General features: G+C 52.2%; 45 protein-coding genes (2 of these 45 cut by a window edge). 27 read left to right on the top strand and 18 right to left on the bottom strand.

Features of this window, described 5'->3' with window-relative positions:
- The 3 genes from IMY23_RS15105 to lipB all read right to left on the bottom strand — a co-directional run.
- Positions 1-686 carry the 5' portion of a glycosyltransferase family 4 protein gene (locus IMY23_RS15105; RefSeq protein WP_225986517.1) on the bottom strand. The gene continues 370 nt to the left of window position 1, outside the view, so 686 of the gene's 1,056 nt are visible here — the first part of the coding sequence; the start codon lies at positions 684-686; its stop codon lies off the left edge, out of view.
- Between the two features lie 76 nt (positions 687-762).
- Positions 763-1,167 carry a hypothetical protein gene (locus tag IMY23_RS15100; RefSeq protein WP_192822894.1) on the bottom strand — a complete coding sequence of 135 codons (405 nt, stop codon included), beginning with the start codon at positions 1,165-1,167 and terminating at the stop codon, positions 763-765.
- Complete coding sequence (gene lipB / locus IMY23_RS15095) at positions 1,151-1,921, bottom strand: lipoyl(octanoyl) transferase LipB (protein ID WP_192822893.1); 771 nt, start codon at positions 1,919-1,921, stop codon at positions 1,151-1,153. Before lipB ends, IMY23_RS15100 begins: the two co-directional genes overlap by 17 nt.
- 88 nt (positions 1,922-2,009) lie before the next feature.
- Between lipB and IMY23_RS15090 the strand changes: the two genes are divergently transcribed.
- Positions 2,010-2,363 (top strand): YraN family protein, encoded by a 354-nt coding sequence (locus tag IMY23_RS15090; RefSeq protein ID WP_192822892.1) that lies wholly within the window; start codon positions 2,010-2,012, stop codon positions 2,361-2,363.
- A gap of 480 nt (positions 2,364-2,843) precedes the next feature.
- On the opposite strand, the gene IMY23_RS15085 is transcribed toward IMY23_RS15090, so the two are convergent.
- Both IMY23_RS15085 and IMY23_RS15080 read right to left on the bottom strand, forming a co-directional pair.
- Positions 2,844-3,749: a toxin-antitoxin system YwqK family antitoxin gene (locus tag IMY23_RS15085; RefSeq protein WP_225986516.1), complete on the bottom strand. Its 906-nt coding sequence runs from the start codon at positions 3,747-3,749 to the stop codon at positions 2,844-2,846.
- A 224-nt stretch (positions 3,750-3,973) separates the two neighbouring features.
- Positions 3,974-4,786: a septal ring lytic transglycosylase RlpA family protein gene (locus IMY23_RS15080; RefSeq protein ID WP_192822891.1), complete on the bottom strand. Its 813-nt coding sequence runs from the start codon at positions 4,784-4,786 to the stop codon at positions 3,974-3,976.
- A 410-nt stretch (positions 4,787-5,196) separates the two neighbouring features.
- Between IMY23_RS15080 and IMY23_RS15075 the strand changes: the two genes are divergently transcribed.
- Positions 5,197-6,105, top strand: coding sequence for a DUF72 domain-containing protein (locus IMY23_RS15075; RefSeq protein ID WP_192822890.1), 909 nt, complete (start codon positions 5,197-5,199; stop codon positions 6,103-6,105).
- 173 nt (positions 6,106-6,278) lie between these two features.
- Entirely contained in the window at positions 6,279-7,823 is a 1,545-nt protein-coding gene (locus tag IMY23_RS15070) for a tetratricopeptide repeat protein (protein WP_192822889.1), read from the top strand.
- A 494-nt stretch (positions 7,824-8,317) separates the two neighbouring features.
- Here the strand turns inward: IMY23_RS15070 and IMY23_RS15065 are convergent, their stop codons facing one another.
- The 9 genes from IMY23_RS15065 to IMY23_RS15025 all read right to left on the bottom strand — a co-directional run bounded on the left by IMY23_RS15065 (position 8,318) and on the right by IMY23_RS15025 (position 21,458).
- Positions 8,318-9,616 (bottom strand): PAS domain-containing sensor histidine kinase, encoded by a 1,299-nt coding sequence (locus tag IMY23_RS15065; protein ID WP_192822888.1) that lies wholly within the window; start codon positions 9,614-9,616, stop codon positions 8,318-8,320.
- A complete protein-coding gene (locus tag IMY23_RS15060) occupies positions 9,600-10,982 on the bottom strand; it encodes a sigma-54 dependent transcriptional regulator (protein ID WP_192822887.1) in 1,383 nt (460 codons plus the stop codon). Before IMY23_RS15060 ends, IMY23_RS15065 begins: the two co-directional genes overlap by 17 nt.
- Positions 10,983-11,286: 304 nt before the next feature.
- Positions 11,287-12,468 (bottom strand): ABC transporter permease, encoded by a 1,182-nt coding sequence (locus IMY23_RS15055; RefSeq protein WP_192822886.1) that lies wholly within the window; start codon positions 12,466-12,468, stop codon positions 11,287-11,289.
- Positions 12,468-13,709 carry an ABC transporter permease gene (locus tag IMY23_RS15050; RefSeq protein WP_192822885.1) on the bottom strand — a complete coding sequence of 414 codons (1,242 nt, stop codon included), beginning with the start codon at positions 13,707-13,709 and terminating at the stop codon, positions 12,468-12,470. Before IMY23_RS15050 ends, IMY23_RS15055 begins: the two co-directional genes overlap by 1 nt.
- Before the next feature lie 10 nt (positions 13,710-13,719).
- Positions 13,720-14,412 carry an ABC transporter ATP-binding protein gene (locus tag IMY23_RS15045; RefSeq protein WP_192822884.1) on the bottom strand — a complete coding sequence of 231 codons (693 nt, stop codon included), beginning with the start codon at positions 14,410-14,412 and terminating at the stop codon, positions 13,720-13,722.
- A gap of 277 nt (positions 14,413-14,689) precedes the next feature.
- Positions 14,690-16,165, bottom strand: coding sequence for a TolC family protein (locus IMY23_RS15040; RefSeq protein WP_225986515.1), 1,476 nt, complete (start codon positions 16,163-16,165; stop codon positions 14,690-14,692).
- An 11-nt stretch (positions 16,166-16,176) separates the two neighbouring features.
- The gene (locus IMY23_RS15035) at positions 16,177-17,427 is read right to left on the bottom strand and encodes an efflux RND transporter periplasmic adaptor subunit (protein ID WP_192822883.1); all 1,251 of its coding nucleotides are present in this window, start codon (positions 17,425-17,427) and stop codon (positions 16,177-16,179) included.
- 596 nt (positions 17,428-18,023) lie between these two features.
- The gene (locus IMY23_RS15030; protein WP_192822882.1) at positions 18,024-20,099 is read right to left on the bottom strand and encodes an insulinase family protein; all 2,076 of its coding nucleotides are present in this window, start codon (positions 20,097-20,099) and stop codon (positions 18,024-18,026) included.
- 33 nt (positions 20,100-20,132) lie between these two features.
- Positions 20,133-21,458, bottom strand: a complete 1,326-nt coding sequence (locus IMY23_RS15025) for a pitrilysin family protein (RefSeq protein ID WP_192822881.1) — start codon at positions 21,456-21,458, stop codon at positions 20,133-20,135.
- Between the two features lie 456 nt (positions 21,459-21,914).
- On the opposite strand from IMY23_RS15025, the gene IMY23_RS15020 reads away from it, so the two are divergent.
- The 15 genes from IMY23_RS15020 to IMY23_RS14950 all read left to right on the top strand — a co-directional run bounded on the left by IMY23_RS15020 (position 21,915) and on the right by IMY23_RS14950 (position 38,248).
- The gene (locus IMY23_RS15020; RefSeq protein WP_192822880.1) at positions 21,915-22,328 is read left to right on the top strand and encodes a hypothetical protein; all 414 of its coding nucleotides are present in this window, start codon (positions 21,915-21,917) and stop codon (positions 22,326-22,328) included.
- Between the two features lie 516 nt (positions 22,329-22,844).
- Entirely contained in the window at positions 22,845-25,256 is a 2,412-nt protein-coding gene (locus IMY23_RS15015; RefSeq protein WP_192822879.1) for a penicillin acylase family protein, read from the top strand.
- 37 nt (positions 25,257-25,293) lie between these two features.
- Complete coding sequence (locus IMY23_RS15010; protein ID WP_192822878.1) at positions 25,294-25,683, top strand: hypothetical protein; 390 nt, start codon at positions 25,294-25,296, stop codon at positions 25,681-25,683.
- A 91-nt stretch (positions 25,684-25,774) separates the two neighbouring features.
- Positions 25,775-26,158, top strand: coding sequence for a carboxypeptidase-like regulatory domain-containing protein (locus IMY23_RS15005; RefSeq protein ID WP_192822877.1), 384 nt, complete (start codon positions 25,775-25,777; stop codon positions 26,156-26,158).
- Positions 26,159-26,295: 137 nt separating this feature from the next.
- Entirely contained in the window at positions 26,296-26,628 is a 333-nt protein-coding gene (locus tag IMY23_RS15000; RefSeq protein WP_192822876.1) for a hypothetical protein, read from the top strand.
- A gap of 310 nt (positions 26,629-26,938) precedes the next feature.
- The gene (locus IMY23_RS14995; RefSeq protein ID WP_192822875.1) at positions 26,939-27,448 is read left to right on the top strand and encodes an RNA polymerase sigma factor; all 510 of its coding nucleotides are present in this window, start codon (positions 26,939-26,941) and stop codon (positions 27,446-27,448) included.
- The gene (locus IMY23_RS14990; RefSeq protein ID WP_192822874.1) at positions 27,438-28,253 is read left to right on the top strand and encodes a HEAT repeat domain-containing protein; all 816 of its coding nucleotides are present in this window, start codon (positions 27,438-27,440) and stop codon (positions 28,251-28,253) included. Before IMY23_RS14995 ends, IMY23_RS14990 begins: the two co-directional genes overlap by 11 nt.
- Positions 28,254-28,320: 67 nt before the next feature.
- A complete protein-coding gene (locus tag IMY23_RS14985) occupies positions 28,321-29,163 on the top strand; it encodes a DUF4097 family beta strand repeat-containing protein (RefSeq protein ID WP_192822873.1) in 843 nt (280 codons plus the stop codon).
- Between the two features lie 27 nt (positions 29,164-29,190).
- The gene (locus IMY23_RS14980) at positions 29,191-29,901 is read left to right on the top strand and encodes a hypothetical protein (RefSeq protein ID WP_192822872.1); all 711 of its coding nucleotides are present in this window, start codon (positions 29,191-29,193) and stop codon (positions 29,899-29,901) included.
- Between the two features lie 183 nt (positions 29,902-30,084).
- Positions 30,085-31,233: an N-acetylglucosamine-6-phosphate deacetylase gene (gene nagA, locus IMY23_RS14975; protein WP_192822871.1), complete on the top strand. Its 1,149-nt coding sequence runs from the start codon at positions 30,085-30,087 to the stop codon at positions 31,231-31,233.
- Between the two features lie 470 nt (positions 31,234-31,703).
- A complete protein-coding gene (locus IMY23_RS14970; protein WP_192822870.1) occupies positions 31,704-33,347 on the top strand; it encodes a TldD/PmbA family protein in 1,644 nt (547 codons plus the stop codon).
- 62 nt (positions 33,348-33,409) lie between these two features.
- On the top strand, positions 33,410-33,805 hold the full coding sequence (locus tag IMY23_RS14965; RefSeq protein WP_192822869.1) for a four helix bundle protein: 396 nt from the start codon (positions 33,410-33,412) through the stop codon (positions 33,803-33,805).
- 51 nt (positions 33,806-33,856) lie between these two features.
- The gene (locus IMY23_RS14960; RefSeq protein WP_192822868.1) at positions 33,857-35,173 is read left to right on the top strand and encodes a TldD/PmbA family protein; all 1,317 of its coding nucleotides are present in this window, start codon (positions 33,857-33,859) and stop codon (positions 35,171-35,173) included.
- A gap of 128 nt (positions 35,174-35,301) precedes the next feature.
- Positions 35,302-37,623 carry a T9SS type A sorting domain-containing protein gene (locus tag IMY23_RS14955; protein WP_192822867.1) on the top strand — a complete coding sequence of 774 codons (2,322 nt, stop codon included), beginning with the start codon at positions 35,302-35,304 and terminating at the stop codon, positions 37,621-37,623.
- A gap of 4 nt (positions 37,624-37,627) precedes the next feature.
- Positions 37,628-38,248, top strand: a complete 621-nt coding sequence (locus IMY23_RS14950) for a DUF4159 domain-containing protein (protein ID WP_192822866.1) — start codon at positions 37,628-37,630, stop codon at positions 38,246-38,248.
- Here the strand turns inward: IMY23_RS14950 and IMY23_RS14945 are convergent, their stop codons facing one another.
- Positions 38,249-39,058, bottom strand: coding sequence for a M48 family metallopeptidase (locus tag IMY23_RS14945; RefSeq protein ID WP_192822865.1), 810 nt, complete (start codon positions 39,056-39,058; stop codon positions 38,249-38,251).
- A 173-nt stretch (positions 39,059-39,231) separates the two neighbouring features.
- Here IMY23_RS14945 and IMY23_RS14940 point away from each other — a divergent pair, with 173 nt between their 5' ends.
- From IMY23_RS14940 to IMY23_RS14900, 9 genes are all read left to right on the top strand, one after another.
- Complete coding sequence (locus IMY23_RS14940; protein ID WP_192822864.1) at positions 39,232-40,227, top strand: MoxR family ATPase; 996 nt, start codon at positions 39,232-39,234, stop codon at positions 40,225-40,227.
- A 34-nt stretch (positions 40,228-40,261) separates the two neighbouring features.
- Positions 40,262-40,636, top strand: coding sequence for an endonuclease domain-containing protein (locus IMY23_RS14935; RefSeq protein ID WP_192822863.1), 375 nt, complete (start codon positions 40,262-40,264; stop codon positions 40,634-40,636).
- 209 nt (positions 40,637-40,845) lie between these two features.
- Positions 40,846-41,730 carry a DUF58 domain-containing protein gene (locus tag IMY23_RS14930; RefSeq protein ID WP_192822862.1) on the top strand — a complete coding sequence of 295 codons (885 nt, stop codon included), beginning with the start codon at positions 40,846-40,848 and terminating at the stop codon, positions 41,728-41,730.
- A gap of 451 nt (positions 41,731-42,181) precedes the next feature.
- The gene (locus IMY23_RS14925; RefSeq protein WP_192822861.1) at positions 42,182-42,634 is read left to right on the top strand and encodes an RNA methyltransferase; all 453 of its coding nucleotides are present in this window, start codon (positions 42,182-42,184) and stop codon (positions 42,632-42,634) included.
- Between the two features lie 145 nt (positions 42,635-42,779).
- Complete coding sequence (locus IMY23_RS14920) at positions 42,780-44,336, top strand: BatA domain-containing protein (RefSeq protein WP_192822860.1); 1,557 nt, start codon at positions 42,780-42,782, stop codon at positions 44,334-44,336.
- Entirely contained in the window at positions 44,249-45,175 is a 927-nt protein-coding gene (locus tag IMY23_RS14915; RefSeq protein WP_192822859.1) for a hypothetical protein, read from the top strand. The genes IMY23_RS14920 and IMY23_RS14915 overlap by 88 nt, the downstream gene beginning before the upstream one ends.
- Positions 45,176-45,212: 37 nt before the next feature.
- On the top strand, positions 45,213-47,426 hold the full coding sequence (locus tag IMY23_RS14910) for a DUF4175 family protein (protein ID WP_192822858.1): 2,214 nt from the start codon (positions 45,213-45,215) through the stop codon (positions 47,424-47,426).
- Positions 47,423-49,204 carry a hypothetical protein gene (locus tag IMY23_RS14905; RefSeq protein ID WP_192822857.1) on the top strand — a complete coding sequence of 594 codons (1,782 nt, stop codon included), beginning with the start codon at positions 47,423-47,425 and terminating at the stop codon, positions 49,202-49,204. Before IMY23_RS14910 ends, IMY23_RS14905 begins: the two co-directional genes overlap by 4 nt.
- Before the next feature lie 184 nt (positions 49,205-49,388).
- Entirely contained in the window at positions 49,389-52,418 is a 3,030-nt protein-coding gene (locus IMY23_RS14900; protein WP_192822856.1) for a T9SS type A sorting domain-containing protein, read from the top strand.
- A gap of 629 nt (positions 52,419-53,047) precedes the next feature.
- Here the strand turns inward: IMY23_RS14900 and IMY23_RS20215 are convergent.
- From IMY23_RS20215 to IMY23_RS14885, 3 genes are all read right to left on the bottom strand, one after another.
- Complete coding sequence (locus IMY23_RS20215; protein ID WP_304621580.1) at positions 53,048-55,024, bottom strand: OmpA family protein; 1,977 nt, start codon at positions 55,022-55,024, stop codon at positions 53,048-53,050.
- Between the two features lie 100 nt (positions 55,025-55,124).
- On the bottom strand, positions 55,125-56,081 hold the full coding sequence (locus IMY23_RS14890) for a type IX secretion system membrane protein PorP/SprF (RefSeq protein ID WP_192822855.1): 957 nt from the start codon (positions 56,079-56,081) through the stop codon (positions 55,125-55,127).
- Between the two features lie 12 nt (positions 56,082-56,093).
- Positions 56,094-57,671, bottom strand: the 3' portion of a protein-coding gene (locus tag IMY23_RS14885; RefSeq protein ID WP_192822854.1) for a gliding motility-associated C-terminal domain-containing protein. The gene runs 12,738 nt beyond the window's last position; the window shows 1,578 of its 14,316 coding nt (coding positions 12,739-14,316); its start codon lies off the right edge, out of view; it ends in the stop codon at positions 56,094-56,096.

Raw genomic sequence — 57,671 nt, 5'->3', positions numbered from 1 at the left:
GCCATCACAGACACCACAAAGCCACAGAGCAATGACCCGGTATCTCCCATAAAAATTCTGGCTTTGTAGAAGTTATAGCGCAAAAAGCCCAGCAAACCGCCTATGAGACACACCGCCACGCCCGCATAGTTAGAATAGGCCTCCACATGGGCATGCCAGAAAAAGAACCCAAATGTGGCTACAATGATGGTGACAATGGTACCTGCCAGGCCGTCTAGTCCATCAATCAAGTTAATGGCGTTGGTCACACCCACAATGGTGAAAAAGGTAAAGGCGTAACTAATGCCAATGGGCAATTCCTCTACCCCTAAAATTCCCTGGAAACTGGTGATTCTGATATCAGCAATGAACATGACCACGCCCGTGGCCAGCACCTGCATGAAAAATTTCTTAAAGGCCGAAATGGAAACCAGGTCATCTTTCAAACCGCCGAAGAACAGGATAATACAGCCCGCCAGCACCTGCTGTACGCCGTTGTCCAGAATCCCGAAGATGGTGAGGGCCGACATAAACCCGGCAAATACTCCTAACCCGCCCAGCCTGGGGGTAAGCGACACGTGTACCGTGCGCTTGTTGGGTTGGTCCAGAATGTTCTTCAAGTGCGCCACATACACAATAGACGGTATGGCAAACAGGGCTATGAAAAACGACCAACTAAAGGAAAGCAGGTAGGTGAAAAATTTCATTGATGGCCTTTAAAAGTAAATAGTATCAGCGCCCGGGCACCGGTCTGGGTTCAAGAACGGCGGCCAGGCTTTCTGGTTAAGAATGAAGCACCCCTTTTTTCTCTAAAATGGAAATCTGGATCAGGTTTTCCTCCACAATACTGCCCGGCACAAACAGAAACCGCTTGTCATGAATGTTCTTGCCAATGTAATAACTCACCCAGAACTCATTGGTGAGATGAAACAAGGCCGGGTCCAGGGGTTCAATCTGCAGGGCGCTTTTGGGCGCAACCTGGTCAAACATATGGCGCAAAACCGAGGTCTTTACTTCCTGCCCGTCCTGCTCCCCATACCCTTTTGAGGCCACGAGTACATTCTCCAGGTAAAAATTATTATTATTGATCAGGTACACGTTCCATTCTTCGCCGCCCAGCTCGTTCACCTCATGGGCAACCGCCACTGAAACGCCTTCTACCTGATGGAAATCAATGTCTTTCTTCATGCGTGTGTTCAGCAATTTGCGCGGCGAAGAGGCTCCCTAAGTGGGCTACCAATCTCTCTTCTACCGCTGGTATAGAAACAGCTTGCCCCAGTTCCATCTGCATGGACGTGACAGCTTTGTCTGTGATGCCGCAAGGCACAATATGCCCAAAATAACCCAGGTCTGTGTTCACGTTGAGCGCCAGGCCGTGCATGGTCACCCAGCGGCTGCACTTCACGCCCATGGCACAGATCTTGCGCGGGTTGCGCTGCTCCTCAAAATCAAGCCACACCCCGGTTAACCCGTCAATGCGGCCCGCGTGCAGGCCATAATCTGCCAGGGTGAGGATAACCGCCTCCTCCAACAGCCTCAGGTACTTATGAATATCTGTGAAAAAATTCTCTAAATCAAGGATAGGGTAGGCCACCAACTGCCCCGGACCATGGTACGTGATATCGCCGCCCCGGTTTATTTTGTAAAAGGTAGCCTCTTTCTGGGCCAACTCCTGTTCATTGAGCAACAAATGCTCCGGGTGCCCGCTTTTGCCCAAGGTGTACACATGCGGATGCTGGCACAGCAACAGGTAATTGGGAGTTAACTGGCGCTCTGCCTCGGGCAAATCCCGGTTAGCCGATTTCACGGCCAGCACGTCTTTCAGCAGCTGCTCCTGGTAATTCCAGGCCTGCTGGTAATCTACCAGACCCAGGTTCTCAAGCTGTATGTGTTTGTTCAGGGGCACAAAGATGGCGTAAAGTGCTAACGTAAAGGCGCCCATGGCACTGCAAGGGCTGGCATTCTTTCCGTATAAGTGCTTTAGAAAGAATTAACTGCCGCAAATTACTCATTTAACTAAGAACGAACAAATGACGCATAACCGCCACCTGGGCCAACAGGGCGAAGCCGCCGCCGAAGCATTCCTGCAACGCCAAGGCTTCGAGATTCTGGACCGCAACTACCGGTACCGCCGCGCCGAGGTGGATTTGATCGCCAAAAAAGACAAGCTGCTCATTCTGGTGGAAGTGAAAACCAGGAGCACGCACGCGTTCGGGTTTCCGGAGGAGGCGGTGTCTGCGCGCAAAGAGGAGATGCTGCACCTGGCCGCCGAACACTACCTGGAGAAAATCAACTGGCAACATGAGGTCAGGTTTGACGTGATCTCCATTCTCTGGCGAAACCACCAACCGGAGATTCTGCACATTGAAGACGCCTTCCATTAAGGTGACATCAGAGCCAATCCACATCTTCCGCGTTAGCGAAATCCCGTTTTCGGGCTCATTTCTGAAAACGAAGCCAAAAACGGAAACGCCAGGCCCTGTTGCCTCTGCCGCGAGTCTAGGCGAAGCAGTACCTTTTGGCTGTTCACTCTGTAAGTTTGTAAACTTACGTCAGTTGATAAACTGACCCAGTGTTTTATCACAAGTTACGGCTTCGCCTAAACTTGCGATAGACAAGGCCGTTATCATTCCCGTCATATTACAGAACAACCATCTATACCAGCGTTAATCCCTAAAATCCTCTGGCACGATTGACGTTGCGCTTAACACTCGCGCCAACGGATTTGGCGAGGGAATGAAGTCCAGCGCAAAAGAAAAATCCCTCCCAAGTGTTAGAAACCTGGGAGGGATTTTGCGTTTTCGGGCTCATTTCTGGAAATGAGCCCGAAAACGGGAATTAAATTGAAGGCCAGAGGCTTCTTCTTACTTGTCTTTTTTCTCGAAGACCAGCGCGCCGTGGCGGTCATACTGTTTTACCAGCACAGGTTCTTTGGGCGGGTCAAAGCCTGACTCGGCGTATTGGAACTCAAACTGCCGGCGGCCCCTGAAATCATAGAAATTAATCCAGGTGCCTACTTTTCGGCCTTTGTCATATAGGCCCTGCCATTCCACCTGGCCGTTCTCGTAGAATTTGAGGTATTCGCCCTGCACCTCACCGTATTGGTAGGGGATTACTTCCTTGATTTTGGTCCTGGCGGCGTCATAATAGGAGATTTCGGCGTCACGCAAAAAGCCTTTGTCATAGTGAATGCGCTGAATGAGCGTGCTGTCTGGCCGGAAGGTTTCCCAGCGCAGGTGCTTGGCGCCCATGTAGAAATAGCCTTGCTCAATAACTATATCGTTCCGCTTTTTGGTGTAGGGGCCGTGCAAGATGAACATGGGCGTTTTCTTGGGGTCCAGGGTTTTGGCCTTGAAAACGCGGCGCTTCTTTATATCATAGTAATGTTTGTCCTGCACGTAGGGGTTGGGCTCCTTGTATTCGCGCAGGTAATGGAACGTCTCTATGACCAGGCTGTTGCCGCGGCCCTGCTTGGCAAAACCTTTCTTGACGCGGTACCCAAAATAGGCTTTCTTCTTCTTGGACTTTTTCTTCTCTTTCTCGGTGAGGCTGTCTTTGGCGGCCACTTCCAGGGAAGGAATTGACAGGGAATCTACCACCACCGCGGCGGTGTCTGCGGGGTCCAGCACCGCGGCCTTGTCTTTCTGCCAGAAGAACAGTTTCTTTTTCTCTTTGCCAATAATCTGCGCCTGCGCCGCCGGGGCACTTCCCAGGCAGAGCGCCAGGCCCAGCACCAGCGGCAAACTTGCCCACGCTTTCTTAAAACCCATGGTCATCACGCTTTCTAAATTTCTTCCTTAAACGGTTTGCGGCGAATTCTGGTATGCGCGGGAGGTCAACCCCACGCAGTTGCCGGTTCTTAAGGAAACAAAATAAACGCTATTTAATTCAGAATTTCCTGTTTTCGGCTTCATTTTCAGAAATGAGCCCGAAAACAGGAAAACCAAGCCCGCAGAAGCAGGCTTGGCCCTAAATAATTTCCCGAGATTAACGGTTAGTTGGCGCTGGCGATTACGGTAGGCTCGGCCATTTCTTTCACCAAGCCCTGGAAGCCTTTGCTCTGCAGCTCTTTCCGGGCTTTGTCGGCCTCTGCTTTGCTGTTGAACCTACCCGCCATAATGCGGTGCACCGTTTTGCCGTTCACAGTTTCCTCGCGGCGGGCAATGGGCATTTTCTGGTAGATTCTGCGGAGTTTCTCAATCTGCGACTCTGCGTTCTCCTTGCTCCCAAAGGAACCGGCCTGAATCACATACAACTGCTCTTGTAAAGCGGCCGGCGCGGTGGGTGCGGCGGGCACTGGGCTTTCTGCTTTTACGGCTGGCTCAGCTACTGGGGCAGCCGGAGTGGCAGCGGCCAAAACTGCTTCTTCTGGTACGTCAGTGACTGGTTTTCTGGTTTTGGCGCGGGCGGCCAGGAAAGCCTCTGGCAATTCCAGCACTTCCACCTTCACATCTGCGAGGCCAGCGCTGCGGTATTTGATTTTTTTGGCGGCGGCTTCTGAGAGGTCAATGATGCGGGCGCCTCTGAACGGGCCGCGGTCGTTAATCTTCACTACCACGCTCTCGCCGTTGGTGAGGTTGGTGACTTTTACTTTAGTGCCAAGCGGAAGGCCGTTGTGGGCGGCTGTGAGTTTGTGGCGGTTATAAACTTCGCCGCTGCTGGTGCGGCGGCCGTGGTATTTTGAACCATACCATGAAGCTACCCCGTTTTGCTCGTCGCCTACTTCTTGCGCAGAAGCAGCAGGGAGAAAGCTGAAGAAAGAAATAAAAAGAACGGCAACTGCATAGTAAATTTTCTGTATCCCCATTGTAGGATTAGTTGGTGGAACATCAATTCTAAGGGCACAAAATTAGTAAATAATTTTTCAATGCAAGCTTTACTGTCCATTTGCGCCTTAGTCTGCACTTTGCAAAACATTTTAAAGTTATATTAATTTGCATTAAAGTTCAAAATATGAAATAGAAAATATAACAATAGTTATAAAGCGTGGTATGCCAAACTTAAAGCTTTCCTTTAAGCCATTTTCTGGCCTTACAGCCGTTAGGGCGCAATTTTAAGAAGTCCATATGGTTTTATTGATAAGCCAACATCCTTGGAAAAATAGAAAGGCCCGAAAAAAAATGATTTTTTTCTCAAAAAGTTAGCAGACCCGCCCATTTTTTAGTGGATTGCGTACCCAATTAGTCATGATATAGCCAATTTTCAATATTCAATTGCATGGATTTCGGATACCTCCCAGACGTTAGCCAGGTTGATTTCACCTTGCCTCTGGACCACCCTGCCACGGCCCGGGTGTTGGCCCAGGCCCAGCGCCCTACCAAACCCAGCCTGTACCTAGGTTGCCCTACCTGGACCAACAAACCCTGGGTGGGCACCTATTATCCGGCCGGGGCGCAAGACGCGCAGCTACTGTATTGGTACTCAAGGCAATTCAACACGCTTGAGATGAACACCACCTATTACAGAATCCCAGACGCCACCGCCATTAACCGCTGGCGACAGGCCGTGCCGCCGGGTTTTGTGTTCTGCCCTAAGCTTCCGCAGGTGATTAGTCATGACCAGTTGCTGCACCACGTGGGCGAGCCTACCCAACAATTCTGCGAAGCAATTTTAGGCTTGGGCCCGAGTCTGGGAATGGCATTTCTGCAACTTCCACCGTTCTTTGGGCCCGATGACTGGCCAGTGCTGGACGAATACCTGGCTAATTTCCCAAAAGAAGTGCCGCTGGCGGTGGAGTTCAGGCATGAAAACTGGTTCAAGGAATCTGACGTGACCCAACTGGCCTTCCAGACGCTGGAGGAACGCAACATCAGCACCGTACTCACAGACGTAGCCGGCCGAAGAGACGTGCTGCACATGCGCCTGACCACGCCCGTGGCCATGATCAGGTTCAACGGCCACGGGTTGGTGCCCTCAGACCATGAACGCCTGAACGCCTGGGCCCAGCGCATTCAGCAATGGCTGGACCAAGGTCTGCACACGCTTTACTTTTTCATGCACCAGAAAGACATCATGCACGCGCCGCCGGCCTTGGTGCACTTTGTGAAAGAACTGGAAACGCGCACCGGCCTTACGCTTGCCAAACCAGAGAAAGTGCAGCAGTTTGTGCAGGGCAGCTTGTTTTAAATAAGTTGAGAGGAATTTCCGTTTTCGGGCTCAATTCTGGAAATGAAGCCGAAAACGGAAATTCCAGCGCGTGTTCCAGGCTTAATTTAGAAAGATACTTCAGAAGAATTTTCCCGAAGGGAGGCAACCGTTTTCAAGAGGCTGGCATCTATGTCCTTGAAAACGATACTGCTATGAACTTATCACATCTCTTCCGGAATGCCTGCCTGGTCCTGGCCTTATTGTCACCGTCCCTTCTTTCGGCGCAAGCCACCACCCCAGTTTTGCGCGCGCCGCATGACACCGTGCAGATTGACCTCAAAGGCGCCACGTTCAAATTCACCTTTAAAGTAAGCGAAACCAGCAGAGAGCGCCTGGTGCGCATTGGCCCGGCCAACCGAACTAAGACCATGCACGTTCGCACCGGCCAAGACAGTGCTGCGTTCCAGTACCAGAACAAAGCGCATGAACGGTTCAAGGTGACCAACGGCCAAGATACCATTGACCTGGTGTTCTCGTATTTCACGCCGGCCCCGCACGTGGAACTCAACAAAAAAGCTAGCGCCGAATACGCCAACAAGAATTACCAGGCCTCGGTAGATTTGTACAGGCAATCTATGGCCGCCACGCCCAAAGGTCAACACGCACGCACCACTCTATATAATATGGCCTGTGGCTACGCGCTTATGGGCAAGAAAAAAGAAGCGCTGCAAGCCTTGCAACAAGCCGTGGCCGTGGGCTACAAAGACGTGGACCATCTCAAGAAAGACGATGACCTGCGCACCCTGCGCGAAGAGAAAAAATACCACCATTTGGTCAAGCAACTGGAAAAGCAGAAGGCCTTGCTCAGTGACCCCATGAAAGCCCAACTGGTGACCACAGACGTACACAACTTCTGGAAAGCCTATGACATGGCCGCTAAAAACCCCGCCCAGAAAGAACAGATTTTTGAGAAAGAATACTTCGGGAAGGCGTCTTTGGGTTTGGAGGATTATTACCAGAACAGAATTGGGTCTGTGGAACAGTTCCTGAGCAACCTGCACAACAAAACCGACTTTTTTAAAGCCATCCGGAAGAATACCCTGGCCGTGGACACCATGAAGGCAGGCATTTACGCCAGCTTTAGAAAAATGAAGGAGTTGTACCCAGCCGCTTCGTTCCCTAACGTGTATTTTGTGATTGGGCGCTACACCTCGGCGGGCACGGCCTCTGAGAACGGACTTTTGATTGGCATTGACCAATATTCCCGCACTGCAGACGTGCCCATGCATGAAATGAACCTCTGGGAGCGCAACAATTATGATTACGTGCAGAACGTGCCGGTGCTCATAGCCCATGAACTCATCCATTTCATACAAGTACAGCGCAACGATACCACGCTGCTTTCCAACGCACTGGCAGAAGGCATGGCCGATTTCATAGGCGAACTCATCTCTGGGCAGAACATCAACCAACGCATCCACGCCTTCGCGAACCCAAGAGAGAAACAGATCTGGCAGGAATTTGAGAAGGAAATGTATTTAGACCGAAGCCACAATTGGTTAGGCAACGGCAGCCAGGAACGCCCAGACCGCCCCGCCGATTTAGGCTACTACATGGGCTACAAAATCTGCGAAGCCTTTTACCAGAAAGCCACAGACAAGAAGCAAGCCATCAAAGACATTCTGGAAATCACAGACGCCAGAGCCTTCTTCGAGAAAAGCGGCTACGCCCAGAAGTTCGCGCAAGCCAGCAACTAAAACAACTTCCTGTTTTCGGGCTCATTTCTGAAATTGAGCCCGAAAACAGGAATTGCTGCTTAGCTTAAACGCTTCTTTTTCTGCCTCTACCAGCTTTTCCTCCCGCAAGTTTCCAACTGGTGGCTGCCCATGATGGAAGTTTACAAACTTCCTTATTTACCTACCAAAAGCATAAGCAAGTTGATAAGCTTGCTCCGTTAAAAGCTCCAAGTTGAAAACTTGAAGCAGGGAAAGTGTTTCCGCTCTTTTACGCTCTTCCGGATTTACCAATCCGGAAGTTATCTGTCGGGGATTTATCAATCCCCGTGCACATTTTTTTCCATCTGGATAGTAACGGGGATTAGGAAATCCCCGACAGAGTGGTTCAGGATTGGTAAATCCTGAACAGCGGTACAGTGGTTCTGGTAGGTTAGAGTCTGCTTAAGATACACTGGACTTTCTGTTTTTGGCTTCATTTCCAGAAACAAGCCCGAAAACGGGAAATCTTATCTCGTTTAAAATTGAATCTGAAAGGTAGTCACGCCGTCAGAACCGGTCTCAAGCGAGAAGGCAAACCCGTGCTGCATCAGAATCTCCCGCACCATGGTCAAGCCAATTCCCTGGCCGTTGGCTTTGGTGCTGAAAAACGGAGAGAACAGCTTTTCCTGTACTTCGGGGGTAATGGCTTTCCCGTTGTCCTGAATTAATAGTTGCGGCGGTGAGGCGTTGGTTTTAACTTTTACCCAACCGTGGGGCTCCGTGGCTTCCAGGGCATTTTTGACTACGTTGATCAAGACTTGTTCCATTTGCTGCACATCCAGAGAAACAGGCGGCATCTGCTCAGTCAATTCCCATTCCCAACGCACGCTGTTTCGTTCAAAGCTAGGCTGCATCAATCTATGAATGCTGTGCAGCAGCGCGTGTAAATCTGTTTCCTGTTTATGCGGAACCGGAATGCGCACCACATTCGCGAAATTGGCCATAAAGCCCGCCAGGTTCTGGTTGCGCGTGATGCAGACCTGCAGGGCTTCGTCAAAGTCTGGCTGGGTGTTGGCATTGAGTTGCGGTGAGAAATAGGAAAAGGACTGCAAAATAGAGTTGACCGCGCCAATGGAATTGTTGATCTCATGCGACATCATGCGAATCAGTTTTTCGTAGGCATTGCGCTCTTTCTCCAGCAGTTCCTGGGTGAGTTCCTCTAGTAAGATAAAATAGCGGTGGTAGCCTCTATCCAAAAACCTGATTTTACGGCAGCGGTACGTCTGTATGCCATTGGGCCGAAGCACGCGCTGCGCATCTTTGGGCAATTCTGACAGTGATTTTCCCCAGTGATTGGGCAATTCAGTGAGCGGTTTGCCCACTACCTCTTTCCCCGAAGCCTGAAGCAAAGTCACGGCAGCAGGATTCACGCCAGCCACGCGGTCATGGGTGTCCAGGAGAATAATGCCAGACGGCGATGCTTCAATCAGGCGCTCCAGCAGGAAATGTTTTTCGGTTTGCACCACGCGCTCTTCGCGCAGCTCGTCCATCATTTGGTTGTAGACGGCAATCAATTGGTCCACTTCCGGCTGGCCGGTGTCCAGAAACTTGATGGAAAAGTCGCGGTCTTTGATGGATTCTATGCCGGCGGCCATTAAATTCAAGGGGCGCACGAAGGCGGTGTAGAGCTTGGCGGTTAACACCAGGCTGAGCAAAATCAGGGCCTCGCAGGCAATAAACAACCATTTATCATATTGCAGCAGTTGCCAGGCCAGAAAACCCATGGCTGCGTACAGCAATGTCGCTGTCAAGATAAATTTACTCCGCAGCGTCATACGGAATGTTGAATTTTTCCAGCCGTCGGTACAGAGAGCCGCGGCTCACGCCCAGGGCTTTGGCCACCTTGCTCACGTTGTTCTGGTAATAGGCCATGGACTTTTTGATCATGTTGGCCTCCAGTTCATCTAAGGTCATGGCGCCCACGCTGGGCAACAGTTTTTCATCCAGCTTACGCGTGCTGCCCTGCAGGTGCGTCTGAAAATCCTCCACATCTAGCAGGCTTTTGCCAGACACCAGCACGGTGCGCTCCACCAGGTTTTTCAGTTCCCTGATGTTGCCGGGCAGCGGCTGTTCCCGTAGCCATTTCAAGGCTTTGCTGCTCACCTGCAGTTCCTGTTTGTGGTAGGTTTTCTTGAGGTTGTTCACGAAGTGCTGCACCAGCAACGGAATGTCTTGAGGCCGCTCACGCAGCGCGGGCAGTTTGACGGTGATCAGGTTGATTCTATAATATAAGTCTTCGCGGAATTTCCCTTCGTGCACCATTTCCTGCAGGTTGCGATTGGTGGCGCAAATAACCCTGATATCTAAGCTGCGCGAGCGGCTGTCGCCCAATACTTCATAGGTGCGATCCTGGAGCACGCGCAGGAGTTTCACCTGGCTTGCCATGTCCAGTTCGCCAATCTCGTCCAGGAAAATAGTGCCTTTGTTGGCCATCTCAAACCGACCTACGCGGTCGGCTTTGGCGTCTGTGAACGCGCCGCGCCGGTGCCCGAACATCTCGCTCTCAAACAAACTCCCCGAAATGCCGCCCAGGTTTACCTTCACAAACGGCGCTTTCTTGCGGTGGCTGTTTTTATGGATGGCTTCGGCAATCAGTTCTTTGCCCGTGCCGCTGTCGCCTTCAATCAACACTGATGCGTCTGTGGCGCTGATTTGGCCCACGTTGCGCAGCACCTGCAGCAAGCCTGGGTCTTCGCCCACGATCATGGAGAAATCGTACTCGGTGTCTAGTTGCGGGCGGCTGAGTTTGCCAAGTTTTTTCTCTACCGGCGTTTTGGCCAGGTCCAACGCAGTCTTCACCGCCTGCAGCAGGTAATCATTGCTCCAGGGCTTGGTGATGAAATCAGCGGCGCCGCCTTTAATGCCGTCTACGGCCAGGTTGATGGAGCCCCAGCCCGTAATCAAAATGACCGGTAGCGTTGGGTGCGCTTTCTTAAGTTGCCCGAGCAGTTGCAAGCCGTCTTCACCGGTGGTATTGATGGAGAAATTCATGTCCAGAAGCACCAACTGCGGCACCTGCCGGCGCACGACGGCCAGCGCTTCCTCGGGACTGTCGGCTTGGGCGGTGGTGTAGCCGGCCTGTTTCAGGAGCAAGCTCAGGGAGGCCCGCACGGCCAGGTCATCGTCAATAATTAAAATCATGGTGGTGTTGGTACGAGGATGGAAGTTACCTTTTTTCGGGCAAATGGCCGAAGCCTTTTTAGCCCCACCCCAACCCCTCCCCAAGGGAGAGGGGCTATCAGGAAAGGCGTTTTCGGGCTCAATTCTGAAAACGAAGCCAAAAACGGAAATTCAAATGTCTGACAATACCTTGTGCGAGTCTGGAGACTCAGGCCAGTTTATTGTAGGTGAAAGAAATGCGTTTCCGGGCCCATTTCTGAAAACGAGCCCGAAAACGCAATCTAAAGAAAGCCCCTCTCCGTTGGGGAGGGGTTGGGGTGGGGCATTACTCTTCATGCAGCGCCACCGCCGGATATATTTTGGCGGCTTGCTGGCTGGGGTACAACGCGCAGACCGCGGCCAGCAGAAATATCAAGACGGCGGCCAAGCCAATGCTCTGCCAGTAAATGACCGGCGACAATTGAAACACATCTAGCAACGGGAACTGCACGGCCAACAACAAGCCCAGTAACAACCCGAAGGTGGCAATCACCAGCACTTCGCCCACAAACTGGTTTCTGATCTGGCCCGAAGAAGCTCCAATGGCGCGGCGCAACCCAATCTCTGAGTAGCGGCGGTTGATGTTGTACCAGAGCACGCCAAACAAACCCAGCGCAACATTGAACACCAGAAATCCGCAGACCAACCCCAAGGCCAGCAACGGCACCAGCGTCATCTTAGATTTATTCTGGCGCATTTTCTCCAGCGTAGTCACTTCCATGGTCCAGCCTTTGGCAATGCTGCCCAGTTCTTTCATCATTTTAGCTTCAAACGCCACGCCGGTACCGGGCTTCAGGCGCAACAGCAGATTTCCCCACGTGCGTGGCTCCTCTGTTGTTTCTCTATTGATACGGGTAAAAAATGCGGGCTCTTCTGCGCCATATTCACTACCCGCCCTAAAGTAATCCGCCACGCCCACCACCTGGTAGTGGCTGGAATCAACCGGCAGCAATTTGCCCAGCGCTTCTTCCTTACCAAACAACTGTTCCTTCAACATTCTGTTAATCACAATGGGTTGATGCAAGGAGGTCTTATCCTGTGGCCCAAACCATCGCCCTTGTGGTACGTCCAGCTGAAAGACCTCTTTGTAGTTGTCCTCCACTTCATACATGTTGGCGTGCAGGTTTTTCACGTTTCCGTAAGACAGCGGACTGTTCATGGTGGAGAAAGAGAACGGCGTATTGTCACTGGAGAAAGCTGCGTGCTCCACCTCCGGAAAACTCCGCACCCGCTGCATCAGCTGGTCTTGCACCAGCAGGTTCTGCGCCATGGAGTCTGAGGCAGACCTAAGTGACAGGCTCCACACATTATCATAGGCGAACCCCAACGGCTTGGTGTAGTTGTGGTAATTGTACAGCCCGAAGCTCAGCACTCCGAACAGCACCAGGAACGAGAAGAAAATCTCAGAGATCAACAGGAAGTTGCTTTTCTTCCGGTTCCAGATCAAGGTAAACAGATGGCGTAACATTATTTGGACCCTCCTTTCAAGGCCTGCACCGCGTGCAGACGTGACATTTTAAACGCGGGGTACACCCCAGAAATCAAACCGAACACCAGGCACAGCAGCAAGCCCCAGGCAAACACCCGCAGGTTGAGCCCCAGGTCTGCGTACACAATCACACCGCTGTCATTGATGAGCGCCAGCGCGCCGGCCGCTAACAGAAAACCCAGCACTCCGCCCAGCAAGGTCAAGAATACGTTCTCCACCACAAACTGGCCAATAATGACCCAAGACGAGGCCCCAAACGCTTTTCTCACCCCAATCTCTGAGGAGCGCTCCAGAATACGGCTGATGTTGATGTTCACCAGATTGATGGTGGGTAAGAGCATGAACAAGAACGCCGCCAGGGAAATCAGGCTGTAAAACATAGCCACATTTGAATCTTTGCCCTTACCCAATAACGTACGCGCGAAGGTTTCCAGAATAGTGTCTGGGAAAGAGTACAGGCTGGCTTTTTCTTTTGGGTTGGAGGGCTCTACCTGCGTCATCATGCGGGCGTATTCTTCTTTCATCTCCGTGAGGCTTCCTCCTTTTTTAGCCTGCAGAATGGCGAAGAAAGACCCTCGCAGGCTAGGCCCCTTGAATTCATTGCGCTTAAGAGTAATGGGCACCCACACATCTGCATAAGAGTTGAGCCTCAGCACAGACACGTCTTTCACCACGCCTATTACCTTGTATTTCACCTGGTTCACCTCAATGGGTTGCCCCAAAGCCTCCTTCGCCCCGAAGTACTGGGTGCGGGTATGCTGGTTGATCACGGCCACATGACTGGAGTTTTCCACTTCCTGCTGACTGATAGCCCTACCTTCCAGAAATTCAAAATCCAGAATCTCCCAGAACGTCTGGTCTGTGTGCTTGAGGTCCAGGGCCAGTTTCTTGTTGTTCACGTAGCTGTTGACCGTTATGAATACTGAGTTGATGGAGACTTTCTCGGGGGTTTCCAGCTTTTTCACGTAGCGGTCCAGAAAGTAATAACTGGGCGGGCCGCTGCTGCTATAACCTTCCTTGGTTTCCTCTTTGAGCATGTTCACAAACAGCAGGCGGTCGGTTTCGCGCTCCGGCATCTGGGGACCAAACACGTGGTCAAACAACGAGGTCACCACCATGAGCACCATCAAGGTAAAACTGATGCCAAACAAACTGATGAAGGTGAAGAACTTTCGGCGTTGCAGTACCGCCCAGGCAATTTTTATGTAATTCTTAAGCATGGCCGTGGGGTTAAATCTGCGCTTCTAACACGTGTGAGTCTGCCACCTGCTGCCCGTCAAAGAACCTAATCAGGCGGTTGGTCTTGAGAGCCATGTGCTCGTCATGGGTCACCATCACTATGGTGGTGCCTTCCTCTTGGTTCAGACGGAGCAGAATGTCCATGATTTCCTCGCCCATCACACTGTCCAGGTTGCCGGTAGGTTCATCGGCTAGAATAATCTCGGGGTTTCCGGCCAACGCTCTGGCAATGGCCACCCGTTGCCGCTGCCCACCCGAAAGTTGATTGGGAAAATGTTTGGTGCGGGCGCTCAGGCCTACTTTCTCCAGCGCTGCCAACGCCCGCTTGCGCCGCTCACTCCCCGACACGTTGCGGTAGAGCAAGGGCAACTCCACGTTGTCTACCACGCTCAGGTCATTGATCAGATGGTAACTCTGGAACACAAACCCAATCTTTTCATTCCGAAGTTTGGCCAGCTGGCGGTCTGAATGGTTTTTCACAAGTTGTCCGTCAATGATCACCTGACCGGAACTGGGTTCATCCAGCAAGCCCATGATGTTGAGCAGCGTAGATTTCCCGCAGCCCGAAGGCCCCATGATGGACACAAACTCGCCGCGTTCCACGTGCAAATTCACGCGGTGGAGGGCTACCGTCTCAATGGTCTTGGTGCGGTAGACTTTTTCAATGTCTTGTAACTGGATCATAGTCTGATGTGCTAATATTTTAATGTGCTATTTCTCTTCTTCGTCCCTCTTTGAAGGGGGTAGAGGTATGTTTTACTCGTGCTGATAGTGTAATTTAAAAGAATCATTTCATGATCGTTTCAAAGTGATTTTCATGTTACTTCAGCTGTCCTTGTCATCCCCCTACCCCCTTCAAAGGGGGACGAAATGCGTAATCATATTTCCGTTTTCGGCTTCATTTCCGGAAATGGAGCCGAAAACGCATCTGCCGGGTTCCCCCTCTCAGCTGGAGAGGGGGTTAGGGGGTGAGGCTTTTACCTAGCTCAAAATCATATAAAGTAAGCGCTCGAAGGCGGTAGTAGGCAATCCAGTAATCTTGCAGGGCGGTGATGTAGGCACGGCGGGCCTGGTCTTTTTCTTGCAAAGCAATATTCAGGTCTGTGATGCTGATGCGCCCCACCAGAAACGTGGCCTTGGTAATGTCATAGCGTTCCTGGGCAATGGAATCAGCCGACGAGGTGAGTTGCAGCCGCGCCTTGAGTAATTCAATCTGGTTTACCTGGGTGTAGACACTTTGCTCGAAGGCGGTCTGTTCCTGTTCTACCGTGTATTGGGTGAGTTGCAGGTTGGCCTGGGCGGTTTTCACGCTGGCTTTCTGGCGGCCCCAATCTACCAGGGGTACGCTGAACCCCAGGATCACTTGCTGTTGGTTCTCAGGACGGGCGTAGCTTTCAGAGAAGTTGCTGGCGCTTTTGGTCAACCCGAAGGTGGCGTACAGATCTGCGTTGAACCCGCCTTTGCCTTTCGCCTCAGCTACTTGCTGTTGGGCTTGCAGCACTTTGCGTTCAAATTGAAAGCGTTCTTTGCGGTTACGTTGGGCTTGTTCCAGGGCTACTTGTTCTTCAACTTGTAATTCTGGCACCACGGTGGGCGATTGCACGGCCACTTTTTCGCCTTTGGGCAAGCCCACGTAAGCAGCGAACTGCATGGCCACGGTTTTGAGTTCAGTAGAAGCCTGGGCCTTGGCCATCTGGGCGTTCATCAAACTCAGTTTCAGTTGCAGCAGCTCGTTCCGGGAGAGGCGGCCCAACCTATGTTTTTCTTCGGCAATCTTGAACAGGGCCTGGTTGTTTTCCACGTTCTTGGTGGCCATCTCGTAATTCACCTGCTCCAATAACACATCAAAAAAGCGCTGGGTAGCAACCGTAGCAATGGTCTCACGGTCTTCCAGGAACTGCCGCTCAGACTCCTGAAAGCGGAGCGGTTCTACTTTCCGGTTCCAGGCCAGAGCGTTGTACCCAAAGATGGGCTGCCTGAACCCGATGATGGCCGGAAAACTGTTGTAGCGCCGAATGCCCTGGTTGAAATCATCAAACCGCTGGCTCTGCGAAGTGAGGAACAGCTGCCCACCCGTTAACCCCACCGCCTGACTAATGGACACGCCCACATCTGAATTACTCAAAGACACCGCCCTGAAATCTGTGGTGCCATCGGGCTGAATCACGGGAATAATGCTGCGGGAGAAATCTGGCAAGGTGCCGCTGAGCGTGACTTGCGGTTTGTAGTCGGCTTTGAACGTGCGGTACTGCCAGTAACTGCTGGTTTTGTTGGTGGCGGCCTGCTTGCTGGCAATGGAGGAACCCAGGGCCAAATCAATGGTTTCCTGGAGCGTTAACCTGCGGGCCAACAATGCGTCTGTGGCAGTTTGTTGCGCCTGGGTTTCCCCCATAAAAAGCACCGAGGCCAGCACTATATATAATAGAGTCTTTTTCATGGTTTCCGGGCTTAATCTTGGGTGAGGGTCAGTTCCTGGAGGTGCACGTATTCCTTAGTGTTGGAGAGGATGATTTTCTCCCCGGCGGCTATGTCGCCCTGCAGTTCCACAAAGTCCAGGTTGCTGGCTCCGGTCTTGAGCATTCTGCGCACGGCTTTGGTTCCTTGCACCACAAAAACCGCCTGTTCTGTGGCCCCAGTGAAGAACGGACCGTTTTTCACGCGCAGCACGTTGGGTTTGAAATCAGTGAGCACGAACACTTCCACCCGTAAATTAGACCGTAAGGCCTGGTGGTTTTTCTCCTGCAGCCGCACATAAAACGTAATGATGCCGTTCTCTACCTTGGGCTGTACGTTGGCCACTTCGCCGCGCAAATCTGTGTTGTTGATGCGGACTGTTATTTGCCCGCCGGGCTTTACTTGTTCTGCGTAGGCATCTGAGATGGTGGCCTTTATTTTGAAGCTGCTTAAATCCGCTACGCGGGCGACGGGATCGCCGGCGTTCACGGTGGCGCCTACTTCTTCGTTCACCCAGGTCACCACGCCGGCGCGGGTCGCTTTGATGTCGGCTTGGGCTAGTTGACGTTGCAGTTGGTTGATGTCGCGGTTCTGCATTTCCAGTTCAAAGCCCACGGCTTTCATACCTATGTTGGCGGTGGCTTTTTCGTCTTGAATCTGGCGCTGCAGCTGTTCCGATTCCAGGCGGGCTACTTTCAGGTCCAGTTCGGCTTTCTTCACGTTTTCCTGGGTGCCGCCGCCAATGGAAAGCAAATACTGTTCATCTGCCAGGGCGGCTTGCAGGCTTTTCACACGTACTTCCTGCACGGCGTAGCGGGAGCGCAGTTGGTTTACATTTTTCTGGAGGCTATTCCGCACCTCGGCGGTTTTATTCTGCTTGAGTTGCTGCTCGTCGCGGAGTTTATCAAAGGCCGTTTGGGAAAGCTGTTTGTCTAATTGCAACAAGGGTTCGTTGGCGGTGACTTGATCGCCGGGGGTGTGGAGCACGCGCTCAATTTTGGCTTGAATAGGACTGGTGATGACTTCCTCTTTCTCCGGCACTACTACGCCCGTGGCCGTAATGGATGCCTCCACGGCGCCCACTTCCACGGTACCTATTCTTAGCTCAGACACCGGCACGCTGGTCTTCAGCACCGACCGGAACGCCAGCACCGCCAGCAACACGGCTACCACGGCCAACCCACCCTGCCACCACCGGCGGCGCTGGGATTTCTGTAGCTGGGCTTGGGGTATTTCTCTGTCCATTTTCTCACTTGGTTTGCTTTTTATATCCAAGCGCCATGCCAGTTTACATATTATTGATTTACAATGATTTACATTGAACTCAACAAAACAAAAGTGTCCAGTTATGGACAGTGATTCCAGTTATGGGCAGGTTTTCAAAAACAAGAAATGACAGGCTGCTCACGCTTCCGTTTTCGGCTTCATTTCTGGAAACGAGGCCAAAAACGGAAGTTTATTGACTGGACTTGGGGCTTGCTTCTCACTTCTTTTTCTGCCGCAAGTTTCCAACTTGTGGCTGCCCATGATGGAAGTTTATCAACTTCCTTTTCTACCTAGCAAGAGCATAAGCAAGTTTAGAAACTTGCTCCGTGAAAAGCTCCAAGTTGAAAACTTGAAGCAGGAAATGAGTTTCCGCTCTTCTAGGTTTATCAATCCCGAAAAGTAGACGTTGATTTACCGTTTGCCTCACAGCAATTTTCACGCATTTCGTCCCCCTTCAAAGGGGGACGGAATGCGAATAGATATCAAATCCTCAGACACAAAAAATCCCTTCCGTTTTCGGCTTCATTTCTGAAAATGAGCCCCAAAACGGAAGGGATTGGCTACTGCAAGAAAACCTATTTTATCTTGAACAGGTCATCTGGCAGGTTTTTGTTGATCTCTACGCTGGTCACGTTGGAGGAAATAATCTGGCCGCCCAGGTGCAGGTCAATCTGGTGCGGGAATTTCACGCCGTTCACCTCGCGGTAATCTTTATAGTCCATGGTCTGGGAAGCGTTGCCGTAGCCGGTTTCTTCAATGGCCACTTCGCGCACTTTCAGGCCGGTTTGGGCGTCAAAATAATGGAAAGCCTTTTTGCCGCTGGGCATCACCAGTTCTAACTTGTAGGCATCGCGGCCGGCTATTTTTTCCATTTGGTTCAGGGCCAGTTTCACGCCGGCCTGCCCGTAGTTGAGAAACCCGAAGGCCCAATTTTCCAGCTTCTGGTCTTGCAGTTCCGGGCCGGCAATCTCTTTCACCTGCGGGCCAGACACCATCTGGCCTTTGGCGCCGTTGATCTGCACGCGGTTGATTTCATAGCCGCCGTTGTTCACGGTCATGAGCATTTTGTCCTGGCCTTTGCTCTGCTGGCTCACCACCAGTTGCGCGCCCGGCACGTTCATAGTGCGTTTCACGGTGAGGTCTTTCACTTTCTCCACGTTCTCTTTTCCGCCCAGGGCTTTCAGGTAGTTGGCCAACACGCTCTGCGCCGTCACGCCGGCCGGCAACGAGGCCATGGGCGCTTCGGTTTTTTCACCGAACGCATTGTAGTAGGCCAAAGGCTGATTTCTGTTGAAAATCTTGAGCCTGTCGGTGATCTCACGGGCGTTGCCCACGGCGGTCAGGTAGGCATTGTTGGGCTGCAGATACTGTTGGGCCACGCGCTGAATGTCTGCGGGCGTGACAGCGGCCACGTTCTTGAGGTAGTTGGCGTAATAGTCTTTGGGCAGGTTGAACCGAGCGGTATTGATGGCGAACATGGCCACCGTGAGCGGATTCTCAAGAGAACGCGCAAACGAACCAGTCATCATGTTCTGTACTTTCTTCAACTCTTCTGCTGGTACGGGCTCTTTGCGCAGGCGGTCCATCTCAATGATAATCTGCGCGAAGGCGCTGTCTGTCACGGCATTTCTAACGCTGGCGTAAGCACTGAACCGGCCGGCCAATCTATCTGGGCTCAAAGACGAATTGGAACCGTACGTATAAGCGTGTTTTTCGCGCAGGTTAGCGTCTAAGCGCGCGAAAGAACCGCCCAGAATGTTGTTCATCAAAGTGGCGGCAATGGCGTCTGGGCTACCGGGTTTCAGGTCCACGGCGTAGGTCACGGCAATGTTAGACTGTACTGAGTTTGGTCTGTCTACCACGGCTACCTGGGTGGCGGGAATTTTGGCGGGCGCGGGGTAGGTGGCCTGGGGCACGGTGCCTTTCTTCCATTTGTCAAAATATTGTTTCACCAGTTTCTTGGCGTCTTTGGCCGTAATGTCTCCTACAATGGCCAGGTACCCAATATTCGGTCTGAAATAGGAGTTGTAGTAGCTCTGCACATCAGTTAGGGCGATGTTCTCAATGCTTTTCTCCGAGATGATTTCGCCGTACGGATGGTTTTTCCCGAACAACAGCGCCTGCTGCAGATTGCTTTCCATGGCCGCCGGGTCATCTTTGGAAGACACCACGTTGGCGGTCATCTGCTTCTTGAACTTGTCTAGTTCCTCTTGCTTGAACTGCGGCCGGAGCACTACGTCTGAGGTCAGTTCCAACAACTTGGGGAAATGCTTCTTTAAACCAGACGCCGAAAAACCGGTAGCCGTAGTGTTCAAAGACGCGCCAATGAAGTCAATCTCCTCGTCTAGTTGGTCTTTGGTGCGGGTGGTGGTGCCAGTGCGCAGTAGATACCCGGCGGCGCTGGTCATGCCTACTTTTTCGCCTTCCAGCACGGGGGGGCGGTCCAGTACCAAGGTCATGGCCACGGTGGGCAAATTGCGGTTTTCCACCACATACACTTTCAGGCCGTTAGACAGCGTGAAGGTTTCATAGTTGCCCAAGGCAATAACGGGCGCCGGCCCCGCCGCCGGCGGACTCTGTTTGGTTGTCTGCGCAACGCTGCCAAGGGTGGTGGCCAGCGTCAAAAAGAAAATCGAAATATATTTTTTCATCTGAGTTACTGAAGAATAAAAGAGAACAACCGCTTATCTGGCTTGCGCCGTCTTGGGCAAATAATGCAGCACGGCGCGGTTTTCTTTGGTTAAATATTGGTTGGCTACGCGCATAAGGTCTTCCTTGGTCACGGCCAGAAACTTGTCCAGCTCTGTGTTGATCAGGTTGGTGTTGCCGTAAAGCGCGTGGTACGAGGCCAGTTTCTCGGTGCGGCCCTCAAGCGTGGCCAGGCCGTTGATGTAGTTGGTTTCTATCTGATTGCGCAGCTTCTGGAATTCCTGGTCAGTGATGGGTTCTTTTTTCACGCGGTCAATCTCAGTATCCATGGAACGCTCCAGGTCATGCACATCCACGCCCATGTTGGCCACGGCCAGGTTGATGAATAAGCCCGGATTTTCCATAGACATAGGAATAGATGCCACGGTCACGGCTTTCTGCTGGTTGTCTACCAAGGCTTTGTTTAAACGCGAACTCTGCCCACCAGACAGCAACGTGGTCAGCATACTGATGGCGTAAGAATCTGGCGTGCCCTGCGCCGGAATGTGGTAGGCCTGCACCACGGCGGGTAACTGAATGTTGTCAAAAACCACTTTTCGGCCTTCTTCTACTTGCTTGGGTTCTTCTACCGTGGGCCGGTGAATGGGCGTGGTACTCTTCGGGATGGCCCCGAAATACTGCTCCACCAGTTTCTTGGTCTGCTCTATGTCCAGGTCGCCGGCAATGGTGAGGGTGGCGTTGTTGGGCACGTAAAACGTCTTGTAGAACTGCATGAACTCTTGCAGAGACGCACGGTCAATGTACTGCGCTGAGCCAATGGGCACCCAGCGGTACGGGTGCACCGCGTACGCCGTGGCGAAGGTGTTTTCTAGCAAAGAACCGTACGGCTGATTGTCCAGGCGCTGTTTTTTCTCTTCTTTCACCACCTGGCGCTGCGTTTCTACGCCCTGCTGGTCAATTTTGGCAGATCTCAGGCGGTCGGCTTCCATCCAGAGGCCCAAAGCCAATTGATTAGAGGGCAGAATCTGGTAATAATAAGTTCTATCGAACGAAGTGTTGGCGTTCACGGCCCCGCCCGCGCTCTGGATCATGTTGATGTATTTGCCGCGCTCCACGTTCTCAGAACCTTCAAACATGAGGTGCTCAAAGAAATGCGCGAAGCCGGTGCGCTGCGGGTCTTCGTTCTTGGAACCCACGTGGTAGAGCATGGTCACGGCCACGGTGGGAGTGGTTTTGTCCTGGTGCAGAATCACGTGCAGCCCGTTGGGCAGGTCGTACTCGGTGAAGTTGATTTTGTTGCTCTGCGCCTGGGCGGTGAGCCCGGCACCCAGCAACAGGATGCTCAAAAATGTACGTTTCATTCAAAAAGCGTTAAAAATACTAAGGGTTTTGTCTGTTGGTTTGGTACTTGGGTTGGTTTCTGTTTTCGGGCTCAGAGCTTGTTTACATTTGTCTTTCGCGCTGCAAACTGGCATCAAAAGAACCTGGCTTTGCTTTTTTCTCGCACCATAGCGCTGCTATGCTGCTCAAAAAACGCTTCGCCAGAACCTTTCGCTCCCAGTTTTCGCTTGCAAAATCAAAATGTAAATAAGCTCCCAATTCTGAAAATGAGCCCGAAAACGGCTTTTTCTGGTGGGCTGGCCACAGGGCACTTCCCAGGTTTCCAGAATCTTCCCTTAAAATTAAGGCAAAATTTCTGAAAAATGGTTCCCCCGCGCCGGCTTGCCCGCAGATAGTGCTGATTTTTAAGCCGAAGGCATTAAACCTATTGCCGTATTCCTGCTCTAAATACCAAACCTCCTACCAAACAAAAAAGTATGAAAACCTTACAAAACCTTCTCAAATTTACCGGCGTCTGCCTGCTGCTGCTCGTCTCCACCGTTTCGTTCGCGCAGCAAGGCCAGGGCCAGGGTGCCCGCCTCACGCCCGCTGAGCGCACCCAAATGCAACTGGACCGCTACCAGAAGCAACTGGAACTCACGCCAGAGCAGGCCACCAAAATCAAAGACATTATCCTGGCCTCGGCCCAGGAAGTAGACAAAATGCGCACCGAGGCTGGCGGAGACGGCAACCGCCGGGAGGCCTTGCAAAGCCTGAACCAAAAGCGCAACGAGCAGATCAAAGCCGTGCTCTCTGATGCCCAGAAAGAGAAATTCGACAAGATGCTGGCCGAGCAGCAGGACCGTATGCAGAACCGCGGCGGCCAAGGCGGCGCACGCGGCAATAACTAGTAGCCAGTTCTTCATGTGATTCCTAAAAAGCCGGGGCCTTGCTTCGGCTTTTTCCGTTTTCGGCCTCGTTTGCGGAAATGAAGCCGAAAACAGGATTGGCGTAGACACTCGTAGGAGCTTCGCACACTACGAGGTCTTTTGAGTGGACGGTAATGGGGTGTTCGCCCGCAAAAAGAAATTTAGAAAAAGAAAGCAACGCGGGTGAGACAAGGCGGTGCCTGGTCTCTACAATCACAATGAAGGGAAATCCATGGAAATGTTTTGTTGTTCCTGTAGAGACCAGGCACCACCTTGTCTCTCACGGCTGAGGTCGCAAAAGCCTTTGCTCAAAAGACCTCGTAGTGTGCGAAGCTCCTACGAGTGTCTATGCCAACGGCTTTTTCCGTTTTCGGCCTCGTTTCTGGAAATGAGGCCTAAAACGCCCGGTTCTAAACGAAGTTGCCGCCCAATTCCAGCCACTTGCCAAAGCCTGCAGAAGATTCTATCTTACAGACTGATTCACCCTGCCCGCCTGCTATGAAATGGATAAAAGCTTTGTTGGCCACTGCCCTCACTGTGGTATTGGTCTATGCCCTCAACCGAACGTTTTTCCCGGTGCCTGCGCTGGGTTCCTTTCTGAGTCCGTATGAAGGGTTCTGGCGCGGTGTAGAGAAAGACGATGCTTTCAAAACCGAGGAACTGACCTTGGAAGGCGTGCAGGCACCGGTGCAGATACGGTTTGACTCGCTCCGCATTCCGCACATTTTCGCGCAGAACGACCATGATCTGTATTTCGCGCAGGGCTATCTTACGGCCAAAGACCGGCTGTGGCAGATGGAGTTCATGACGCACGCCTCAGCGGGCCGCCTGGCCGAAATCATTGGGCCGCAAGTCCTGGAGATGGACCGGTACCAGCGGCGCATGGGCATGCTCACTTCGGCCAAAGAATCCCTGGCCCGCATGCAAGCTGACCCCAACACCAACGCCGTGCTGGAAGCCTACACCGAAGGCGTGAACGCCTACATTTCGCAGCTACAGCCCCGGGATTATCCCTTTGAATACAAACTCCTGAATTACGCGCCTGAAAAATACACACCATTAAAAGTAGCCTTGCTCCTCAAACGCTTGGCGCTTGACATGACCGGTTATTCCGATGACCTGCGTATGACCAACACCCTGCGCAAATATGGCCCTGAGGTGGTGAAGGATTTGTTCCCGGATTATCCTTTCAAAGAAGAGCCTATTATCCCAATGGGTACCAAACCAGATTTTACGCCGCTGACCGTTCCGCCTGCGCCACCGGCATACATAGCCGCCTTGGCGCAGCACACGCTGGAGCGCCAAAAGCCCGAAAACCTCGGCAGCAACAACTGGGCAGTGACTGGAAATAGAACTGCCAGTGGTTATCCATTATTGGCCTCTGACCCGCATTTGGGCTTGAGTTTGCCGAGCATTTGGTATGTGTTGCAGTTGCATGCGCCGGGCGTGAATGCGTACGGCGTCACTATTCCGGGCGCGCCGGGGGTGGGTATTGGATTCAACGAGCAGATTGCCTGGGGCATGACCAACGTGGGTTCTGATGTGCTGGATTGGTACCAGATCACCTTCAAAGACAACTCGCGCCGCGAATACAAACACGGAAACCAATGGAAACCGGTGCGCCGTGTAGTGGAGAAAATTGCCGTGAAAGGCCAGGCACTGGTGCTAGACACGGTGCTCTACACACACCACGGTCCGGTGGTGTATTTGCCTGAGGAAGAAGCCTACCGCAGTAGCAGCACGCCCACCGGTCACGCCATCCGGTGGACAGCGCATGACAACCAGAACGAACTCCACACGCTCTACGCCGTCAACCGGGCCCGCTCTTACTCAGAATTCAGGGAAGCGTTGCGTACCTGGGCTGCACCCGCCTTCAACTTTGTGTATGCAGACTCCAGCAACATCGCCATCGTCTCCAACGGCTTGTACCCTTTGAAATGGCAAGGCCAGGGCAACTTCCTGCTGGACGGCGCCAACCCCGCGCACGACTGGCAGGGCTGGATTCCGATGGACCAGGTGCCGGCGGTATTTAACCCTAGCCGTGGGTTTGTGAGTTCGGCCAACCAGGTACCGGTGCACCCCCAGGACTACCCATATTACCTGGGCTCCAGCTTTGCCGGCTATGAACGAAGCGCCCGCATCAACCAGCGCCTCACCGCCATGACCCAGGCCACACCCGACAGCTTCAGAGTCATGCAAACGGATAATTTCAGCTTCGTGCCGAAGAACGCGTTGCCGACGTTGTTGGCCTTGGTGCAGCAGGAGAACCTGACTGCCGCACAGAAAAAAGCCTATCAAACCCTGGCTTCCTGGAACTACCGCTTTGACCCAGAACTGACCGCGCCCACGCTGTTTGAGGAATGGTGGCAGAGCCTGGCACGGGCAATCTGGAGCGATGAATTCCCCGCCGCCACCTACAAATCCCCGTCCCGCGACCGACTAGTGCAACTACTCCTGAATGAACCTCAGGCCCGCTGGTATGACAACGTAGAAACCCCGCAGAAAGAAACCCTAACAGACTTGGTGAACACCACCTTCCTGCAAGTAGCCGACAGCATGAATACCGCTGATGCCCAATGGAAATGGGGCCACGCCAAGAATTCCAGCATTAAGCATTTGGGTTTAGTTCAAGGCTTGGGTCACACGCTCAACACCGGCGGCAGCGCCAATTCCATCAACGCCCTCAACGGCAGCCACGGCCCGTCGTGGCGCATGGTGGTGCAACTGGGCCCCACCGTAAAAGCCTGGGGCGTATATCCCGGCGGCCAAAGCGGCAACCCTGGTAGCCGGTTCTATGACAACCTTTTACAGGACTGGCAAGCCGGGCAATTGCATGAACTGTTGTTTTTGAGGAATGCGGAGGATAGGAAGGAGAAGACGCAGGCGGTGTGGGTGATGAAGGGGAAGTAGAGTATTTTGAGTTATAAATTTTTAGCTAATTCATTAAATGCAACGGTACACAAAAATTATCACCTCAGCCTTAATACTTGTAATAGTTGGTTTTGCTGCTTTGATGTGGACAAATTTTCATTCAATGGCAATTGAAGACAGCTACGGTGATTTACAAGAGATTTTCTACAAAGCGAAAAGCGGTGATATCATTATAGATTCTAATAAAAGAGTAGGTTTTATCTACAAAGACTCTAAAAGAATTTTCGTGGAGGAAGACGATTGTATGAAAGATTTGAACAATTGGGCTAGTACCAAGGATGCGCAATTCAACCTAACGGTTTATCGGCCAGAATACTTTGAAACTTATACTAGTAACCCATCATATGAAGTAGTTATGAAGTTAATCAAAAGTCAGAAGCTTGTTCCAATAGTAAGTATTAAGTAGGCCCCAATTTGTCATCCTGAAAGGACCTTGTGGGCAAGTGAGGGAAGCGGTTGCAAAACTCACCTTCATTAATCCTTTTGTTATATGTCATATGAAAAATACATTTCTGCTTTTGATAATCGGATTAATACTTAATAGTTGCAGCAGCAATATTGTTAGGCTGAAAAAGGGCGGCTCTATTATAGTTGTTAAAAGAATAGAAGTCACTGATACTTTATCAACAAATGTAATTGGCAAAGTGGTTAATCGTTTTGAAGGTTTTGCTTTACCAAATGCAGAAGTGAGATTAGAGAATAGCCAAGAAGTATATACTGCAAAATGTGATAGTAAGGGAGCATTTGAATTTGCTAATATTCCTAAGGGAAAATATCGGATTATGACTAGTTTTATAGGTTATTCTAATTCTACTGATTCATTAGATATTAAAGCAGCAGAAAAAATTCAGATAAAGGTCAAGCTGTATACAGTCTATTAATGCATCAAGTCTAGAATCTTCCGCACAACATTGTTTAGATACAATCTCAGCTGACTCTCAACGTCGCCTATACTAACCCGTTGCATCATCAAGAAAAATTAAACTTGCCTACTCTATCAACCAAACTAAACCCACCCATGCTCTTCCTCCTAATCCTTCTCCTCAGCCTTATTGCCCAACTTTTCCTGCCGTGGTGGACCATTGCCATCATCTGTTTCGCCTTGGCTTTCTGGAAGGCGCAGCACGGGGGCAAGGCGTTTTTGGCGGGCTTCGCGGGGATTGGGCTCACGTGGTTGGGCGCGGCGCTGTACTGGCATATTATCTCAGACGGGATTCTGAGTGAGCGCGTGGCCACCATGCTATTCGTGAATTCGCCTTGGTTGTTGATAATTGCTACCGTAGTGATTGGTGGGTTCACCGGCGGACTGAGCGCAGTATCTGGGTTTCTGGTGCGGCGGGCGTTGGCCTAGCGTTTTCGGGCTCGTTTTCAGAAATGGAGCCTAAAATAGAACCTGCAGCGTCGTGGCACCGACACGACGTGGCGCTACTCAGCAGAGGCGTTGCTCGTTTCTGAAACCGTTCTTGGCAACAAGCACCTGTTTTTGACCAGGAGGAAAGCCTTTTTTAATTGAGACGTTTCAGCTTCGTAGCGTCTGCGCCAAATTTCCGTTTTTGGCCTCGTTTCCAGTTTTGAGCCCCAAAACGCACTTTTCATCCTTCCCAAAAAAATAGTTGAGAAAGTTTGTAATGCCCCGCCACCTGCCTCGTCTTTGTAATTGAATGGACTTAGAAGAGTTTAAAACCAAGGTACTCCCGGCCAAGCAGAAGCTGTACAGAATGGCGCTGTTCCTGTTGCAAAACAAGGAAGAGGCCGAGGATGCCCTGCAGGATGTGTTCCTGAAACTCTGGACCAACAAACACAAGTTGCACGCTTACGCCAGCATTGAGGCGTTCGCGATGACCGTCACCAAAAACTTATGCCTGGACAGACTCAAAAGCAGAAAGAACAAGCACCTGGTAGACGTCACCGACCTGGAGATGGGCAATGGAGAAATCACCCCGTACCAGCGCTCTGAGCAGACAGACCAGGTGCGCCACGTGCAGGAACTCCTGAAGAAACTGCCCGAACAACAAAGAATGGTGCTGCACCTGAGAGACGTGGAAGGCTACTCTTACGAAGAGATAGAACAAGTGACGGGCCTGCCGGTGAATGCGCTGCGGGTGAATTTGTCAAGGGCGAGAAAAAGCGTGCGCGAAGGACTTTTAAAGATGGAAAAGCATGCACACTGAACAGATAGAAACCTTACTGGAGAAATACTACAACGGTGAAACCTCGCTGGAAGAGGAAAGCCAGCTGGAGCAGTTCTTCTCCCATACAAAACTATTGCCAGACCACCTCAAGCCGCACGCGGTGCAGTTTCAGGTTTATGGCCAGGAAAAAGAGGTGGAACTAGACAAATACCTCTCAGAAGACTGGCTGTTTGAGAAGATTGAGAACCCGGCCAGAACTTTCAAAGCAACATCGGCGGCGCCGAAGAAAAACAACTTCTTCCAGCAGTATTACTGGCAGATGGCGGCGGGCATCAGCTTGTTACTGGCCGCGTTCTGGGGCGTGAATTATTACCGTGACAAAGGTTTTACTGCCAGCGGCAGCCCAGAAGTAGTAGCCCTGCAGCAGGAAGTGCGGGAGATGAAACAAGTGCTGGCCAGCACCTCGTCAGTGAACGGGGCCTCTGCCAGTGACCGCATACGAGTGGTAAGCCAGGAATTCAACACCCAGGATTTTTCATCCGCTGAAAACCAGGAAGTGACGCGGTTATTGATGAAAACCATGACCTCAGACGAAAACGTGAACGTACGGTTGGCGGCCTGTGAAGCGCTTTTTCAATTCAAGGAAGAACCCGCTGTGCGCAAGGCTTACATTCAGGCCTTGGGCCAGGAAAAAAACCCCTTGATGCAACTGGCCCTTATTGAAGTGGTCACGCATTTAAAAGAGAAAAAAGCCGTACCGCAACTGCAGAAACTGGCTAACCAGGAAAACCTTTTACCCATTGTCAAACTCAAAGCCCAGGAAGGCCTGGGCACCTTAATCTAAACTGAATCGGCAAGGCTGAGCTTTTAGAACTTCAGCACTTCCATTACCTTTTTTACCTTTTACTTTTATGAAAAGAGCATTGTTACTGGCAGGGGCTAGCCTCCTGCTTACCTGGAATTCCTTTGCCCAAACCGCGGTAGGCGGCGGCAGAAAATCTGACTCAGAAGAAACCCGCGGCGAGGCCAAAACCTTCAAAATGAAACTGGGGGGCGGCAAAGACAAACAAGTGCGCATCTTCATGTACAACAGCCACGTGCAGGTACTGGGCCACTCCGGTGATGACGTGATTATAGAAGGCCGCGGCACCGCGGCGGCTGGTGATGCAGCCCGCGCCGAAGGCCTGAAACCGCTCTACAACACCCTGGAAGACAACACCGGTATGGGCCTTTCAGCGGTGAAAGAAAACAACACGCTCACCATCACCAAAGCGTCCCGCGCCGGTGGACGGTACATCATTAGAGTGCCCAAAAACGCCTCTGTGCAGTACAAAGAAACCAACTGGACCGGCGGCAACCTGACCATGGCCGACCTTGACGGTGAAATTGAAGTGAAACTGAACAACGCCAGCGCCACGCTCAACAACGTGTCGGGCCCCGTGGTGGCCAACACCACCAACGGCACGCTTGACGTTAAATTCAGTTCCCTAGACCAAAGCAAGCCCAACGCCATCTCCACCGTCAACGGCAAAATTGACATTACGCTGCCCGCCAACACCAAGGCCAATTTCAAACTCAAGAGCTTGATGGGCGAAATCTATACCGACTTCGACATGAACCTGAAGAAGGAGGCCAAAAGCGACCTGCCTATGATTGGCGGCGGCAACAACATTGACGGCAAAACCAACGGCGGCGGCGTGGAAATGAGCATCCAGACCATTAACAGTGACATCTTCATCCGGAAGAAGAAATAAAGCAAAGGCATTTTTAACCTGATTCTTATGAAAAAGTTATTACTGCTCGCCCTGCTGCTGTGGGGTGCCGGGAACCTCCATGCCCAAACACAAGTCGTGGAAAAGACACTGGCTTTGCCCGCCTCGCAAAAAGTGAGCCTCAACCTCAAGTTCGGGAATGACATCAAAATCACCGCCTGGGACAAAAAAGAGGCCTACGTGAAAGTGACCTATGAAATCAATGAAGGGAAACTGAATGAAGCGTTTTTACTCTCCTTTGACCCCAGCGCTGATGTCTTGAAAGTGACCGCCGACTTGGACCATGAGCTCATGCGCAAAACGACCAGAACGCAGGCGTGCCCAGAAGGGCACAACAACAACTCCAGTTACATCAAAAACGGCGAAGTCATCCAGACCACCTGCACCTTTATCACTTATGAGATTTTCCTGCCCCGCAACGCAGACCTCACCCTGGAAACCATTAGTGCCAACATTGAGCTGCGCGGCCTCACCGGCACGGTAAACGCCAAATCCATCAGCGGTTTTGTAGACATGGACTGGTCGCCCAAAGCCGGTGCCAGCGTGGCCATGAAAACCATCACCGGCGAAGTTTTCTCTGACCTGGACATCGCGCTCAGAACCAAACGCCAAGAAGCTTCTTACGTGGGCTACCAACTCAAAGGCGACGTGAACGATGGTGGCCCCAGCATTAACCTGGAGACTATCAGCAATAACATTTATTTCAGAAGGAAGAAGTAATACCGTGCGGCGAGGAGCCGAGAAGTTTTGGTTGTTTAGTAGCGTACAGCGCCCGGCTCAGTCCCAGAGTCGGGCGTCTGTTTTTGCCCTCGTTTCTATTTTTGAGCCCGAAAACGCAAAATCCTTTCTGGTTTCTGAAGTCTTTTCCGCAACTTGGCTCCCGAACAAAAACATCCTCCATCTATGCGGTACGCGCTCACCAACGGCACCATTTATTCAGGCTATACCACCGCCCAGGGCTACGCGGTCTTGTTTGAAAACGGCCAAATCTTAGACCTGGTGCAAACCGATGAAATTCCCGAAGACTTTATCAAACTAGACGCGAACGGCGGCATTATCTGTCCTGGTTTTGTAGACTTGCAGGTGAACGGCGGCGGCGGCGTGTATTTCACCCAATACCCCACGCTGGAAAGCCTGAACACCATTAGAGACGCGCATCTGCAGTTTGGCACCACCAGTTTTCTGCCCACGGTTATCTCGGCGTTTCAGGACAAGATTCTGCAGACCATTGACGCCGTGCACCTGGCCATGCAGCAAAGCCCCAGCACGTTTCTGGGCATGCACCTGGAAGGCCCGTTTTTCAGCCCAGAGAAACCCGGCGCTCATGACACTGCCTGCATCAGAACCGCCACGCATGAAGAGCTAGACGTACTGCTGGAAGCCGGCAAAGATGTGATCACCTATTTGACCTTAGCCCCCGAGTGCGTCGAGGAAGGCGTCTTGAAACGGCTGGCCGAAAGCGGCATTGTCTTATCGGCGGGCCACAGCATGGCGACGTATGACCAGGCCCTGCACTTTTTTAACAACGGCGTGACTGCGGTGACTCACCTTTACAATGCCATGAGCGGCATTGACACCAAACAGCCCGGCCTGGCTGCTGCCACTTTAGATTACGGACAAGCCTGGACCGGTATTATTGTAGACGGACACCATTGTCACCCGTACGCGGTTAGGTTAGCCAAGAAAATGCTCGCTGAAAAACTGTTCCTGGTTTCTGACTGCGCCGCCTGCGTGGGTTCAGATATTCCGTTCACAGACTTCGGCAATTTCAAGTCTTTCTACCGCAACGGCCGCTGCGAAACCGAGGACGGACGCCTGGCTGGTTCGGCGCTGACCATGTTGGAAGCGGTGCAGAATACTGTAAACATGGTTGGTCTGGAAGTAGATGAAGCAATAAGAATGGCGACTTTATATCCGGCACAGGTGATGAAATTGGAAAACAGAGTAGGGCAGTTGGTACCGGGCGCGGCGGCGAATCTGGTGGTGCTGGGCCAGGACTTGCAACTGCAGCAAGTGTGGGTAGACGGCCAGGAAGTGGCTTTGGCTAAATAGTAATTTCTGTTTTCGGGCTCATTTCTGGAAATGCAGCCAAAAACAGAGACGCTACAAGGTCTTTTGGGCGATGGCTGCTGTAACCTCCGTTTTTGGAGATCAGAGAGCGCTTATCCTTTACAATAATTGCCATAAGCTTTTCCCCTTTTCTGCAGGCGGTGTAGAGACGCCGCTCGCTCAAAAGACCTCGTAGTGCGCGAAGCTCCTACGAGTGTCTGTGCCAGAAGCCTTTCCTTCGCCAAATCTCGCCAGTCCCTGTTTACAATAAATGTAAGCCCAGCCGTTTTTGGGCTCTGTTTCTGAAACGAAGGCAAAACCACCAAATCTTCCGGAGCAACTATAAGAATCCTGTGTTTTCATGCGCACAAACCGCGCTGGCACTTGCTTTCCTTTCCATTTCTGTGTAAAATTAAAGTTGTAAAGCAGACGCTTTCTATAGTTCTCCCTTTTACCACCAAACTAACAAACTTTTGAAACGACGTGATTTTATAGGACTGACCGCCATGGGCGTGGGAGGGCTTTGGCTTTCTGGCATCCCTTCGTTCGGTCACGAGATTGACCCGGCCCGTGCGCTGGAGCCCGTGAACGTGGCCCTGCACAAACGCCTTTCTGATGTGGCCCTCAACACCGCCAAAAGCAAAGGTGCCACCTACGCCGATGTGCGCATTGGCCGGTACCTGGCTCAGAACATGTTCACCCGTGAGAAGCAGGTGCAGGGCATTAGCACCACCGAAAGCTACGGCGTGGGCGTGCGCGTGATCGCCAACGGCACCTGGGGCTTTGCTGCTACCTCAGACGTGAGCGACAAAGGCATCATGAAAGCCGCCGAGCAGGCCGTGGCCATCGCCAAAGCCAACTCCAAATTGCAGAAAGAACCGGTAAAACTGGCTCCGCAGCAAGGGTACGGCGAAGTTTCCTGGAAGACGCCTATCAAGCAAAATGCCTTCGCGGTGCCGGTTTCTGAGAAAGCCGATTTGCTCTTGGCCGCTAACGCCGCCGCTTTGGCCGGTGGCGCCAACTTCGTGAACTCGGCCTTGTTCCAGATAAACGAGCAGAAATATTTTGCCTCCACAGACGGTTCTTATATTGACCAGGACATTCACCGCATTTGGCCCAACTTCACGGTAACCGCCGTAGACAAAGCCAGTGGTAAGTTCAAAACCCGTGATGCTTTGAGCGCGCCTATGGGCATGGGTTTTGAGTACCTGACCGTGAAAGCGCCTACCATGAAAGGCCCCGAAGGAACCGGCCTGATGGGCTATGATAAATATTATGACATTGTCGCAGACGCTGGTCTGGCCGCCAAGCAAGCGCGCGAGAAACTGACCGCCAAATCTGTGCTGGCCGGTAAATATGACTTGGTATTAGACCCGAATCACCTCGGCTTAACCATTCATGAATCGGTGGGTCACCCGCTGGAACTGGACCGCGTGCTGGGCTACGAAGCCAACTACGCCGGTACGTCGTTCGCAGACTTAGAGAAATGGAAAACCAAGAATTTCCCGTACGGCAGCAAACTGGTCAACATCTTCGCTGATAAAGTGCAGGAAGGCTCTCTGGGCGCGGTGGGGTATGACGACGAAGGCGTGAAAACCAAGCGCTGGGATCTGATCAAAGACGGAACCTTGGTCAACTACCAGGCCACCCGCGACCAGGTGCATATTCTGGGCGAAAAAGAATCACATGGCTGTTCGTACGCTGATAACTGGAGTTCGGTGCAGTTCCAGCGCATGCCCAACGTGTCTCTGGCCCCGGGTCAGCAGAAACTGAGCGTGGACGAGATGATCAAAGACGTGAAACGTGGTATTTACATTGCCGGCCGCGGGTCTTATTCCATTGACCAGCAGCGATATAACTTCCAATTCGGCGGTCAGCTGTACTATGAAATCAAAGACGGCAAGATTGCGGGCATGCTAGATGATGTGGCCTACCAGAGCAACACCCAGGAATTCTGGAACTCCTGCGCCGCCATCTGTGATCAAAGCGATTACCGCATGTTCGGCTCTTTCTTTGACGGAAAAGGCCAGCCTAGCCAGGTGAGCGCAGTTTCGCATGGATCTTCGCATACGCGTTTCAACGGCGTAAACGTGATTAACACCGGTCGGAAAATCTAGCGATTTTCTAGTTCTGAGTTCTGAGTCTTAAGTCCTGAGTTTAAATTGTAAAAATAAATTTTATGGCTGAAAGTATCATAGCTGCTAAGTCTTACAGTTTCGCGTTGCGGATGATTAAGTTGTATAAGCATCTGCAGAAAGAGCAACGGGAGTTTTATGTACTGACCAAGCAGGTTTTGCGAAGCGGAACTTCTATTGGGGCTAATGTGGAGGAAGCTTTAGGTAGCCCTTCAGGTGCAGACTTCAGAAATAAACTGACCATTGCGCTTAAAGAAGCCCGTGAAACCAGCTATTGGCTTAGGCTTTTTAAAGACTCAGAAATTATCTCAATTACCTCTTTTGAAAGTGTGCATCAAGATTGCCTCGAGATTATAAAAATCCTCAAAAGCATCATCCTCACCTCAAAAAAGAACGAGAAAAAGGGAAGCGCACCCCCAACTCAGGACTCAGGACTCTAGACTCAGAACTAAAATCAATTAGTTTCCATCAACATCAGACGAATCTAACAAATGGCAATATTATCTAAAGACCAAGCGCAGGCGCTCCTCAAAAAAGCCTTGAGCTATTCAAAAGCCGACGAGTGTGAGATCAACCTCAGCGGCTACAAAGGCGGCAACATCCGCTACGCGCGCAGCACGGTAAGTACCAGCGGCGAAGAAGAAAACATGTCGCTGAGCGTGGAGGCGCGGTTTGGCAAGCGTTCTGGCGTGGCCACCATCAATGAGTTTGATGATGCCTCGCTGGAGAAAGTGGTGCGCCGCGCCGAAGAGGTGGCCCGCATTGCGCCCGAAAGCCCGGAGTACGTGCCCATGCTCGGCCCGCAGAACTACCTGCCCAGCAACGCCTGGTTTAAAACCACGCATGACATCAACCCCGAGTACCGCGCCGAAGCTGCCCGCAAAAGCATGGTTCTCGCCGACAGCAAAAAACTGACCTCGGCGGGTTTCTGGGAAGACCGCAGCGGTTTCAGTGCCAAAATGAACTCCAAAGGTTTGTTCGCCTACAACCAAAGCTCTGGCGTTGACTTCTCGGTGACCATGCGCACCGAAGACGGCACCGGCTCTGGTTACGTGACCCGTGACGTAAGCGACGTAACCAAACTGGACACCGCCGTGGCTTCTGCCATTGCCGCCCAGAAAGCCATTGGCTCTATGCAGGCCAAAGCCGTGGAACCCGGCAAGTACACCGTGATTCTGGAGCCTACCGCGGCCGTAGATTTAATACAGAACATGTTCCGGAGCATGGACGCCCGCTCCGCGGAAGAAGGCCGAAGCTTTTTGAGCAAAACCGGCGGCGCCACCAAGCTGGGCGAGAAAATGTTTGACGCCCGCGTGACCATTACCTCAGACCCCACCAACCCAGAAATACCCACCTCCACCTGGGCCGGCGACGGTCGGGCCCACGAGAAAGTAACCTGGATTGACAAAGGTGTGGTGAAGAACATGCCGTATTCCCGTTTCTGGGCCGAGAAAAAAGGCGTGAAAGGCTTGCCTTCGCCGGGCGGCTTCATCATGACCGGCGGCAACCAAAGCCTGGAAGACTTAATCAAAGGCACCCAGAAAGGCATTTTGGTCACGCGTCTGTGGTACATTAGAGCCGTGGATCCGCAGACCCTGCTTTACACCGGCCTCACCCGCGACGGGACTTTCTACATTGAGAACGGCAAGATCAAGCACCCGGTCAAGAACTTCCGCTTCAATGAAAGCCCCGTGATCATGCTGAATAACCTGGAAGCCCTGGGCAAACCCGAGCGCATTGGCGGCAACCTGGTACCTCCCATGAAAATAAGGGACTTCACCTTCACCAGTTTATCTGACGCGGTATAAAAAGCCTCACCCCAAACCCCTCTCCCTGCGGAGAGGGGCTTTTTCGTTTTCGGGCTCGTTTCTGGAAATGAAGCCGAAAACGCAGAATCCTTTATTATATTTTTGCTTCATTAAGCTACTATCATTTTGTGAAAACACGTTTACTGTTTCTCTACTCGCTGTTTTTATTAGTATGGCCCCTTGCCGGGCAAAGCCAGCACATTGACCCTGCGTTTTCACCTGTGCTGGAGCGAAACGCTGACATCAACACCATTCTGCGCCTCCAGAGCGGCAAATTAGTGGTGGCCGGAGTCATTGATGCAGCTGAAGGCGACAGGGCTTATGGCCTTGTGAAAATGGATATTAACGGCAACCTAGACCCAAACTTTAAACCCCAAAGCGCTTATTTTAGCTATAGCACCCTGGCGTTGGCTGAACAGGCAGATAAGTTTTTGTTGGTTGGCGGCACCTTACTAGCAAATGCCACGCAACCCAATATTGGCATTGTCAGACTTCAGGAAAACGGAAGCCTTGATAATTCCTTTACCAGCCCTTTGGCTAGTGGGTCTGTGAGTACCATTCTAGTGCAGCCCGATGGCAAGTTGGTGATTGGTGGCACCTTTACCTTGAAAGGCAATGCCGGACTCAAGAACATTGCCCGGTTAAAACCAGATGGGGCCCTTGACGAAACCTTTACACTTACAACCGGGGCCCAGGGAAACGTGAAAGTGATTAGAGCTCAACCAGATGGCAAATTACTGGTGGCAGGAGATTTCACCTGGTTTGAAAATTCAACTTCTTACAAGAAAATGGTTCGGCTACAGCCAAACGGGGCAGTAGATTTTTCCTTTTCCTGGCAAAACCCTGTGCATGACCTCAATGGCATAGTTGACCTAATTACCAGCCCGGAAGGCCGCATTTATTTCGCTACCAAGCAGAAGGTCAACGTTTCTGATAATGGTTTTATAGGTGTGGGGAGTTTACTGATGAATGGCTCATCCACTTTCTTTCAGAACCCTATGTACAATGGTTCTGGTGATGCCTTAAGTGGCAACATTACCTCCTTGGCTTACCAAGACGGCAAGTTGCTATTGGGCGGATTCCTGCTGCATAGATCTGTGCCTTCTTTGGTGGCCCGCATTACGTTAGATGGGCAGTATGACGCTTCCTTTGCCAAGATCCGCGCAGAAGATACTGCTCCAGCCAGAGCGTTGGCGGTGCTTCCAGACAACACCTTTCTCATAGGTGGCACCATGGCCGAAGCCCAGGGCTTTTTCAGTAGTGGCCTTACCAAAGCAGACTTGGCCGGCCAGGTGCTCAATTCGTTTTCCCCAGATCTCAAGGCCGAAGCGGTAATCAGAAAAGTGCAGGTACAGCCTGATGGGAAGATTATCATTGCCGGCGACCTTTCCCACGTAAATGGCACCCATACCGGTACGGCTGCGCGGCTTTTCGCCAACGGCACCTTAGACCAATCGTTTACCCAGAGAACCCTTCTGCGGGGCGTTACGCCAATTTTCGGCCTACAGGGAGAAAAGCTCATCTTACTAAATTCAACCAACAGCGGTTTAGTGCGAATTGACCAGAACGGGCAGCTAGACAACACCTTCATACAAACACCTGCCACCGGAATCACGGCTGTAGCGGTGGCCCCTAACGGGAAAATTGTGGTCTCAGGCTCCATCAACGGGAAAAGTTTTGCGCGCTACAACGCAGATGGCTCTTTGGATCCCACTTTTGAGGTAAGTTCGTCTTTGGTGTACCCGGCGCGTAGTTTGGCAGTGCAAGCAGACGGCAAAGTACTGGCCGGTAAATGGTTTTCACCCGTTCCCACTTCGCCAGCAGAGTATATCATTAGGTTACACGCCAACGGTACGCTTGATGAAGGCTTCTCTATTGGTGCCGGTCCGCAGCATGCCATTGCCAGCCCTTACATCTTCAACACCTTGCCAGAACCAGACGGAAGAATTTTAGTGGTGGGGCAGTTCACTACTTTTAACGGAGGGCCCACTAACGGCTCTATCATTCGGCTAACCGAAGATGGTTCACGCATGGAGCCTTTTACCGTTCCAGGCGCGCAGTTAGGATCTGTGCTGGATGTGGCGAGAACCCCTGATAACACGTATTATTTGGCTGGACAACGCGTGAATGGCCTTTACAAGAGTTTGGCCAAGGTACTGCCGGGGCCGCTTTCCTCTGCAGAAGCTATAAGCAACAGCACTTTTGCCCATGTTTCCCCTAATCCGTTTTCGCAGGACTTGCACTTGATATTGAAAAACCATCCTACCACTCCCGTCTTGGTCAGAATACTGTCATTGCACGGGCAGGAAATGTATAACACCAGCTTTCCGCAGGGTGCAAAGGCAGAGCAGTATGTTCTTAGGCCAACTGGCCTGGCAGCCGGAACGTATCTGGTGGAAATCATTTATAACGGCAAGAAAGCCACCCAACGCCTCATAAAATTACCGTAATACTTTGCTAGCCCCGTTCACTTTCGCCCGCCTGCAATACCGTTCCGGCAACTGGGACACTGACCAGCGTATGCCGTCAAACCTGCTGCATTCGTTGGTGGAGTACACCACCGTGCCCGTGGTGGAGCAAGAGAAAGTGGTCAGCCTGGAAAGCACAGACATTTTCAGGTACCCGTTCTGCTATTTGAGCGGCCACAAGCTGGTGCAGTTCAACGCCAAGGAGAAAGCCAATTTCACCAGGTATGTGCAGAACGGCGGCTTCGTGTTTGTAGATGATTGCAACCATGACATTGACGGCCTATTTGCGCGGAGTTTTGAGGAGCAGATGCGCGTGTGCTTCGGGCCGAAGGCGCTGAAAAAAATTCCCAACAATCACGCGCTGTATTCTTCTTTCTTCAAGTTTGAGGAAGGTCCGCCCACCACATCTTTTGAACTCAACGGCTGGGGCGATGACCTGGTGCATGACTACCTCAAAGCCTATGAAGTGAACGGAAGAATTGGCGTGCTCTACAGCAACAAAGACTACGGCTGCGAGTGGGACTATGACTTTAGGAACAAGCGCTGGCTGGCGGAGGACAACACCAAATTCGGGGTGAATATCTTGATGTACGCGCTTACCAGTTAATTAAAAATTAAGAATGAGGAATGGGGAATTAGGAATTAGCGGTGGCGTTTTGGGGCTCATTTCTGGAAACGAAGCCAAAAACGGAAAACTGCTTGCGTAGTTTTTAACCAGTTCTTTTCTAGGGTCAGGCATTCGGGCGTGCAAGACTTTGATAAACACTTGGTCAAATGAATTACTTCCTTTTAGTTTGGCCAGATAAAGGCTTTCCCACGCTTCAGCATAGTCTCTTTTATAAAATAAAACCTTCGCGTTAAGATGATGGGCGTAGGCGTAGTTTGGGTTTACAGCCAAGGTGTGACGGATTAACCTCTCAGCATGTGAGATATCTGAGGAAGAGGGAGCTGTCTTCTGTTTGACAATAATCATAAACACGTAATCTTTGAGCAGTTCAATATTTGAGGAATCACACCGAAGACCCCGATCGAAATTATCGAATGATTCTTTGTAGGCCTCAAACATACCCGTTATATACCCAAAACCATGGTACGCCTCTGCATTGGTTGAGTCCAGCAGCCACGCCTGGTTGAACCGGTACATAGCCGTAATTACTTCTCTGTTCTGGACATATTGCCATCCCATGGCTGAAAATTCCTTACTACTCGCGGGTCTAGTTCCGCCTTGTTTATCCACGGTAGCCAAAAATTTCTGGTCTGCTGCCAACATGCTCTTTGATTTAGGTTTGCCGCCATACATCGGCAACAAACTGGGCTTCTTTTCGCCGCGCTTCTGCCACTCTTTCCATAAATCAGACTGCGCGTGCGCTTGGAAAACAGACGACAAGAACAAAAAGAGGCAGAAGAGCTTTTTCATGCGCGGAATTTTGTAAAAAGTGGTGAACCTAAGGTACTCAGAAAAATTTTGCCGGTGGCAAAGCTCTTTCTGTTTTTCGGCTCATTTCTGAAAACGAGGCCAAAAACAGAAAGACAAATCCAGTCTAATCGCTTACTTTAGCCAATACGAACCGTTTAGCTTTCACCCCGCCCTTGACTGCACAAGAAGTAACCCAGTTGTTAAGCAAACTGCCCACGCTGCGGCAGGAAATAGGTAAAATTATTGTAGGCCAGCAGGAAGTACTGGACGAAGTGCTCATCACGCTTCTGGCCGGCGGCCACGGCCTGCTGGAAGGCGTGCCCGGCCTCGCCAAAACGCTTTTGGTCCGCACCCTGGCCAGCGCCATGGAGTTGCCGTTCCGGCGCATCCAGTTCACGCCAGATTTGATGCCTACTGACATTCTGGGCACCGAAGTTTTGGAAGAGGACCATGTGACCGGCAAGCGTTTCTTCCAGTTTAACCAAGGCCCCATCTTCGCCAGCATTGTACTCGCCGACGAAATCAACCGCACGCCGCCCAAAACCCAGGCTGCGCTGCTGGAGGCCATGCAGGAATTTGAGGTGACCTACGCCGGCAAAACCTATCCTTTGCCCCGGCCGTTTTTCCTGCTCGCCACGCAGAACCCCATTGAACAGAGCGGCACGTACCCCTTGCCCGAGGCCCAACTGGACCGTTTCCTGCTCTACATCAAAATCAAGTACCCCACCGAGCTGGAGGAAATCTCCGTGTTGAAAAGCACCACCGGCGGCGCTCGTGAAAAAGTGCAGCCTATTCTGTCTGGGCCCGAGGTTCTGGCCTTGCAAAGTCTGGTGCGCGAGCTGGCCATCTCAGACGAATTGGTCAGCTATGTTGCCCGTCTGGTGCGCGCCACCAGGCCAGAAGACAGCCCGGTGCCCTTCGTGCAGGAATTTGTACGGTGGGGCGCCGGTCCCAGAGCAGGACAGGCCCTCATTCTCACCGCCAAAGCCAGAGCGTTGCTCCAAGGCAGGTTCGCGGTAACCTTGCCTGACCTGCAGACCATGGCCTACCCCGTGCTACGGCATAGAGTGTTAGTGAATTTCACGGCAGAGGCAGAGAATATTTCCACAGATAGAGTAGTGGAAGAACTCCTGAAAGGCGTGGAGCTGCCGAAGGAGGTGTTGCGATAAAGCACGTATAAGGCCTGAGAAACTTGGCCTGCTTATGCCTTTCAACCAGCACTACAACAAACACCTGAAGGCTTTCGCCAAAAACCACCGGCAAGGTTCCACCAAAGCCGAAATCAGGTTATGGTGTGAATTGTTGAACAAAGGAAAGCTAGGCGTCTCTTTTCTTCGGCAGCGGCCCGTGGGAAACTACATTGCAGATTTTTTATGCAAGGAACTGATGCTGATTATTGAAGTTGACGGTTATTCCCACAACTTTAAATCAGACGAAGATTCCGCAAGAGACAAAGTATTGTCTGACTTAGGCTTTACAGTTCTTAGGTTCTCAGACAATGAAGTGATGCATGATTTGCCCAATATACAGCGAACATTGGAAACTTGGATTGCAGAAAAGAAGGCTCCAAATTTATAATTTTTTGTGCACGCATATCGTCCCCCTTTGAAGGGGGTAGGGGGATGATTTAGACCACTGAAGATGCATTAGCTATAAAAAAAGCAACATGTTAAAATATTTCTCGGGAATGCTTTCAATCAGCAAATGTAAATCATCCCCTACCCCCCCTTCAAAGGGGGGACGAAAAAGCTCCTAAAAATTCAATAATTACTCAACACTAAGTAACAATGCCCCACCGCCTTCTCAATCCCCAGACCTTTGCCGCTATCAAAGACTTGCGCCTGGTGGCCAAGGCCGTGGTAGATGGGTTTCTGCTGGGGCAGAACCAGAGCATCCGGCGGGGGGCGGGCATTGAGTTTGCGCAGTATAGAAGTTACCAGCCCGGCGATGATTTGCGGCAGCTGGACTGGAAGATGTTCGCGCGGTCAGACAGGTATTACATCAGGGAGTCTGAGGTGGACAGCAGCGTGGCCGTGCGGTTTGTGGTAGATGCCAGCGGCTCCATGGCCCACCAAGACGGAGACCTCAGCAAGCTGGACTACGCCCGGTTTCTGGTGGCGGCGCTGGCCTACCTGGCCACCCAGCAAGGCGATGCCGTCGGGCTTTTTATCTTGCAGGAAAACCAGTTGGTGCAGCTCGCGCCGCAGCAGGGCAGCCAGCACATGCAGCGGTTCTTCCACCAGCTCAGCCACGTGAAACCCAACGGCCAGTTCCCCGCGGCAGACCGGTTGGCCCCGGTGTTCGCCAGAAAACGGCAACGTGAAATCACCGTGCTGGTCACGGATATGTACGAGCAGACCACAGAGATTTCTGACACGCTCCGCAAGATTGGCGCCCGCGAAAAAGACACGCTTCTATTTCACCTCATGGGCCGCAACGAACTGGAATTCAACTACCAGGGCCAACTGCAGTTCCAAGATCTAGAGACCGGCCAAACCCTGCAACTTAACCCAGACACCCAGCGCGAAGCCTACCTACAACACCTCCAGACCTGGCTCCAGGCCCTGGAAACCGAAACCCGCAAAAAACAGATCCACTATGAACGCTTCCACCTGCATGAACCGCTGGACAAGGCACTTCGGGCGTTTCTGCTGAGCCGGGCGAGACAATAAGAGGAGTTCTGAGTCTTGAGTTCTGAGTCCTGAGTTGCCGTTTCTGGGCTCAAATTCAGAAATGAAGCCGAAAACGGCTTGGATTTTTTCGCGCATTTCGTCCCCCTTTGAAGGGGGTAGGGGGATGATGTACTCGTGCTGATTATAAACATTCCCGAGAACCAATTCTACCAGCTGCATTTTTATAGCTAATGCATCTTCAGCGGCCTTTATCATCCCCCTACCCCCTTCAAAGGGGGACGAAATGCGTCAAAAATTCACGCCAGAATAAGTTTAAAGCAGGCAAAGAAATAATCCTTCAAATACCCAAAAGCCTTTGCTCAAATGACCTCGTAGTGCGCGCAGTTCCTACGAGTGTCTGCGCCAATTCCCGTTTTCGGGCTTGTTTTCAGAAATGAAGCCGAAAACAGAACGCTTGCTCCTTATCTTTACCCGCAACAAAAGAACAACTATGGCAGAGGGTTACGTGGGCATTGGCATTTTCATGCCGAGGAGTGAGACCAACATGGGCACGCTGTGGCGGTCGGCGTCTTTGCTGGGGGCCAGTTTTATTTTCACCATTGGCCGGCGCTACCAGAAACAGAGCTCAGACACCAACAAAAGCTGGGCCCAGATTCCGCTGTATAACTACACAGATTTCGAGGATTTCTTCCGGCATTTGCCCTACAGCTGCCAGTTGGTAGGTGTGGAGTTGGATGAAAAAGCCGTGCCCGTGGAGCAGTTTCAGCACCCAGAGCGCTGCGTGTATCTGTTGGGTGCCGAAGACCACGGACTTCCGCCCACCGTGCTCTCCAAATGCCACCACCTGGTGCAGTTGCCGGGCAAAACGTCGTTGAACGTGGCCTCGGCGGGGACGGTGGTCTTGTATGACCGCCATTTCAAAAAGCAACTCGGCCAGAAGTGAGCAGGCGTTTTTGCGTGCATGAATTCCGGCGGAATACTGGCCAGGAGATAGGAAATACCGCGCCAAGCCAGTAACTTGGTTCCTGCCGTTGACCTCTTCAATGGCTTGCGATTTATGTGGTACTTCTTGCATCTAAAAAGGTAGTTTGTTCCAGTTTCTACACCCCAGTTGGTTATGGGCGGCGGTAGCGGTGGCGGTGCCCATTGCCATTCATCTTTGGAACAAGCGCCCGCCCCAGACGGTGCTGGTGGGCAGTATTAGGTGGTTGCAGGCGTCGCAGAGCCAGAAACTCAGCCGACTCCAACTGTCGGAGCCCTGGCTGCTGTTGTTCCGCTGCCTGTTGTTGGTAGTATTGGCCTTGGTGTTGGCCCAGCCTTTCTACAAGCGCCAGATAACCGCCCAGCCTGAACGGCACGCCTATCTGCATCCGGCGATGCTGCAAGAAAACTATCTTCCCCAGATTGCCAAAACTGTAGATTCATTGGCACAGAACGGGTGGCGAATTCACCTGTTGACCCCTGGTTTCCCTAATCTTCCGGTAAACCCAGAAACGTCCATCACTACTTTTCAGGCAGATGCCTCGGCCACAGATACTACCAATGCCTGGGCCCTATTGCGGGTTCTCAACAGAAGTCTTCCGGCGCATGCGCAGGCCTGGGTGTTCAGCACAGATTTGCTCCGGCACCACCGCGGCGAATTCCCTGCGCTAGCGCCCAACATGACGTGGGTGCCGGTGAGCGTTCCGCAGACAAACGTCTGGTTGCAAGAGGCGTTCTACACTACTTCGGGCCAGTTGCGGCTCCAGTTCGGGAAAAGCAATGGCCAGGAAGTCACGTTCCTGGAGAGAAAAGTACCGAAACCCGTGCCGGGGCAAATCCTCACACTACCAGAATTCCCCTCGGTTCGATTCTCACAAAATGCTACTTTGGACTCCCTCACGCTGCAAGGCGGTGCCCGAAATTCAATTCCAGTGACTACCGCGCCGCTTCGGGTCTTGGTCCGTTTTGACCAGGCGCGGCAAGCCGATGTGCGGTATCTCAAAGCCGCGTTGCAAACGGCGCTGAATTACCGCGGAGCTGCGGTTGACCTCACCGTTTCCTCGGCTCCGCAAGCCATGCCCACCGCCGCGCCCCACTGGGTTTTCTGGCTCACAGACGAACCACTGGCCCCGTTTTTGGCCTCATTTCCAGAAACGAGCCTGAAAACGCTGCAAGACGCACCTACCTCGGCCCGCATCCAGAAATCCGAAAGCTGGCTCCAGATTCCCGGCCTCGCGCAACCCGTGTCCCTGCATCAGCGCGTACCCGCCCCCGTAAACCCTGCCGCGGCTGTGCTCTGGCAAGATGGTTTCGGGCAGCCTATGCTCACCCAGGAACAAGCCGCGCGCCACACGCAGTACCGGTTTTACAGTCGGTTTCACCCAGCCTGGAACGCTTTGGTAGACAATGGTCACTTCCCGGAACTGCTGTTGCGCCTGCTCTTCCCAGAAAACACTGCCTGGAAAACCTTATATGACGCCCGCACCCTGCCCGCCGCCGTGGAAATCCCCCGCGCGTTTTCGGGCTCGTTTCTGGAAATGAAGCCAAAAACGGAAGAAGTATTGGACCTAAAACCGTGGCTGGTGGCTTTGGCGGCGCTGTTGCTGGCATTGGAAAGATGGTTGGCGGGGAGGAGGGGAAACCAATTATCTACACTGAAATGAAGTTCTTTAGCTCAAGTCAGCTTCTCCTTATGGCCTTGACTATTTTGGCTTTTCTATTTTCTTGTAAAAGTAGAAGTACGGCTATTGTTGATCCTCCTGTGCCCACACAAGAAACGGCACTTCCTCATGCTACTAATGCCAAAACAGATTCTCTTCAGAATTTTGCATGGGAAAGCAGTTATTGTGAACATCAAGGCAAATACAATTCTAAGCTATATTCAGCGAAACAATTAAAGGACACTCATTATTTATGGCATAAGTTTGAAAGTCTCAATGAATTAGAAGACGTTACTTTTATGTCTCTACAGGAGTTGACTGCTGACACCATTAAAAGAAAAAGCATTAAGCTTGATGCTGATTACCGAAGCGCTACAGATAGGTTAAAAAACTTGAAGTTGATTCCATCTAAGTTCTGGGCTACCGTTAAAGATTTAAAACTAAAAGAGCTTGAGGAATTATATGCGTTGAGGAAACTAACCATTGAAGCATATAGAACACCAGTTATACTTCTCAACAATAGTTATTCAAAAAAATGTGAAGTCTATGTTAACGCGTTGGCATCTGAAGACAGCGTTTTGTTATTCAAGGCCTGGGAGAATCTTATAGAAGAAAAGAAAAAGAACAATGGTGCCCCAGAAAAATTAGCTGCAAAATTCAAGGAGCAAAGGCAATCTCCTGAAAGACTTCAATATGCAAAAATTGAACTTATGACATTTGGTTGGTGGAACTGCGCCAATCATCAAAGAAAGTATAACAGTCTCTACAGAGAAATGCCAATGGAAGAAGAGTTTAACAAGCTTTTCGTTAAAATGGATTCTGATTGTGATGATGTAGATTAATTACTCTGCCATTCTTTAAATTCTAGCCAAAACCACCTTGCCACACCCCACCTCCCATACCATCCCAGCCACCGCCGTCCTGTACCAGGTCCGCAGCAAGTATTTGGCGCGCAAGGCGTGGCTTTTTGCGTGGCAGGCGCTGGGCGTGATGTTGCCGTTAGCGGTGTGGGCGTATAGAAGCTGGCACCAGGGAACGGGCGAAGCGGCCATTGCCGCTGGCCTGCTGGGCGTCTTGCTCTTACTCTTGCAGGTAGTGCGCTGGGCACAGCTCAAGAGAAAGACCAGTACCCGGCAAATAGCCCAGCACCTGAACCGGAAATTCCCGCAACTGGAAGAAAGCGCCGAACTGTTTCTGGTGCCCTACCATGACTTGACCTTATTAGCCCAGCTTCAGAAACAGCGCATCATGCCAGCCTTGGAACAGCTACCGGTCGCGCAGGCGGCGCACGTCAACGCCAGGAATGGTTGGTGGGCGCTGATGGCCGGACTTCTGCTGGCTGGTGTGATTTGGCTGGTACCAGGCTTCCCGCGGGCTGAGAAACCAACCGCCGCCGAACGGCCCGGAACTTCGGCTAACGTAGAAACGCCCGTTGTTGCACCGAAGGCAATTTTACCGGCCATAGAACAACTGCACGTGCGCATTTCGCCACCGGCGTACACGCGCAAGGCACCGTATGCCGTGACCACGCCGTCGTTTAAGGTAGAGGCGGGCGCGCAGGTGACCTGGACGGTGCAGACTAACCAAGCCGTAAAATCATTGCAACTGGTGCTGAGCAATCATAAACCCATTCCGTTACGGCCCGTGAGAGGGAAGGAGAACACGTATTCGGCCAGCACCATGGCTACGCAGTCCTCACTGTACCATCTCAAGTTGAACGGGCAGGCCTCAGATTTTTATTCACTGGAAGTGATTCCAGACCAGCCTCCCAGCATTACCGTGCAGAAACCTGCCGCTTACACAGAGATTCTGTTTGGCCAGCCGCAGCGCGTAACTGTTCAGGCCACGCTGCAAGACGACTACGGCCTGCGCAGCGCCGAGCTGGTGGCCACGGTGGCCAAAGGCGAAGGCGAGGCCGTGAAATTCCGGGAGCAGCGCATTCCCTTGAATCTGTCGTTTGCCGGTCAGCCCAGGCGTTTGCAACTGAACCAGACCCTGGATTTACAGAAACTGGGCATGACCTACGGCGATGAACTCTATTTTTACCTGCAGACCCAGGACAACCACCGCGGCTCCTTCCGCACCGAGGCTTTTTTGGTAGAGATTGAAGACACCACCGTGGTAGAATCCATGGATGATCTGTCATTGGGCGTGAACCCCAACCCAGAGTATTTCCGGAGCCAACGCCAGATCATTATTGACACGGAGAAACTGATTCAAGAGCAGAAAAGCCTGGCTCCGGCGGTGTTCAACGACCGGGCCAACAACATTGGCGTGGACCAAAAACTGCTGCGGTTGCGCTACGGCAAATTCCTGGGCGAGGAGTTTGAGTCCAACATCGGCGCCGCCGGCTTACCCGAAGGCCACTCTGCGGACGACGGCCATGACCATGCGCCCAAGCAAGGCGAAAGCGAGCACCAAACCCAAATGAACGAACTCCTGGACCCTTACCTGCACAAACATGACCAGGAAGAGGCCGCCACGTTTTTTGAGCCCGCCGTGAAAGCCAAACTCAAAGGCGCGCTCGCCCAGATGTGGGAAGCCGAACTCCGGCTGCGCACCGGTCGGCCCAAGGAAGCGCTGCCGTTTGAGTACAAGGCGCTACGGCTGCTCAAAGACGTGCAGCAAAGTTCCAGGGTGTACGTGAAGAAATCTGGCTACGAGCCGCCGCCGCTCAAAGTACCTGAGAAGCGCCTGAGCGGTGACCTCAGCAAAGTACAGACCGTAGCCCTGCGCCGCGAAGAAAAGCCCGAGGCCTCTTACCCTGTGGTGCGGCAGGCATTGCAGCGCGTGGAGAATCTGAAAACGGGCGGCACCCCCCAGCCAGATGACGCCGCGGTGCTGGAACAGGCTGGGCAGGAGCTGGGCAAGGCCGCCATCCGGGAACCGGGCAATTACCTGCGGGCGCTGCAAGATCTGCGGCGCGTGGTGCAGGACCTGCGGGCCAAACGCAACGTTTGCGCCGACTGCTTGGTGCGGGTACAGACCGCGCTGCATCGTTTTTTGCCTCATTCTGAAAAACGAGCCCAAAAACGCCCCTCGGCCGCCGCTAAGAAAAAACTGGCCCAAGACTACTTTAACCGTTTAAATTGACCGTGACCATCCCGCTGCCGCTTCTTCTTTCCTTGGCATTGCTGTTGGGCGCCTGGCTCACGTGGCTGGCCGTGCGCCGGGCAGACCGCCGTTGGCTGTGGGCGCGGTTAGTGGCAAATTTGCTGGCGGTGGCGTGCCTGTTTTTCCTGGTTTCGCCGCCCAAAATCACGCGCATCTATAATGCCTCTGAAGCTATTTTAATAACCGAAGGCTACAGCACAGACACGCTTGAGCAGTTATTGAAACGCCTCAAACCCAAGCCGCAGGTTTTTTACTTCGGCGTAACTGAAAACAAACCGGGCAATCTGGTAAAAGACTTGACGGCTTTTCAACAAGAGCACCCGGCAGTGCAGACGCTGCACGTGTTGGGCCACGGGCTGAGAGAAGAAGAATTGGCGGCGTTAGATTCTATCAGGCTGGTGCCGCATTTATCACCGTTGCCAACGGGCGTGCTGGCTGCCTCGTGGCCGCAGAAAATCACGCTGGGCAAAGACCTGGTGGTGCAGGGGAAATTCACTTCGCCGGAAAAGGCTACTAGGTTGTATTTGCACGCCGCTGGTCTGAACCGAGATTCGGTGGAAGTGAAAAAAGGTGTGGGGCAGGCATTTTCGCTTCGGTTCAAACCCAAGTCTGCGGGGCGTTTTGTGTACCAGTTGCGGTGGCAGCAAGACGATTCCACGTACCAGGAACCCGTGCCCGTGCAGGTGGAGGCGCCTCGTCTGTTGAGCGTGTTGTTTCTTTCGTCCTCACCTTCGTTTGAAACCAAGTTTTTGAAGAACGCGCTGGCCCGGCAGGGGCACGGCGTGGCGGTGCGCACGCAGGTGAGCAAAGGCGTGTTCCAAACCGAGACCGTGAATTTGCTAACCCTTGCGTTGCCCCGACTCACCACAGCGCTGCTTCAGAAATTTGACGTGGTGCTGATAGATGACGTGACCTTGCAAGGTTTGTCCGGCAGTGAGAAGCAGATTTTGCAGCAGGCCGTGCGGCAGCAGGGCCTCGGGATTTTGACCTCTGTTTCCCAAACGCGGCCCAAACCAATCCCTTTTTTCATTGAAGCCGTTTTTGGCTCCGTTTCCGGAAATGAGGCCAAAAACGCCCCGGTGCAGTGGGCGGGACAATCTTCTAGCCAAGGTGCGGTTCCCGCGCCAAACGTATTTCTGAAACCACGGGAACATCAGCAAATTTTGGCCTGGGGGAAAACACGCGCGCACGCCTGGGCAATACACTCCAGAAAAGGTATGGGTCAGGTGGGCGTGAGCCTACTACTGGAGACGTTCCCGTGGGCCTTGGAAGGAAAAGAAGCCCACTATCAGCAATTCTGGGCCACGCTGTTGAGTGCCCTGGCCAAGCCTGCCCCAGCGAAGCCTTTTGCTTTTTCGCCCACTTATCCGGCCGTTAACCAACCGCTTTTGCTTACCACTACGGAGCAAGATATACAGGTTCTGAAAGCCGGTAGTGAACCACGTGTGTCATTGTCTTTGCAGCGAGAATCTTCTTTGGCATACAACACCGGTCTTTGGTGGCCCCAGAGCAGCGGCTGGCGTACTTTTGAAAGCGCTGGCGACACCTTATCATCTGTCTATGTCAACGCTGCCAGCGCCTGGGAAACGCGTCATGTATGGGCAAACCAACAGCGCCTGAAAAAAGCATCTCTGGCGTCAGAGCAATACCCGGCTGGCGCGCAGCCAAAAACTCATTCCCAGCCCTTTCCCCTATGGCCGTTCTGGCTTGTTCTCCTTTTGTGCGCCGCTTTTCTCTGGGTAGAGGAGAAGTTCTAAAAATTTTATACCTTTGCTAATATTAAATTTTATTATAGAAAGTTAGCATCCAAATACATTCATTTATCGTTCATATCAGGCAGTTAATCGAATCTCCCCCACCTGGTTCTGCCCTTTAAGTACCTTTGCATCATACCAGATTGCATCTCAGATTATACTATTGTTTTCATCAATCACATCCCGTATGCGTATATCTTTCCTCTTCTTTCTGAATGTACTTATTGGCCTGTTCTTGACCACCCAGAGCGTTCAAGCCAACCCAACTCTTTTGCTTGCCAACACAGACTCCCTCAAAACTCTGCCGCTGGCAGGCAACACGTATTGTGTGGGAAGCACGTTCACAGTCCCGTTTGAGACCGAATACACTTTCCCGAGTGACAACGTCTTCACCGTGCAGTTGTCCAGCTCCAGTGGCGCTTTCACGTCGCCCAGAGCCTTGGGAACTGCCGCTGGAACTGGTTCAGGGTCTATTGAGGTCACGTTGCCGCTGAACATCACGTCTGGCACAGCTTATAGAATTAGAGTAGTCGCCTCCAAGCCCCCGACTGACCTGGTGGTGAGAGACAACGGCACCAATCTAACCATTGGAACGCCCTTCGCCGCTCCTACCATCACCGCCAATGACGGTCTTTGCGCCGGTGGCACGTTAAGCTTAAGCGCTAATAACATCAGTGGCGCCACTTACGCTTGGACCGGGCCTAACAACTTTACCTCCACCAGCCGCACACCTACTATTCCTAATGTGAGCACTGCGGCTGCCGGCATGTATACTGTGGTAGTGACCTTACGCGGTTGTACTAACAGCGCCAGTAGAGAAATCACCATTAAACCGGCTACCGCCGATGCCGGCCCGGATAGAACTATTTGTATTGGGCAGTCTGTGCAATTGGAGGCTACCGGCGGTGTATCTTATAGCTGGTCTCCCACTACTACTCTTAATGACCCAAAGATTGCCAACCCAGTTGCCACGCCCACAGCTACCACTACCTATACAGTAACCGTCACCAATGAAAACGGTTGCGTGCGCACAGACCAGGTAGTTATAACAGTGGCTCCGTTGCCCGTTTTAACCATTGCGCCGGCGGCTGCTTCCATCTGTATTGGTTCTTCTGTGCAATTGCAGGCCTCTGGCGCTGTTTCTTATTCGTGGAGCCCAGCTATTGGCTTGGATGACCCCACCAGCGCCACACCTATCGCCAGCCCAACCGCCACTACTACCTACACGGTTACCGGAACATCGGCGGCTGGCTGCGTGAACACAAAAACCGTGGTGGTAACTGTAAAGGCTCTGCCAATTGCTAATGCCGGTTTTGATAGAAGTATTTGTTCAGGGCAAGCTCTTACGCTAGGCGGCACCAATACCACCAACGGTGTTTATTTGTGGGAACCAGCCATAGGATTGTCCAGTGCTACTCTCAAAAACCCTTTGGTAACCCTACAGAATACCACCTCACAGCCTATCACCACCATTTATAAGTTGACAGTAATTTCCAACGGATGTACCAATACTGACGAAGTAGCAATCACCGTAAACCCCTCCGTTCCAGCTAACGCTGGGCCTGACCGAGCTATTTGCCTAGGTGGAAGCACACAGTTAAATGCAACCGGTGGCACTGGTTACCGATGGTCTCCTACTACTAACTTAAGTGACCCTAACAGCCCAAATCCTGTTGCTTTTCCTACGGCCACCACCCGTTACATTGTAACAGTCACCAATGCTGAAGGCTGTAGCCGCAATGATACAGTATTTGTAAACGTGAACCCAGTACCGGTAGTGACGGTGACTCCGGCTGCTCCTTCTATCTGTATTGGTTCCTCTGTGCAGTTACAGGCCACAGGTGCCGTAACCTATGCTTGGAGCCCGGCCACTGGCCTAAGTGATTCAACAACTGCCAATCCCATTGCTTCTCCTTCAGCAACCACTACTTATACAGTTATTGGGTATTCTGCTGCAGGTTGTGCCAGTGCGGCTAAAACAATAACCGTTAGAGTAAACCCCTACCCCATTGCCAATGCAGGATTAGATAAGACCGTTTGTTCTAGACAAGCCACAATAGTAGGGGTACCAGCAGTACCTGGTTATACCTATTCTTGGTCACCGGCTACTGGCCTTAACAATCCAAAAGCAGCCAACCCAACGCTTACGTATCCGGGGGATAGTACAACTCGCTTTAAAGTTACTTACACCTTGACTGTAACCGCCAACGGCTGCTCTTCTACAGATGTGGTGGAAGTCACTGTGAACCCTACGGCTTATGCAGGACCGGCTGTCACTATTTGCCCAGGCGGTAGTACTCAGTTGCAGGCTTCTGGTGGTGCCTCATACAGCTGGAGCCCGGCCACTGGCCTGAGCGACCCCACTATTGCTAACCCAATCGCCTCTCCAACGGCTACTACCACGTACACGGTGACGGTGACCAACCCAGACGGCCTTTGCACCTCCTCCTCAAGTGTTAGGGTAACGATGGGCACTTTCCCTACCATTGCCGCCACCACGTCTGAAACTAATATCTGCCCTGGCAGTCCTGTGAACCTTACAGCCACCGGCGGTACCAGGTACACATGGTTCCCGGAAACAGGCCTGAGCAACCCGGCCATCGCCAACCCAGTGGCTACGCCTACCGAAACCACCACGTACACAGTGACAGGTTACAACGCGGCCGGCTGCTCTAGTACCGCGCAGGTGACAGTGACCGTTAAACCATTGCCGCAGGTAACCTTAGATCCATTTGGCCCGATTTGCCTGGAAAAAGGAAACATAACCTTGACTGGTGGTTCACCTGCCGGAGGAACCTATACTGGCCCGGGCATCACAAACAACATTCTGGACCCACGGGCCGCCGGTGAGGGCACCTTTACCATTTCTTATACCTACAGTGATCCGGCAGTAGACTGCCCTGTTACAGTGACGCAGCCGGTGACCATTGCCAATTGCCTCAGCGCCGCCGACGAGGCCCAAGCCGCTACCTTGAGTGCCTACCCTAACCCGGCACAGACGGAGTTGTTGGTGACAGCTTCAGTAACCAAGACGGAGAGCATTGCCTTACAGTTGGTAGATATGAAAGGAAACGTTGTCTACCAGAAATCAATAAAGGCCAGCGCTGGTGAACTGAAACATGAGATTCAGGTAGGGCAATTGCCGCAAGGCTTGTATGTGTTGCACTACCGCACCGCAGCCGCCACCACTACCAGAAAGATTGTTATCTCCCGGTAACCACACCGGCAAATAAAGAAACCCAAGCGCCCCTGCCAAATGTTGGCAGGGGCGCTTTTTTGTAAATCTATTTGTCGGCTGGAAACCAAAAATGCCTCGATAGAAGCTACCGGCTTCTTCTAGTAGTAGTCCATTTAAGTAATCCATTTACTGAATTTAAATAGGGCGATTGAAAAACCTTATCGACTTCAAGCCTATAAGTCAGACTTCCGAAAATAGGGGTCAGGTATTCCTTCAGAGCAAAACCTATACATGGATGCTATTGGGATTATTATCCTTGGAATGTTTCCTCATTTTCGGGCTCATTTCCGGAAATGAGCCCGAAAACGGAAGGCTGGTGCGTTTGCCTGTTAAAGGCAACCAATCTGAAACTCTGAGCCAATTCATTCCATTGAATGAACAAACGGTATTTGAGCAGCACTTTCCCATTTAGCCTATATGACCAGGTGCCCTTTCATGTTAAAGATTTGGACTGATGCGGTGCGGAGCTTGACCAAAGGCGAATACCAGAGACAGGGCAACGGCACCATAGAGTAGCAGACACAAAAAACCGTCTGCGTTTTGGGGCTCATTTCTGGAAATGAGTCCCAAAACGCAGACGGCTGCTTACTCTTTCTTACAAGTACCGGTTACCGAAGGATTTTGAATTCGGTGCGGCGGTTGAGTTGGTGTTCTTCCTCAGAGCAGGTGGCGCCGTCAGTACACTTGTTGCGCAACTTGGTTTCGCCGTAGCCTTTGGCAATGACTCGTTTGGGATTTATGCCTTTGGAGAGAATGTACTTGACGGCGGTGGCAGCGCGCATCTGCGACAGCAGTTGGTTGTATTTCATGGTCTGGCGGCTGTCTGTGTGCGACCCCAGCTCAATGCGGATGGTGGGGTTGTCCTGCAGCATGGCTACCACCTTGTCCAGCTCGGCAATAGATTCCGCCCGAAGGTCATATTTGTCCAAATCATAGTAAATGTTCTCCAGCACAATGGCCTTGTTAGGCGTGTCGCGGTTGAGCACCATTTCCATGGAGACCGTGTCAGTCACTTTCCGGCAGTCTGGGGCCACGTGAATGGTTTGGTTCAGGTAGCCGCGCTTGCTGCCTTTAATGGTATAGAGCGTGTTGGCTTCCACCTCAAACAGGAATTCGCCTTTGGCATTAGAAGTCACCTGGAACGATTTGAGCGTGTCGCCGCCGGTGGCTTGCACAGACAGCGTCACGCCTTCAACCGGCGAAGACGTAGACGTGCCGTTTTTGCTGGTGATGCGCACAAACGTCACACCGGCCAGTTTACACGGAATGAACTTGGGCGCAAACCTAAAAATGTTGTCTGAGCCCACGTCTGAGTCTCGGTTAGAAGAGAAAAAGCCGTTTTTGCCGTCCTTTTCGTAAATGAGGCCAAAATCATCCCTGGGCGAATTAAAGGGATAGTACAGGTTCTCCACCTGTTTCCAGGCATTCTTGTTGCCCACCGCGGAGAAGATATCCAAGCCGCCCATGCCTATGTGCCCGTCTGAGGAAAAATAAAGCTTGCCGTCTTTGTTGATCACCGGGAACACCTCCTTGCCTGGCGTGTTGATCTCTGGCCCTACGTTCTTGGGGTCTGTCCAGGAACCGTCTGGGCGGCGTTCAGAGAAATAGATATCGGTTTGGCCGTAGCCGCCGGGCATGTCAGAGACAAAATAAAGCAGGTTGCCGTCTTGCGAAAGTGCCGGGTGGCCCATGGAATAAGACTCGCCCTTGTTAAAGGCGAACGGCACCGGCTCCTGCCATTTCCCGTTCTTGAGCGTGGCGCTGTAAATCTCCAGGCGGTTGATGAATTTGTCGTTTTTGGAGAATTTCTGCCACACGTTGGCTCCCTGCACTTCCTCTGGCAGCACGCGGTTTTTCACCTGCTTGGTACGGGTAAAAAAGACTTCCTGGAAACTCTCAGAGAACGTGGCGGTGGCGTTGTGGTATTCAGTATTGATGGTGTTGTCCAGGGGTTTGATGGCGCCCCAGTTGTTGTCTAAGCGGGGTGCGTAGTACAGCTGCAGGTACGGCGTGCCGGTCCAACCATAAACTTTCTGGTCATTGCTGGTGAGGCGGTCTGAGGAAAACACCAGGCCGTCTTGGTAGAAAACTGGGCTAAAATCTGCGTAGGTGGAGTTCAGCGCTTGTTCCTGGGTTATTTCAAAAGCCATGGGGCGGTCAATCCAGGCCATGGCCCAATCGCAGCCCTTGGCAAACTGCAGGGCTTCGTCTCTTCTTGCCGGCTCGCGCTCCGCAAACAAAAGGTAATGGCGCTTGGCGGTGAGGTAATCACCGTTCTGCTTGCTGGCTTCGGCAAAATAGAACAAGTTAACGGGCGCCGAACCGGCAAACCCAATCACCTGGCGGTACCAGAAGGCGGCGTTTTTGGGCTGGTTCATGAAACGGTAGCAATGCGCTATTTTCTCTACCAGTTCCAGGGTGGGCTGGTTTTTCTCCAGCGCCGATTGGTAACCCTTTAAGGCCAGGGCGTACTCAAAATCATCAAAATGTTTGTCGGCCTGTTTGGTGTCTTCCTGCGCCCAGCTGGCAAGCGGGCTCAACACCAGGGCAAACAGAAAGAAGACAGTGGCAATAAACGTTTTCATAGGGTTTGGTCGGGCGGGAGGCGCTGTTTGCACAGCTGGGTCTAGTTTTTCTTCCATTTTGAAAATAGAGGCCAAAAACGGCTTTTATGAAGAAATAGTATTAAAAATATCTTGGCGTGAGCATGCGGCCATTCACGTTCTTGAGCAGATAGTAGCCTACTGAAATCTCATGGCTGGAATAGTTCTGCAACCCTCCCACTGAAAAGTCATAGGAGTACCCAAACCGAAGCCGGGGCGAGGCATACACTTCCAGAATGCCGGCCAGGGTATTGCTCAGGCGCGTGTTGGGGCTTTGGGTGTCACTGTTCAGAATACTTAGGCTGGTCCTGTAAGAGGCACCTACCCAGAATCTCTCGCTGAACAGCACAAAGGCGTTCAGGTCAATGGCCGCCGGACCGCTGAAATCCTCCTTCAGCAAAAAGCTGGGCTTGAATTTAAGCTCCGGGCCCAGGTCAATCACACCGCCTGCCGTTAAGAACAGGTGGGGCGTGGGGGCTAGCAAAACGTCATCTTTAAAGAACAGCAAGTTACTGACAGAGGCACCGGCGTAGAAAAGATTGCTGTGCAGGTACGCGCCTATTTTGGCCGTAGGCGTAAAGGCCCGCTCAATCCCGAAAGGCAAAGCCAGGTCATCGCGTTCCTCTGGTCTGAGCATGGTACCGTCTACTACTTGCTGGGCCGCGCCCAAAGAGATGCCCACCGCCAGGCGGGTGGTGCGGTTAAGCGAGATGCGGGCGGCCACGTTGCCGGTAACTTCTGTGTAGCGCTGCGCGCCCAGGCGGTCATGCGTAATTACGGCCCCTGCGCCTAGTTTTTTGTTAAGGTTGGCGTCAAAACTAACGGTCTGGCTTAATGGGGCGCCTTCTAAACCTGTCCACTGGCTCCGGAAAGACCCACTGAAACTGGAGAAGCCCTTGCTGCCCGCGTACGCTGGGTTGAGCAGCAAACCGTTGAACATGTACTGGGTAAACTGGGGGTCCTGCTGGGCGTAGGCATTCCCCAAAGAGGAAAGGCCCAGCACCACCAGCAAGAAAATTTGTATAGTACGCTTCTTCATAAACTTCATTTACTAACGCTTGAGCATGATGTAGCCACGGTAGGTTTCTACCCGGTTATCACACAAGCGAACTTTGAGCACATAATAATAGGTACCTTCTGCCAAGCCGGCACCAGCCCAGTCATTTCTGTAGCCTTTCACACGGTGCACTTCCCCACCATAACGGTTCACTACCACCAATTCATTGTCTGAGAACGCCTCTAGGTTTCTTACTTTCCAGACATCGTTCTTGCCGTCATTGTTAGGCGAGAAGGTGTTTGGCACCATCAGTTCAGCGGCAATGGTAATAGGTTGCACCGTGAGGGTGGCAGGAGCCGTGGTACAGGTGCTGTTGCGGGCTTCTACTCTTAATTGCACCGGAACGTTGCCAGAACCTGTCACTTGTATTTCCCTGGTTCCCTGGCCCGCGGTAATCTGCCAGCCAGCCGGCAACGTCCATGCGTATGAGGTAGCCCCAGGCACAGCCTCCACCGCGAACCGATAGCCACCGCAAGGGCTGCTGATGTTCTGGATCTGCGTGATGGTTCCCAAGGCATCGCCTACGGTTACCGCCAGGGTAGACGGTGCACTGCTGCCACACGCGGTGGTCGCCATAACGCTCACCTGGCCAGATGTTCCTGCCTGTACTACCAGCACCGTGGTTCCCTGGCCAGACTGAATGTTCCAACCAGTTGGCACAGACCACGTGTACCCGGTGGCCCCTGCTACCGGCGTGATTTCATATCTGATGCCGGCAGTAGTACCGCAGACCACAGCCGGACCGGCAATGGCTCCCGGAGTTGCGGGGGTAATGCTGCTTGGGGTCACGGCTAGAATTCTGGTGAGGCTGCTTCCGCAAGAATTAGAAACCACTACGCTCACGTTTCCGGCTTCCTGTGATGGCCGTACCTGAACAGAAGCTGTTCCGGCCCCGGAGACCAAGGTCCAGGTAGCTGGTATGGTCCAGGCATAACTAGAGGCGCCTGTCACATTCATGACCGTGTACGTCACCAAGGTGTTGTTGCCACATGGTTTGTCTGGTCCTTGCACATTCCCTACCTGTAGGTTATTTGGAGTAGGCGTGACGGTCAGCGTACGGCTATCACTGTCTCCGCAGGAATTTCTGGCGATGACCATAATATTTCCAGCCGTGGCACCAGCCGTGGCTGTCAGGGTGGTAGTTCCCTGACCGGAGACAATGGCCCAACCAGGTGGCACGCTCCATACATATTCTGTAGCGCCCGGAACTGCAGCAATGCTGTATACCAAGCCTGTTTGGCTAGCACAAGGCGTGGCAGTAGTGGGTGTGATGGCGGCCGGTCTGGCTGGCTTGGTCCCGTTTACCACCACCGCCAACGTAGCAGGCACCGGATTGTTCACACAGGCATTTATGGAGATAACTCTGATGGTTCCGCCGGTAGTACCCGTGTTGACTGTTACGGTATTTGTGCCTTGGCCTGAGACAAAACTCCAACCCGTAGGCAGTGACCATTGGTAGGTGGTAACACCCGCCACCGGCAGGACAGAATACACTTGGGGTCCCCCAATACAGATGGCAGTGTTTCCATTAATGGCACCCAAGGCAGGCGCTGGGCCTGTCACCTGAACCGC

The organism is Rufibacter sp. LB8 (assembly GCF_014876185.1).
GTDB lineage: Bacteria > Bacteroidota > Bacteroidia > Cytophagales > Hymenobacteraceae > Nibribacter.
This window is presented reverse-complemented; position numbering and strand designations above follow the sequence as displayed.

What these genes read in the sequence shown, in the direction of transcription:
- IMY23_RS15000 (WP_192822876.1), top strand. Translation starts at nt 26,296, where the DNA reads ATGCTCTTCCTCCTAATCCTTCTCCTCAGCCTTATTGCCCAACTTTTC.
- IMY23_RS14985 (WP_192822873.1), top strand. Translation starts at nt 28,321, where the DNA reads ATGAAAAGAGCATTGTTACTGGCAGGGGCTAGCCTCCTGCTTACCTGG.
- IMY23_RS15050 (WP_192822885.1), bottom strand. Translation starts at nt 13,709, where the DNA reads ATGCTTAAGAATTACATAAAAATTGCCTGGGCGGTACTGCAACGCCGA.
- IMY23_RS14995 (WP_192822875.1), top strand. Translation starts at nt 26,939, where the DNA reads ATGGACTTAGAAGAGTTTAAAACCAAGGTACTCCCGGCCAAGCAGAAG.
- IMY23_RS15070 (WP_192822889.1), top strand. Translation starts at nt 6,279, where the DNA reads ATGAACTTATCACATCTCTTCCGGAATGCCTGCCTGGTCCTGGCCTTA.
- IMY23_RS15080 (WP_192822891.1), bottom strand. Translation starts at nt 4,786, where the DNA reads ATGGGGATACAGAAAATTTACTATGCAGTTGCCGTTCTTTTTATTTCT.
- IMY23_RS14935 (WP_192822863.1), top strand. Translation starts at nt 40,262, where the DNA reads ATGCCTTTCAACCAGCACTACAACAAACACCTGAAGGCTTTCGCCAAA.
- IMY23_RS15005 (WP_192822877.1), top strand. Translation starts at nt 25,775, where the DNA reads ATGAAAAATACATTTCTGCTTTTGATAATCGGATTAATACTTAATAGT.
- IMY23_RS15030 (WP_192822882.1), bottom strand. Translation starts at nt 20,099, where the DNA reads ATGAAAAAATATATTTCGATTTTCTTTTTGACGCTGGCCACCACCCTT.
- IMY23_RS15100 (WP_192822894.1), bottom strand. Translation starts at nt 1,167, where the DNA reads ATGAAGAAAGACATTGATTTCCATCAGGTAGAAGGCGTTTCAGTGGCG.
- IMY23_RS20215 (WP_304621580.1), bottom strand. Translation starts at nt 55,024, where the DNA reads ATGAAAACGTTTATTGCCACTGTCTTCTTTCTGTTTGCCCTGGTGTTG.
- IMY23_RS15065 (WP_192822888.1), bottom strand. Translation starts at nt 9,616, where the DNA reads ATGACGCTGCGGAGTAAATTTATCTTGACAGCGACATTGCTGTACGCA.
- IMY23_RS14890 (WP_192822855.1), bottom strand. Translation starts at nt 56,081, where the DNA reads ATGAAGAAGCGTACTATACAAATTTTCTTGCTGGTGGTGCTGGGCCTT.
- IMY23_RS15040 (WP_225986515.1), bottom strand. Translation starts at nt 16,165, where the DNA reads ATGAAAAAGACTCTATTATATATAGTGCTGGCCTCGGTGCTTTTTATG.
- IMY23_RS15035 (WP_192822883.1), bottom strand. Translation starts at nt 17,427, where the DNA reads ATGGACAGAGAAATACCCCAAGCCCAGCTACAGAAATCCCAGCGCCGC.
- IMY23_RS14965 (WP_192822869.1), top strand. Translation starts at nt 33,410, where the DNA reads ATGGCTGAAAGTATCATAGCTGCTAAGTCTTACAGTTTCGCGTTGCGG.
- IMY23_RS15045 (WP_192822884.1), bottom strand. Translation starts at nt 14,412, where the DNA reads ATGATCCAGTTACAAGACATTGAAAAAGTCTACCGCACCAAGACCATT.
- lipB (WP_192822893.1), bottom strand. Translation starts at nt 1,921, where the DNA reads ATGGGCGCCTTTACGTTAGCACTTTACGCCATCTTTGTGCCCCTGAAC.
- IMY23_RS14980 (WP_192822872.1), top strand. Translation starts at nt 29,191, where the DNA reads ATGAAAAAGTTATTACTGCTCGCCCTGCTGCTGTGGGGTGCCGGGAAC.
- IMY23_RS14900 (WP_192822856.1), top strand. Translation starts at nt 49,389, where the DNA reads ATGCGTATATCTTTCCTCTTCTTTCTGAATGTACTTATTGGCCTGTTC.
- IMY23_RS15085 (WP_225986516.1), bottom strand. Translation starts at nt 3,749, where the DNA reads ATGGGTTTTAAGAAAGCGTGGGCAAGTTTGCCGCTGGTGCTGGGCCTG.
- IMY23_RS15010 (WP_192822878.1), top strand. Translation starts at nt 25,294, where the DNA reads ATGCAACGGTACACAAAAATTATCACCTCAGCCTTAATACTTGTAATA.
- IMY23_RS14925 (WP_192822861.1), top strand. Translation starts at nt 42,182, where the DNA reads ATGGCAGAGGGTTACGTGGGCATTGGCATTTTCATGCCGAGGAGTGAG.
- IMY23_RS15055 (WP_192822886.1), bottom strand. Translation starts at nt 12,468, where the DNA reads ATGTTACGCCATCTGTTTACCTTGATCTGGAACCGGAAGAAAAGCAAC.
- IMY23_RS15090 (WP_192822892.1), top strand. Translation starts at nt 2,010, where the DNA reads ATGACGCATAACCGCCACCTGGGCCAACAGGGCGAAGCCGCCGCCGAA.
- IMY23_RS15075 (WP_192822890.1), top strand. Translation starts at nt 5,197, where the DNA reads ATGGATTTCGGATACCTCCCAGACGTTAGCCAGGTTGATTTCACCTTG.
- IMY23_RS14990 (WP_192822874.1), top strand. Translation starts at nt 27,438, where the DNA reads ATGCACACTGAACAGATAGAAACCTTACTGGAGAAATACTACAACGGT.
- IMY23_RS14960 (WP_192822868.1), top strand. Translation starts at nt 33,857, where the DNA reads ATGGCAATATTATCTAAAGACCAAGCGCAGGCGCTCCTCAAAAAAGCC.
- IMY23_RS15060 (WP_192822887.1), bottom strand. Translation starts at nt 10,982, where the DNA reads ATGATTTTAATTATTGACGATGACCTGGCCGTGCGGGCCTCCCTGAGC.
- IMY23_RS14930 (WP_192822862.1), top strand. Translation starts at nt 40,846, where the DNA reads ATGCCCCACCGCCTTCTCAATCCCCAGACCTTTGCCGCTATCAAAGAC.
- IMY23_RS15015 (WP_192822879.1), top strand. Translation starts at nt 22,845, where the DNA reads ATGAAATGGATAAAAGCTTTGTTGGCCACTGCCCTCACTGTGGTATTG.
- IMY23_RS14945 (WP_192822865.1), bottom strand. Translation starts at nt 39,058, where the DNA reads ATGAAAAAGCTCTTCTGCCTCTTTTTGTTCTTGTCGTCTGTTTTCCAA.
- nagA (WP_192822871.1), top strand. Translation starts at nt 30,085, where the DNA reads ATGCGGTACGCGCTCACCAACGGCACCATTTATTCAGGCTATACCACC.
- IMY23_RS15020 (WP_192822880.1), top strand. Translation starts at nt 21,915, where the DNA reads ATGAAAACCTTACAAAACCTTCTCAAATTTACCGGCGTCTGCCTGCTG.
- IMY23_RS15025 (WP_192822881.1), bottom strand. Translation starts at nt 21,458, where the DNA reads ATGAAACGTACATTTTTGAGCATCCTGTTGCTGGGTGCCGGGCTCACC.